Origin of the sequence: Haloferax sp. DFSO60, from assembly GCF_046557615.1 — an archaeon.
GTDB lineage: Archaea > Halobacteriota > Halobacteria > Halobacteriales > Haloferacaceae > Haloferax.
In genome coordinates this window covers 223592-279493 of sequence record NZ_JBKIII010000002.1, presented here as the reverse complement: position 1 = coordinate 279493, position 55902 = coordinate 223592, and the positions used below count along the sequence as shown (strand labels likewise).

Genomic DNA, 55902 nt, shown 5'->3' with positions numbered 1-55902 from the left:
GTCTTCGGCGGTGTCGGGTGTGACGACGGCGGCAGACGGGTAGTCAACGTCGGGATATTCCACGGCGAACGAGTCGCGCACTTCGTCGGCGGTTCCGGCGGGGAGCGAGCGGTGTGGCAGGACAGTGAGTACGTCCTCGGACCCGTCTGGAAGCTCACGTTCGGCGGCCCAGAGGCTCCCGGCGTCCTCCATCACGTCGTCCACGAGCCCGGGCGTCGTCACCGAGTCGGAGAGTCGCAACTCCCCGATTCGGGCGGCCCCGTCGCGGGCGTGAACCTCGAAATAGTCAGTCATACGGTTTCGTCAGCCCCCCACAGGCAATTACCTTACCTTCTGCGGGCGACCGTATGCGACTCGGTGTCTCCCTAGACATTACTCACTGGTCACCGAATTTCTCGTATGAACGCCCCTGCCCCGTCTGGTTCGCCCACGCTCTCCGGCCCGTGGTCGCGCGAGCGTACAGACGACTTTCTCACGAATCACACCATCCCCGTGCGACTCGCCTGCCGAACCCCGAACGACGACCTGTGGATGCTGTCGCTCTGGTTCGAGTGGGACAGTAAAAAATCGGAGTTGCGATGTGCGACGGCCGCGAGTGCCGACGTGATTGACTTTCTTCGGGCACACGAGGACGTTGCGTTCGAGGTGTCGACCAACGAGCCACCGTACCGCGGGGTTCGCGGAAGGGGGGTGGCCGTGGTCGAACCAGACACGGACAAAGCCGTGCTCACACGACTCATCGACCGGTATCTCGCCGAACGCAACGACGCGCTCGCCGAACGTCTCCTCACACCTGAACGCGACGAGGTGACGATTCGGATTCGCCCCACGAGGCTGCACACGTGGGACTTCTCCGGTCGGATGAGTGCACAGAGCTAACAAGATCAGGGGTGCCGTACGGGGGTGGCTTTGTGTTCCCGCACGGCGTACGGAAAAGGTAGTCTGCGGGCGATTCAGGTGAGTTGCAGTCGGTGAGAAGACCGAGTGCGCAGCGGGGAGAGTGCCTCTGAAGGTTTATCGACGCCGCTGTGCCACGAAGGCGACTGCGAGGAGTGCGAGGACGGCCACGACAACGCCGAAGCCGGGTGCCTCACTGTTGGATGAACCGGAATCGGTCGATTCCTCAGTCATCGCTTCGGTCATCTCTTCGGTCGGTTCTTCGGTCATTTCATCCGTCGTCTCGGTCATCTCGCCGCCTTCGACGGTGTAGTCAGCAGTTGTGAGGACTGCACCGGTCGAGGCCACGTAGGGACCGTCTGCCGCGCCTTCGGAGGTGTCGAAGGTGTACATCTCGTCGCCGTCAGAGTCCACGTGAGCCATCGGGACGATGGTGCCAGACTCTTCGAGCGGGGCGTCGAGCGTGATTTCGACGTTCTCGTGGGTACCGGGTGCGAGATATTCGGAGGTGCCGCGGATGCTCTCGAACACTGCGCCGTCGGTCACACTCGCGTCGTGAACCGTCACGAAGCCGCCGTTTGCGAGCGTCACGGAGTCGATGGTGACAGTCGTGCCGTCACCGGACTGGTCGGATGCGACGACGACTGCGTTGACAGACGTGTGTGCGCTGTCGATGACTGCGCCACCGTCAGCCGTGTACGGGCCGTCTGCGTCGCCCTCACCTTCGACGAAGGTGTACGTCTCGTCGTCGTCAGTGTCCATGTGGGCCATCGGGACGAGCGTCTGCGAGGAGCGAATCGGCTGGTCGAGCGTCACCGCAACGTCCTCGTGGACGCCGGGTTCGAGGTACTCGGAGGTACCGACCACGCTGTCGAAGACTGCACCGCCGAGCAGCGAGGCGTCGTGAATCGTCACGAAGCCGCCCTGCGAGAGTTCGACGCGGTCGACGACGACGGTCATGCCGTCGGAGGTCTTGGTGGTGTAGTCTACGCTGGCTGAAACGGTCGCGTTGCCGCTGTCGATGACTGCGCTACCGTCAGCCGTGTACGGACCGTCTGTTTCACCCTCGGATTCGGGGAAGGTGTACATCTCGTCACCGTCGGTGTCCATGTGTGCCATCGGGACGACGGTAGTCGTCTCGTTTAAGGGCGCATCGAGCGTGACGCGGACACTGTTGTAGTAGCCGGGTTCGAGGTACTCAGAAGTGCCACGAATGCTCTCGAAGACAGCACCCTCAGTGACCGTTCCGTCGTGGACAGTCACGAATCCACCCTCGGGCAGGTAGACGGATTCGACGACAATCGAGTAGCCGCCGGTGACTTGCTCGGAGTAGTCGATGCTCGCAGTATCGGAGACAGACACGGATGCCGTATCGACGACAGCGCCGCCGTCAGCGACGTACGGGCCGTCAGTTTCGCCTTCCGACTCTGGGAAGGTGTACATCTGGTCGCCGTCGGTGTCCATGTGCGCCATCGGGACGAGCGTCGTGTTCTCGCTCACTGGGTTGTCGAGTTCGACGCGGACGTTCTCGTGGACGCCTGCTTCGAGGTAGCCCGAGGTGCCGCGGATACTCTCGAAGACTGCACCCTCAGTCACGGTCGCGTCGTGAATCGTCACGAAGCCACCCTGCGAGAGTTCGACGCGGTCGACGACGACCGTGTCGCCAGTCGTTGGCTGGTCGGACATCGAGACCGTTGCACTGGCGTTCACCATCGCGTCGTCAACGACGATTTCGCCGTCAGCCGTGTACGGGCCGTCTGCTTCGCCATTCTCGGCGACGAAGGAGTAGACGCGGTCATCGTCAGAGTCCATGTGGGGCATGGCGACGTAGGTGCCCGACTCGGCGACAGGGTCGTCGAGGTAGACAGTTACGTTCTCGTGCGTACCGGGTTCGAGGTAGGCCGAAGACCCGGCGACGCTCCCGAGTACGTTGCCATCAGAGAGTGAAGCATCGTGAATCGTCACGAAGCCACCCTCGGGGAGCGTAACCGAATCGACGACGACGGTCGTGCCACCCGTCGCTTGGTTGTCGAACGAGACGGACGCCGTCTCTTGTTGTGCCGTCGTCGCAATCGGAACCCCTCCGATAACGACAACGAGTGTGAGTAGTACTGCGAATGCTTTTCGCATAGATGAGACGGGGACGAGTAGTTAAAAGAGGATTTTCCGAACTCTCACCCAAATCTCTCCCCGTTGTTCCCCCAGTCTGTCGATTTGGAGGGCGTAGACTGGGTTTTGCGCGAGTGAGAATGTGAGGCCAGCAAGAGAGATGGCTGGAAAAAGTGAGAGTTACTGTGCGACCGTCACGTGACCGTCGGGAGCCTGTTCTTTCAGCGTCTGCATCGCGGTACGTGCCTCTCTGCGAGTCGGGTACACCTCGATGCTCTGAGCCAGCGAATTACCATTGGAATCGACGAGTCGCCAAATCCACCCGTCGTCTTGGTAGTTGAGTTCGAACGTCGGGTCGTCGATTTCGAGGACACTCGCGGTGGCGACGAAGTCGCGGACCGTTTCGACTCGGTTACGGACTTCGTCCTGGGATTCGAACGGCGTCGCGCCCGTCGCAACGACTCGTTCGTCTTCGTCTAACAAACGCCAGCGCCAGCCATCCGCCTCTTCGAACAGTTCGAATCCAGCGTCTTCGAAGTTGACGGCACCTGCACCGGGTGTGAGTTCCTTGAGACGCTCGATAGCTTCGAGGGCCGTCGCCCGGGTATCGTACGTGACGCTACTCTGTGCGTAGGTGGTGCGCGCTCTGTCGATGAGTACCCACCCCACACCGTCAGCCTCGTTTGTCAGGCGAATCGCCGCGTCTTCGATTTCGAAGATGGGCGCTCTGTCGGCGTTCGTTTGGAGCGTTTCGATATCTTCGGTTGCGCTGGTCCGGTCATCGTAAGATTTCGTTCCGTTTGCAACCACGTCGCGGGCGGTGTCGAAGACACGCCACGACCACGTGTCGGTGGGCAGTAGTTCGATGGCGAACGTCTCGATGACGTTGCACGGGGCATTCGTCGCCGCGTTACGGACCGACTTGACGTGCGCGGCTGCGTCGTCGCGGGTTCCGCTCCGTTCGATTCCGTCGGCGACGATGTCGTTCTCGACGCTGACGTAACGCCACGCCCACTCGCCGGTGTCGGTGTAGAGTTGGAAGACCGGGTCGGCCATCTCGCGGACGGCAGCGCCCGGCGAGAGGTCGAGCAACAGGTCCATCGCCTGCTTTGCGGCTTGCCGACTCGGGTGAGTGGACGCGCCCTCGGCGATGAGATTTCCACCCTCGTCGATGAGTCGCCAGCGCCAGCGACCATCGTCGGTGCTGACGAGTTCGAACGCCGCCGTCTCGATTTCGAGGATTTCGGCATCCGGTGCTTTCTCTTTGAGCGTCTGCATCGCCTCTCCGGCACCGGCTTTCGATTCGTAGGCCGCGCCACTGTCGGCCAAGACGGTGCCGCCCTGGTCGATGAGTCGCCAGCGCCACTGTTCGTCTTCGGTCTTGTACTGCTGGAACGCGGCCGACTCGAACTCTAAGAGGTCAGCTTCGGAAGCTTGCGTACGAACCGTCTCGATGACCTCGCGAGCTTCTTCGGCTGTCGAATAGCCACCTTCGCGGTCGGCGATGACGGTTCGGTCGGCAGTGACGAAGCGCCAGTGCCACCCCTCCTGTCCGGGGTAGATTTCGTAGTCAGCACCCTCGATAGAGACAACGTCGGCGTCGGAGGCCGTCCCAGCAATCTCTCGGGCGCGTTCGACGAGTGTCCGTGAATCGTCGGCCACAGTGTGGCTTTGCGCGACGATTTCTTCGCCGGAATCGACGAGTCGCCAATCCCACGAGTTGCCCTGTGGGAACACTTCGAATCCTGCGCGACCCTGTTGGATGACCGTCGCGCCTCCAACACCAGCGAGGAGGTTATCGACCGACGACTCGGCGAGTCTGCGTTGGTCGAACGTCGTCCCGCTGGCCGCGAGTTCTCGGTCGTCGGCGTCGACGAGTCGCCAGCGCCACTCGTCGCCATCTTCGTACAGTTCTGCGCCGATGGCTTTGAGCGCCAAGACGCGAGCGTCCGGCACCATCGACTGGAGCGCATCGACTGCCGTCGAGGCCGACTCTCTGTCGTCGTAGGCATCGACATCTCGCGCCAACGGTTGGCGGTCCTCGTCGATGATTCGCCAGTGCCACTCCTCGCCGGTACGGAAGTAATCGACTGCCGCGCCGTCGATTTCGATGATTGGTGCGGTCGGCCCGGTGTCTTTCGTAAAGCTCACCGAATCTTCGACGCCGTCGCGTTCGTCGTAGACGGTTCCGCTCTCGGCGACGACACCACCGTCTTCTTGCATCAATACCCAGCGCCACTCGCCGTCGTTCTCGTACAATCTGAACGCCGCAGTCGTGATTTCGAGCAGTCCGGCTTGGCCGACGAGTCTTCGGACTTCTTCGACCGATTCGCGTGCGGTGGCGCGGCTCCCAGTGGTTCGCGTGCTGTCGGCGACGGCGTCCTGCTGTATCGCCCGCCACGTCCACGTCTTCTGGGGCGTTCGGAATACACTGAACAAGGTTCCAGTGGTCGAGTCACCGACCAAGACGGGCGGTTGGTCTGCCAAGTTCAATAGCTCGTCTTCGACGAACATCCCCTGTTTGCCGGTCACGACCGGAACCAGCACGGCGACACCCGCGATGATGGCGATGCCGACCGTGTAGATGGCGACGATTTCGCTGGTGTAGTTCGCACCCATCCGCCAGTTTTGGGGATAGGCCCACTCGAAGACGAGTACGCCCAGCAACGAAATCCCCGTCCCAACCAGCGTCACCTGCACTGCACGCCAGCGAACTGGTAAGAGAAGCACGATTCCGAGCATCGCCAAGGGAAGTCCGACGGCGGCGAGTGTCACCGATATTCGCCAGTAGAACACGTTGACCCCACCACTACCGGTGTTCGGCAGTCCCGTGAGGAAGATTGCAATCCCTGCAAAACTCACGAGATATCCCATGACGAACAACCAGTACCCGTACACGTCTTTGTTCGAATCCGGTTCACCCACATACCGCTCGTATAAACGGAACAGACGTCCGTGTACTACGTCACCTTGTGACACGAATATTCACAGCTAGGTACTCACAAATACCCAAAATAACCTTTATTGCCGTTTTAACGGTCTTTTCAGTAAGAATATGTTGTCCAAATATCATTATCTGTCGCTATTCGTCGGGGGTCGAGACTCACCGAACGTCGCTCGTGGAGTCTTCGAAGGAAGCCGACGGGTGTGTTACAGAGTTCACCAGACAGGGCGAAGAGAACGAGCATAAATAGGCACTCGTCCACAACTACATCAACAAATGTCGTACACCTACGCCGCCGACGTACACCTCGACCTTCGGGCGTCGTATCACGACGACGAAGCACCGTTTCCGGCGGATATGTCGCCCCGATTCCCGCCGCGGGGACACCTCCGCGACGACATCGACCTGCTCAAGCGACTGCTCTTTCCGCGCTGTTGGAACGCCGGCCCCTACGTCGACGACGAGGATGCGCTCAAGACGGCAGTCGCCGAACTCGGTGCGCTGTGGTACGACGGCATCGCTCCCTACGGCGACGAGAACCCGACTCAAACCGTCGATACCGTCCTCGCCAAACTTCCCGAGATTCGGCGCAGACTGAAAAAGGACGTCGAAGCCGCGTTCAAAGGCGACCCGGCGGCGCGAAGCTACATCGAAATCATCCGCTCGTATCCGGGTGTCCAAGCCATCATCATCCAGCGCGTCGCCCACGCACTCTACGAAGAAGGCGCATCGGAGTACGCCCGCGAACTCACGGAATATGGGAAGACGGAGACAGGCATCGACATCCACCCCGGTGCGACCATCGGCGACTACTTCTTTATCGACCACGGCACGGGCGTCGTCATCGGCGAGACGACGACTATCGGCGAGTGGGCGCGCATCTACCAGAACGTCACGCTCGGCGCGCTCCACTTCGAAGAACAAGAAGACGAAGAACACATGCTCAAAAAGGGGTACAAGCGCCACCCCGACATCGGCGACAGTGTCGTCATCGGCGCGGGGAGCAAAGTGTTGGGTGCCGTCTCAATCGGCGATCACGTGAGTATCGGGGCGAACTCGTGGGTCACAGAAGATATCCCTGACCACACGAGCGTCTACATCTCGGACCATCCGACGCTGGAGCGAAAGCCGAAATAATCCGGTGTGGTATTGGCTGAACACAAACATACCATCACCCCCAAATCACAGGACGGTATTGTCCAAGCAGAATGGTCGTTCCAAGCTAGTTGTCTCGTGATGGAGAACAACTTTATCGGTGCAGATTGTTGATTCTTACAAATTCGCCGCTAGGTCTGAAGTTAGGGGGGTAGCAGACAGACCAACTAGGTCTAAGCGGCAAGGCGAAACCAATCAGAACAAATGAGTACTAAAGAAGAACCCTACAAGGTCGTAGATTTATTCAGTGGAGCCGGTGGTTTTTCACTTGGTTTAGACCATCCAGAGAAGCTCAATGGACTGGCAAATCTTGATTACCAAGATATTGTATTTGATGGAAAAGGGTTCCAGACAGTTCTCTCGGTCGAGTTGGACGACGAGGCAGCAGAGACGTTCCGGCGCAACTTCGATGCTGAAGTCCTCGAAACAGATATTAGAGAAATCGACTCCTTTGAACAGTGGAGCGGGGCAGACGTTGTCGTCGGCGGACCCCCATGCCAAGGATTTTCCAATCTCAATAGCATCAAAACTGAAGAGCTAGACGACGAACGAAACTCGCTTTGGCGCCATTATATGCGGGCGGTTGAAGAGATCGACCCAGATGTGTTTGTCATCGAGAACGTTACACGGTTCTTGAAGTCTGGCGAGGGTGCCCGTGCCGTACACATCGCAGAAGAGCTAGGGTACACGACGGTTGTGGATAATTTATGGGCACACGAGTATGGGGTTCCGCAAAAACGCAAACGAGGGTTCATAATTGGAAGTAAACTTGGTGTCCCATTCTTCCCAGAGGTACTAGACGAGCCAGTTAGAACAGTAGAACATGCGATTGGTGACCTTCCAAATGATCCTAACGGAGAAAACTGGCATGTTGCACGGAAGCATGTCACAGAATTAAGCAAAAACCGGATGAAACACATTCCCTATGGTGGCAACCGGTTTGATATCCCAGAGGAACTTCTTCCAAATTGCTGGAAAAACAAACCAACTGGTGGGACTGATCTCTTTGGTCGGCTTTGGTGGGACCGACCCTCTGTCACGATTCGGACAGAGTTCTATAAGCCCGAAAAAGGTCGCTACTTACATCCAGAAGCAGATCGGTCTATCACCGTCCGTGAGGGCGCTCGCCTCCAAACGTTCCCAGATGATTTTGAATTTTCTGGCGCACGAACACGAGTTGCCCCCCAAATCGGAAATGCAGTTCCGCCTAAATTAGCATACCACCTTGGGAGGGCAATCAAAGCACACCTTGAGGGAGAAGAAAGCCAGATAATCCCCGATGCAGAAACCCATCACGAGGTCTTCAAGAAGTCATTCAGGATTGGTGAGCAGAAACAGGCTCAGTTAGCGTCGTTCAATTGAATTAGCACCTCACCTAGTTCATTCTTCACCAGTTTGCGGTTCAATTGAACCACCACGTCGGCGATTTGCGATACCATCAGATGCACTTTTTCCGTGATGGCATTGGTTGCAAAGTGTTCGAAGGTTCTCCGGGTCATTTACTGCGATTGGATCATCGTAGTCTACGAATGAGTCGATATGGTCCACTTCCATGTAGCGAACGTCGGGATGATCAACATCTCGTCCACAAACCCGACAAGTGCGCTCTCGCTCTAACTGCTCAAATCTTGCCTTAGCAGAGATGCGGCTCTTTTGTTCGACATCTTGTATTTCGACAACGAAGTAATCGTTCTGACCCAACTCACTTCTAGTGCGGGTACTATCGATCACAAACCCCTCTTCGTTTCGCAACTCCCGGACGCGACGAGCATATTGGCTAATTCCACTAACACGTGCAATCGTCTCTGACCGAACAGGTTGTCCAATATTATCACGGAGGTATTCACGAATTCTCCCTTTCCCGCTCGTTTCATCGAAAAGTGCAGCATAGAGATCGACTTGTCCGTCCTCAAATTCATCGAGAGCCTTGTTGTATGAGTCGAGTTTTGTTTCCCAATTTTCGCGTGAAACGTGTTCTGGATCAATTGAGTCCAGTTCTTCAACGACTTTCTGTGCTCTAAATAAGACATCGTGGTACGCGTCCACGAAATTAGATGACATTACTGGGAGCACACAATCCACCCACAGAAGGATTCGTTGCAAATTTCAGATTTTCGTTGTTTACTAGCGTAACAAAGTGAAATTACTGGTCTTTCGTTACGTGTACATGATGGATTTGCTTAAAGTGTCGAATGCACTCTCAAATGAGACTCGTTTGAAGACACTCCGACTAGTGGCAGATGAGCCAGGCTCATCGATTACCATTCATCGTCGATATCTTGAGGATTACAACGACGAAAAGCGACGAGAAAGCATTTATCGAGCGCTCAACCAGTTGACAGAGGCAGGTTTGCTGAAAAAAGGATACAATACCGAAGATAACAAAATAGAATACTCGATGGTCTCTGAAAGGCTACTTGTAGATCTCAGCAAGAGTACTATCGACTATTTCTCTGAGTCTAACTAAGACTCGAAGTGCTTTGACCGGTATCGATACTAGTCTGAATCGAGAATGCAGTGTAGAGATGAGCAACCAGAGTGAGTCAGCACACGCTCATAGTTAGATGCGCGAGTATCTCATGGGTTTCTCACTCTCAATCCAGCGTAATCCACGCCAAGAACCCAAGCCCAATCGTCTCGAAGACGTGGAGCATCATCATCAGTCGCCACGCGATGGCTGGCACGGCGGTACTGAACCAAATCGACAGCGTGGGGTCGACGATGTACATGTAGAACGCGAGTGCGTTCTCGGCCAGCAGAAACACACCGAAGATGAGCAGTCCGATTGCGTGTTTAGACCTGAAGGTCAGATAGTTCCGCGCCCAGATGACCGAGAGGGCGAGGAGGATAATGACGTTGGCCGCGGTTGCGACCGTTGCGACATCGACCCAGATACTCATTCGTATGTCCCTTTCCCTGAGGGGTTCATATACCCTTTCCCAAATCTCTCCCCAAATTGTTCCATCATTACTCGATCCGTTGTATGATCGTCTCGACTGTCTCCCAGTTCGCACGGCACCGTCCCGATGGAAGGTACACCGCCCCGTAGTCGTCACCACTGCGCTGGACGACATCGTTCTCCATCAGTACGTCGAGGTGGTGCCGAACCGTCTTGTAGTCCAAGTCGAGCGACTCAGCCAGTTGGTTGGCGTTGCGTGGCTGTGACTCGACGGCGCGAAGGATCCGAACGCGGTTTTCCCCACCGCGGGTCCCGGTAAGCACGTACCACAGCACAGCCTCCATCGTATCACGTGACACGTTGGAAGACCTTAAAGAACCACGAGACATCGCAGAGAAACACAGTGCCGTCGAGATGGTCTAATCGCCCAACTTGACAACAATAACCGGAATATCACCGGTTCTGATGACTTTGTCCGTGACGCTTCCGAGGAGGGCCTTCGTCAATTCCGGGCGACCGTGTGTCGGCATCACGATGGCGTCGATATCGTTCGTCCGTGCGTAGGACGCGATAGTCGAGGCTGGTGACCCTTCGACGACTGCTGTCTCCACAGAGACGCCGCGGTCGGTCGCCTCCGTGGCGACTTCATGGACCAGTTTCTCCCCATATTTGAACATCTCTTCGGCGACTAACTCGTGGAGCGACGCCGCGGGCGCAACTACTTCAGCAACGTTCAACACGTGCAGTGTCGCGTCTTGGTCGGCCGCGAGCGCGAGGGCGTGTTCCTGCGCACGCTTCGACCCCGCTGACCCATCGGTTGGAAAGAGGATTGTGTCGTACATCGCTCAGAGAGAGGCCACACAAGAGAAAATAGATTGACACATTCTCAGAATCCAACCCAAAGAGTAGCCGAGCGAACGGCTCGTGGTCAGCCGAGCGAGATATCCAGATAGAGCATCACGATTGCGCCGAAAACCGTTCCAAGCGTCGCAATTCGTTCGTATCCGCTCGTGTGTGTCTCGGGGATGATCTCGTCGCTGATGACAAAGAGCATCGCACCGGCGGCAAAGCCCATCGCGTAGGGCAACAGTGCTGAGACGGACACGACGGCATATGCTCCAAGAACCGCCAGTGGAACCTCGACGATGCCCGATCGAATCCCGGCGAATGCCGCGTAGAATCGCTTGTCCAACCCAGCATTGATTGCGGCCACCGATACCGCGAGTCCCTCTGGGATGTTTTGGATGCCAATCGCAAGCATCAGCGGAATCGCCGCCGAGAGGTCACCGCTCCCGAACCCGACACCGACTGCGAGTCCTTCCGGCATGTTGTGGAGCGTGATTGCGAGGATGAACAAGATGACACCACTGAGCCGTTCGTCGTCGACGCCGACCCACTGGCCTGGGTTAGCAGCATCTGCACGGCGGCGACCGGTGAGGAGGTAGTGAGCGTGTGGGACGAGGATATCTGAACGGTCCAAAAAGAGCGCACCGAGCGCGACCCCAACGAGGACTGGAATCGGATTTCCGTTCGAGTACGTCTCGATGCCCGGAATGATGAGGCTGGTAAAACTCGCCGCCAGCATCACACCCGCCGCGAATCCGAGTGCGCCGTTGAGTGCGCGCTCTGATGGGTTTCGCCACACGAACACGAGCGAGGCACCAAGTAAATTGAATCCCGCAATCACCAACCCGCCGATGAGACCATTGATAACTGGGTCTGCACCAAAGATGCCGAAGAATTGGTCGGCTACCACTGCTGGTCTCCCCCTTCGAGAGTGTTCATGAGTATACTGATTGCACTCGCGTATCGAGGATAGGTATTACGTTGGACATGTCGCCCCGGTTCGAGGGGAAAACCAACGGACGGTGTTACTCGTCGTCCGACGCGTCTGACTCTGCGACGGCGGCCAGTCGTTCGGTCACCGCGTAGAGTGACTCTTGGGTAACCGAATCGGGAACGAGGTCCAGCGCAGATGCGGGCCAGTCGTTGTGTGCGAGCGTGAACTCCACGCCCGGGTTCTCTTCGACCAGTCGGGACACACCGCGTGCGGCCTGTTCGTAGGCGTCGCGGTCGAGGCGCTCTGGAATCTCTGCTGTGAGCGGATAGGTCTCGGAGAGTGCCCGCGGGAAGGGGCCGAACGGAGGAACGACGCGCCAGGCTTCGTCGAACTCGTCGCTCGATGGTGTTCCGCCTTCGGTGAGCAGGATGTTCCCCTCCGCACTGAGACGGTCCAATCGGTCGTGGTGGCGGGCGACTTCTGGGCGATACGAACTCTCGTTCGAGGCGTAGAAGAACGCGCCTTTCGAGGCGGGGTCTTCGCGTTCGAGTTGGTCCACGTGGTCGAGTAGCGCGCGGTAGCCATCGAGCATCGTCGGGTGTGAGCGAGCGCGTTCTTCAACCAACTCCATCAGGTTGCCGTCGCGGATGGCCTGCTTGATTCGGCGGAGTTCCGCGAAGGTGACGTACAAATTGTGTTCGGCGAGCAGCTGCTCTTGTTCTTTGCTCCCTTTCGCGCGTAGGTCGTCCGGGGAGTACTCCGAACAGACCGGGCAGGTACACGGAAGGTATTCGAGGTCTTCGAGGTGTTCGGTGCCGCGAACCGTGAGATAGCGACCGTCACGGGCGTAGAGGGCGTAGGCCGCGGAGTCGAACAGGTCACAGCCCATCGCCACGGCGAGCGCGAGCATCATCGGGTGGCCCGCACCGAAGAGGTGGACTGGGGCATCGACGCCGAGTCCGCGCTTCGCGCCAGCGATGGCATCCACCATGTCGTCGTAGCGGTAGTCGTTCATCATCGGGACGACTGCGCCGATTGGGAACACGTCGAGGTCGGTTCCGTAGGCGTGGCGAGCGGCCTCTTCGCGGAGGTCGGGGTAGGTCGAACCCTGGATCGGCGCGTTGACGAGCATGTCGCCCGTGTCGATTTCCTCGGCGTCGGCGAGCGCCTGTTTCGTGATTTCGAGGTCGGATTCGGCGTCTTCACGGTCAACGTCCGGTGGCGTCGGGATATCTACCGGAGTTGCGATATCCGTTCCAATATCGTACTGGAACTGGAGAATCTCCTTTGTGGTGGTGTCGATATCGCCGTACTCGGCGAGTTGGAACGACCCCGAGTCGGTCATAATCGCGCCGTGGAAATCGAGCATCTCGTGGAGGCCCACGTCGAGTGCTTCCTTTTCGAGGTGGCTGTTCTTCTTGATGATGTAGGAGTTGGTGATGAGAATCTCCGCGCCGAATTCAGACTCCAATTTCGACGGCGGAACCGTGTCGATGTTCGGGTTGACGACCGGCAAGAGCGCCGGTGTCTCGACGGTGACACCCGCGCGGGGAACCGTCAGGCGGCCGATTCGCCCGGCGAGGTCCCCGTCACGGATTTCGAAATGGTCGCGCATGCGTTGGCGTTCCCCGAGCGCGGCGGTAAGAGTTGCGTTCGTGGGCGAGGAGTGAGTTGAAGGGTTCAGGCACGGACCCGGGAGAGTACGAGAGACGACAACGACACGAGAAATGCCAAGAGCATCGTTCCCACTCCGAAGAGATAGAATCTGCTGTCAGTCGGCGTGGTCAGAAAGACGTAGAGACCAAACGAGGACCCGAGAAGGACGACGGCCATTCCCCGCGCCCGTGGACCCTCTTTCATGCTCTGGAGTGCCATAGTGTTATAGAGCCGTCAGTATGCGTTAGCTGTTCGGGAAAAATGGGAGCAAAACCAGTAAGACGGGGTCCGAATGTCGGTTTGCAATTCGACGGCAAGAAGAGAGAACGTGGCCGCAGTTAGAACACGATGCCCGCCGGCATTCCGTTGGGGTTCATCTCCATGAACCGGAACGCGAGGTACGCGAGCGAGAACAGCGTCGCGTTGTACGCGCCGTGGATGAGCGCGGGAACGGCGAGGTTGTCCGTGAGTTCGTAGGCCGACCCGAAGACGACGCTCGGGAAGAACAAGATGGTAATCGTGATGAGACGGCCACCCGCGCCACCAGTGAGTGCAACGTAGTGAATCGCGGCGAAGATGGCGCTGGCGATGGCGATTCCGGGAACCACACCGAAGGACTCGCGGATACGATTTTGTACGACACCGCGGAAGAGCAGTTCTTCACCGGGGCCGATGAGAAGGAACGACGCCGGAATCAGGAGGAGGAGGACGTTGGGGTCCTGTGCGGCGATTTCGCTCACCTGATTCGACCCAGGTTCGACGCTGAGTGTCGTGATGACGATTGCACTCACGATGAGGACGCCGATGGCAGTCACGTAGCCGAGCGCGACCGCAATCAAATCACGGAAGGAAGGGATTCGAATCCCGAAGTAGTCGAAATCGAGGTTTCGAACCAGACTGTAGGCGAGTGCGACACCGCCGAAGGCAACGCCCTGGAGCAAGATGAGCGAAATCGTAATCGACGACAGCGGCGTGAGTTCCAAGCCGAGACCGAAGGCTGCTAACTGTGCGAGGAGGACCAGTACCGACCCGACGATGAGACCACCCACACCGAGCAAGAGCGCCGCGGCGAGCGAGCGAACGGGGTCAGAGAGACGTGTCGTGAAAGCCACGGCGGGGAGTAGGGCCGCAGTCGTCAAAATCCTTCTCGCTTAGTACGTCCGAATTCGACGTTCGCCGCGACTCACTTTTCGGCGAGTTCGTAGTACAACAACCCAGTCACTGTCCGGCCATCTCGAAGGTCACCGGCGAGGACGTTCGCTCGTAACTCGTCGTACTCGACAGTCGTCGGGCGGATGCTCTCGTTGAAATCGAGGTTCTGGTCGCCATCGGGGGTGCAGTCGTAGGCGACGAAGTAGTGGTGGATAGAGTTGGCAAAGCCGTTTGCCGGTTCGACGGTGACGAGCGGTTCGACACGTCCCGCTTCGTAGCCCGTCTCTTCGGTGAGTTCGCGCTGGACAGCCTCGGAGAGGTCGTCGTCGTGGTCTTCGGTGCCACCAGCAGGGAGGCCGCGGTTCACGCGCCCGACTGCCTGTCGCCACTCGTCGATGACGACCACGTCGCCGTCGGGTGTGAACGGGAGAATAACCACTGCTGGTGGTTCGTCCACGTAGTGAAAGTCTGTCTCCGTGCCGTCGGGAAGGCGCACGTCGTCCATGCGAACGTCGAATCCCGGACAGGAGTAGTCGATTCGCGTGTCGGTCGTCTCCCACGCGAGGTCGGCAGAGTCGGTGGGGGTGGCGGAGTCCTCGGTCATAGCTGAACGTGGCGCCGGATGGTGGAAAAGCGTCGCGGTCGGATGGGGAAAAGCTCAGTCGAGCGAAATCGTCCGAAGGTCGGCTTCCAAACTCTCGACGTACTCGTTGTACGAGTCCACGAAGTCGCCGAAGTCGCCTGCGAGGTTTCGGACGTCGGGTGCCGACGGGGGTTCGTACTGCGACAGGAGGTACACACCGCCTTCGCCACCGACACGGAGATACGACACCTGTGCGCCGTCCCACTTTAATTCCCATCGTGTCCCGCTGACTCGCTGAGCAAAGGTTCCATACTCGCCGTCGTAGCGGTTGAGTTCGCCTGCAATTTGGTTGGCCACTTCTCGGATGGTCCCCAAAATTCGGTCGCGCTCGGCGACGACGGATTCGGTCGTCACCACGCCGGGGAAGTCCGTTGGAATGTCGTCGAAGACACCATCGAGCGATTCGACGTGTTCGTTGAACGCCTCGACGAAAGCTTCGTAATCGACCATCGCCGTCGCGAGTGCATTCGGCTCCGGTGGCTGTTTGGTCGAGATAACGTAGATGTCGCCACCGCCAGACTTGCCCTTGAATCGGAGGTACTGCAAGTCACCTCCTTCGTACTTCAGCGTCCACTTTCCGCGTCCGGTTTCGAACGTCTCAGAACCGTAATCGCCACCCTGCAAGATTGCGAGGGCACGAGCGATTTGTCCCGCGTGCGCGTTGACCGCGGCGACGACTTCGTCGCGGTTGGCGGCCACCTCGTCGGCGTCGGCGATATCGAACGAAAGACCGTCAGTCATTGTCGAGGTGACGAGGTGGGGGAGAATAAGCCCCGTGGTGCGAGCGCCGTTTAGAACCCAGTTCGAACGTCATTCAGCCACAATACCGGTTTATTTGGGCGTATCGCGTATCTCGTTCATGCGAGAGATTCGAACCGAGCGTATAATCAACGCGCCGCCAGCAGACGTGTGGGACGTACTGACCGACATCTCGTCGTATCCCGACTGGAATCCACACCTCGTGAACGCGACGGTGAATAGTGACCTTCGCGTTGGCTCGAATCTGGAGGTACTCGTCCGGCGTGAAGGCGCGAGAGACCAGTCGATGAACGTCACCGTCACCGAACTGGAACCCGGTCGGAAGCTGGCGTGGGTTGGTACGCTCCTGTCTCCGCTCCTGTTCAGCGGTCGCCACACCTTCGAACTCGAGCCATTCAGCAACAACCGAACCCGGTTCATCAATCGCGAAGAGATTCGGGGTATCCTCGCCTCGCTGGTGACGACTGCGACCCCCGAACGCGATTACGAAGCGATGAACGAGGCGCTCAAACAACAGGTCGAGACTGCGGCGGCGGCCCCGGCCTGACCCGAACTACTCCAAGCGAGGCTACTCTGAACCCATCACGTCCGCGAACGACCGCTCAGCATCGACGACTGCGGAGAAGACGAGTTCGTAACCATCCGGGTCGGTAGCGCGGACTTCTCGGGTGTTCCACGCCGTCGTTTGTGGTTCGATAGTCACACCAGCACGTTCGCTGGCGCGCGTTGCGAGCGTGTCGAAAGAGTCGCTCTCGACGGTGAGGTACGTTCGTACGCCGACGCCTTTCGGGTGTATGTCGTCCACGTCGCGGCCTGCTACAAGCATGATATCTGCGTACTGCTCGCGGCGAACGTGTGCCATCGTGGGCATCTCGTAGATAACGTCGAACCTGAGTTCTCGATACCAACCGACCGACGCTTCGATGTCTGCGACTTCGAGCTGGACGAACAGCGGCATCGGGTAGATTTCGTGGTCAGACATGACTCTCGTAGAGGCGCCGAAACGATGGCAACGTCGCCAGTAACACCGCCGTGTCGGTGTGGCAACGTCGTCGAATTGGTATGGTTTCCAGACTGTCGGTTCGAGTGCGAAAAGGAGTTTAGTGTCTTTGAAGCGTCATTTTTCTGTGCCCATGCTTGCTGCCCGACTCCACGAGTACACCGACGAGATGAGTCATGCACTGTCGCTCGATGAGATTGAGAAACCCACCATCGCGCAACCGAATGGAGTAGTCGTCGAAGTGCAAGGTGCCGGATGGTGCCAAACGGACAACCACATCATCGAGGGGATGTGGACCGACTACGTTGACCAACCACTTCCGATGACCCTCGGTCACGAGAACGCCGGAACTGTCGTCGAAGTTGGCCCCGACGTGGACCTCGTCTCCGAAGGCGATACGGTCATCTGCCATCCGCACATCACCTGCGGAACCTGCCGTGCCTGCCGTCTCGGCCAGGATATGTACTGCGAGAACGCGAAATTCCCCGGTCTGACTACCGACGGCGGATTCGCCGAGTACCTGCTGACGAACGAACGTGCCGTGATTCCGCTTCCTGGTAGTGTGGACCCGGTGGACATCGCCCCCCACGCCGACGCCGGAATCACCGCGTATCACGCCGCGAAGAAGGCCGTCCGCGAACTCAATCCCGGCGACCACGCTGTCGTCATCGGTGTCGGTGGGCTCGGCCACATCGGCCTCCAGTGTCTCGAATCGATGAGCGCCGCCGAGATTACCGCTATCGACCTCAAAGAAGACGCACGAACGCTCGCCGCAAGTCTCGGCGCACATCACACCATCAACCCCGACTCCGAGAACGTCGCCGACGAAATCGCCGCCATCACCGACGACGTGGGCGCACAGCAAGTTCTCGACTTCGTCGGCCAAGATTCGACGACCAGTCTCGCACCCGACATCGTCGCCGCCGGTGGCGACCACCACATCATCGGCTACGGCGGCCACATCCACGAACCCTCCCAAGCACTCGTCAGTGGAGAGTTCGCATATCGCGGCACGCTCGTCGGCAAGTACACCGAGCTGCAGGAGTTGGTTGCACTCGTCGAACGCGGCGACGTCGAATTACGGACGACTCGCTACGACCTCGACGAAATCAACACCGTAGCAGAACACCTCGAACACGGCGAAATCGAAGGCCGCGCGGTCATCACTCCGCCGTAAGAGTCGGTTCTCGGGTGGTCAAAAGCCACGCCAAGCCAAACCACTCGAATCCTATTCGGACCGTGACTGCCTGAACACTCGAATCGTATCTTTCTTCGCCTGTTTCGTAGTGACTTCGGCCAGTCCATACTGCGTGAAGACGTCCCGCCAGTTGCGGTAATAGAGCGGGAAGTCGTACTCGGTGTCGTTCACACCGACGCCACGCTGGGGGTGAATCGCACCGTCTTCACCCTCGTTTTCGATTGTGATGAGCAAGTCACTCGCACACCGAGCGAGTTCTTCGAATACCCACTCGTCGTCTGGGTGGATGTGTTGGAGCGTCTCGACCGAGTAGATGGCGTCGAACTCCCCCACATCGAAGTCCATGGTTGCAGTTTCGATGGAATCAGCGTAGAACGACCCACTCTCGTAGAGGTCCGGATACGCCTCTTCCATGACCGCGAAGGATTCCTCGTTGATGTCGATGCCGTGGAGGTTCTCGAATCCGTGGTCGTGGAGATGCGAGAGGTGCCGCCCCGACCCACACCCGAGTTCGAGAATCGAGTCGGTTGGGTCGAGATGCCGTTCGAGTATCTGCCGAATCGACTCGCTGGTGTCGTTCGGGCCATAGTAGGCGTAGTACGCTGGCGAAAACTCTCCCGACCGGTCGGCCCACGCTCGACGAACGTCGTTAGCATCCACAAGGTATCGAGACGAGTGGCCCACGCCTAAAGCACCGTCGGACCGACAGTAGCAAATCCGAGGTCCAGAAATTCAGATTCCACAAGATTCTCGCCTAGAGTCGCCGAAGTTGGTGAGGCTGTGCAGAAATTACTACAGTATCAGAAACGTGCGTCTACTAATCTTTGGTATTGGAAACTGGATTTTAAAAAATAATGCCCCATGGTAGGACGACCCTCACAAGTCTTATCCGTAAAGGGCTGTTTTGTTCAGAAGCAATGGCGAAAGGTAACGTTGATTTCTTCAACGACACAGGCGGCTACGGTTTCATCTCGACGGACGATGCGGACGACGACGTGTTCTTCCACATGGAAGACATCGGCGGCCCAGACCTCGAAGAGGGTACGGAAGTGGAATTCGATATCGAACAGGCCCCAAAGGGCCCTCGCGCGACTAACCTCACGCGACTTTAAATTAGTTTAGTACGCCACGAGAGTGGCAGAACGATGTTTTCATTTTAGGGTAATTGGTTGGTGAGCGACGGCGTTGTTTTGGATGCGTATTGACACCAGTAAGTACACTTCACTAGAGGACCGACTCAGATTCGAACCACGGTCGCTCGTTGGCTCACGGCTCCGCCGTTCGTCATATTGTGACACTCCGTGTCGCACTCGCTCCCTGATTCGAATCATCACTGGGCCATACAACCATTTCAGGAGGGCGAGCGACAGAACAGTCGCTCGCGATTCGTTGAAAGTAGGGTAGAAATGGGCCGGCTCAGATTCGAACTGAGGTTACGGCCACCCGAAGGCCGAAGGATACCAAGCTACCCCACCGGCCCGCATTCTACAGGCAAGCCATCGTCGGCTTTAACAGTTGTGATTAATTCAGACTGACAGGCTAGATAGCACTGTTCAGTACGACGAATAGCCGTGGGTATCGAGGTAGTTGTGGGCCACCGTAATCGAGTGGTCGGCGTGCAGAATCTCAGGGCCAAGTCGAACCCTCTCCGATGCCGCCGCTGCCAGTAACTCTGCTTCTTCATCCGAGAAATCGTTGTGGTCCGAGAGTACAAAGAGTGGATTCTCCGGTGGCTCGACCTCCACGACTGGGTCGCCATCCTCGTGCAATTCCACGACGGTCGCGTTCCGAGACGCCTCCTCCAGGACTGCTTCGAAACCCATGCGACGAATCGAGACACCCGGCGAGGATTCGGCGGGCATGTGACCGATTGCTTCGTCGCGCTTGTCGAGGGCGGCTCGAATAAGCGCGGCAGTGGAGCGTTCGTCGGGGTTCAGCCGCCGCAACTCGGAGCCTTCGAACTGAACGGTGTACTCGTCGCCGAGGACGAGATGCACGCGCACGTCTTTTCGAATATCGTGTGAGAGGAAGAACGCGGAGTTGACACAGCGACAGAGGACGTCGAGGCGGCCCGCGCCGCCCGCGATATCGTCGAGCGAGAACTCCGACGTGGTGGGGGCGTCGTGGCCGAGAATGATGAATTGGCGCATAGAGTGTCTCATCCGGAGAGGGCCTTAGGGCTGTTTACTCAGTGTGTGAGACGACCGCACACGTCATATCCACTGGACGCTTACCTCGGGTAAGTGAGCCAGCAATCCGGGCGCGACCCGATGGTCCGCCTCTTTTCCGAATACGGTGGCGAGAACCTCCCGTGGTTCGTCGTCGGCCTGACTGCGAGCGTTCTCGGGCGACTGGTTGCGGTCGTTCCAGCACTCGTCCTCGGCGTCGCCATCGACGCGGTGTTTTTCCAGAACACCACCTACCACCTCCCGCTCGTTCCCAACTCGTGGATTCCCGAGACCGTAGCCGCGCAGTTCTGGTTGAGCTTTTGGCTCGTCATCGCCGCGTTCGTCGCCGGTGTGGGCCTCTCGTGGGTGCAAGGACTCGGCCTCGCCGTCTACTCGAATCGCGTCCAGCACGCCGTCCGCGTCGATACCTACGAAGCCATGCAACGCCTCGATATGGCCTTCTTCGACGACAAGCAGACGGGACAAATCCTCTCGATTCTCGACAGCGACGTGCGCAACCTCCGAACCTTCCTCGACAGCACTCTCTCTGGCGGGTTGCAACTCGTCGTCTCCGTCGTGGGTATCGCGAGCGTGCTGGTCTATCTGAACGCCCAACTCGCGCTCGTGACGCTCATCGCCGTCCCGCTGTTGACTGTCTTCACGGTCTGGTTCATGCGGACGATTCGACCGATGTATCGTGCTGTCCGCGAGAGCGTCGGCGCGCTCAACACGAGAATAGAGAACAACGTCGCTGGAATGGAGGTCATCAAAGCCTCCACGACAGAAGCCTACGAGCGCGAGCGCGTCGCTGACGCCTCGATGGACTACTACGACCGAGCGCTCGCCGTCATACGCCTCGACTATGTCTACCAGCCGACGATGGAATTACTCGCAGGCGTCGCCTTCGCGGCGACGTTCGTCATCGGTGGTATATGGCTCATCTTCGGTCCACCGTGGCCCTTCACCGGCCCGCTTCTGGTCGGCGAGTTCGTCACCTTCCTGTTCATGACACAGCGGTTTATCGACCCACTCTCGGGCGCAGGCAGAATCGTCAACGCCTACGAGAACGCCCGTGCCTCTGGGGAACGCATCTTCGGCCTCAGTGACCGCGAAGTGCGCGTCACCGACGACCCAGCGGCCGTCACGCTCGATTCGGTCGAAGGTCGTGTCGAGTTCGACCACGTGTCCTTCTCTTACGGCCCGGCCCGAGCAGTCCTCTCGGATGTCTCCTTCGTCGCCAACCCCGGCGAGACGATTGCACTCGTCGGCCCGACTGGTGCAGGCAAATCGACCGCCGCGAAACTCCTGCTCCGACTCTACGAGGTTTCGGATGGCGCGGTTCGTGTCGATGGACACGACGTACGCGACATCAACGTTCAGAGCCTCCGCGATGCCATCGGCTACGTGAGTCAGGACGTGTACCTCTTCGACGGCACCGTCCGCGAGAACCTCCTGTACGGAGCATTCGACGCGACCGAGAACGAGATGGTCGCCGCCGCCCGCGCCGCCGAAGCCCACGACTTCATCGAGAGCCTTCCGGATGGCTACGACACCCGCATCGGCGAGCGCGGCATCAAACTCTCCGGCGGCCAGCGCCAGCGACTCTCGATTGCGCGCGCCATGCTCCAAGACCCCGACGTACTCGTCCTCGACGAAGCGACCAGCGCGGTCGATACCGAGACAGAACTCCTCATCCAGCGCGCACTCGACCGTCTCACTTCGGGGCGAACCACGCTCATCATCGCCCACCGTCTCTCTACGATTCGCCACGCCGACACCATCGTCGTCCTCGACGAAGGCCGAGTCGTCGAATCGGGGACGCACGACGAACTGGTGGCTCAGCGTGGCTTGTACGCAACCCTGTGGGGCATCCAAGCGGGCGACGTGGACGCCATCGCCCCCGACGTGTTGGACCGGTTTATCGAACGACTGCGAGTCGCAGATGCGGAGATAGACGGACTCGAAGAGATGAGCGCAGATGGTGGCGAAGAAAGCAGTCAGAGAAAGAAACGGCGTCGCGGGCGTGGCCGTCGATGATTAGTCAGTGAGGCCGTAGCCGCGGCGGAACAGTACGATATTGACCACGACGACGACGAGCGTCAGGAGCGAGAGGACGGCGAGCGAGATGTTCGGATTGACCTCACTTACACCTAAGAATCCGTAGCGAACGCCGTTGACCATGTAGACCATCGGGTTTGCGAGCGACGCCTGCCGGAAGATGCCGGGAATCTCGTTGAGCGAGTAGAACACGCCGCCGAAGAAGACCAGTGGCCGGAGAATGAACTGGTTCATCATCGTCAGGTCGTCGAAATCGTCGGCCCAGAGGCCGCCGATGACGCCGAACCCGGCGAAGAGCAGGGTGATGACGAGCATGAAGGCGACCAGATAGAACGGTTGGGCGACGCCGACGGTGGTAAATGCCACGCCGATGAGTGCGACGAGCGCGCCGACGAGAATCCCGCGGGTGGCACTCGAAAGGACGTACGCACCGACCATCGACGTGTAGGAGAGCGGCGAAGTGAGCGCCTCTTCGATGTAGCGGTTCCAGCGACCGTGGAAGATAGAGAACGAAGCGTTCTCGAAGGCGTTGGAGACTGCGCCGAGGACGATGAGACCCGGGAGGATGAAGAGAATGTACGGGACACCTGCGATTTCGTTGATGCGCTCGCCGAGGATGACACCGAAGACCGAGAAGTACAGCACGTTCGTGATAAATGGCGGAACGAACGTGTTGCGGGGGCGACGGACGAATCGGAGGACTTCGCGCTTGAGAAGGGCGTAGAACCCGGTCACGTCGAGGTTCGAGAGGCTCATTGTTCGACCTCCATCGTCGCGCGGTCTTGCCCCTGTCTCGTCATCTCCACGAACACCTCTTCGAGCGAGGTACGCGAGATTTCGAGGTCGATGATTTCGTGGCCGTCACGGTCGAGCGCGCGAACCACCTCCGGAGCGACGAGTCCGCCCTGCGAGGCGGTCACGACGAGGCGGGTTCCTTCGGTAGAGACGGCTTCGATGCGGTCGTCGGAGGCCGCGAAGTCGGGGATTGCCGTCGGTTCGTTGCGGAGTTGAATCACGATATCGTCGGTGCCGCGGTCCATCAGTTCGTCGGGGCTAGCGACTTCGATGATGCGTCCCGAATCGAGGATGGCAACCTCGTCGCAGAGCCGTTCGGCCTCTTCGATGTAGTGCGTGGTCAGGAGAATGGTCGTCCCCTGTTCGTTGAGGTCGATGATGGTCTCCCAGAGTTCGTGGCGGAGTTGCACGTCCACGCCCGCGGTCGGCTCGTCGAGGATGAGCAGGTCGGGGTCGGTGATGAGCGCCCGCGCGAGCATGAAGCGGCGTTTCATCCCGCCGGAGAGCCAGTCGAATCGCGTGTCGCGCTTGTCGTAGATGCCGACGCGTTTGAGTACCTCGTCGGCGCGTTCTTTGGCCTCTTTCGGGGGAATCCCGTGGTAGCCTGCTTTGTGTTCCAGTACCTCCCGAATCGGGAAGAAACGGTCTACGTTGAACTCCTGTGGAGCGAGGCCGATTCGATCACGCGCTTCTCGGTAGTCGTCTTCGACGTCGTAGCCGAAGACGCGCGCGTCACCGCCGGATTTGCGGACGAGGCCGACGAGGATGCTGATGAACGTCGTCTTTCCCGCGCCGTTCGGTCCTAAGAGTCCGAAGAACGACCCCTGTGGCACGTCGAGGTCGATGCCGTCGAGCGCGTGAACGTCGCCGTAGGACTTCGTCAAGTCGCGTATCTCTATCGCAGATTCCATTCGTTGGTGGCCGGTCGGACGTGGACGCGATTAAGCGTGGTGTACGCGGAATGGAGTGCAATCGCGTAGCACACGGGGTGTGGGTTGCTACCACTTGACAAATTAATCACCTAGTAGACCTGTGTGTCAAAATAAGTCATTAACGAATATTATCATTATTATTCATTAACTTTATTGCTGGCTTCGAAGACAACCCAATCGAGGCACGAAGCATGAACGCATCCGCAGTATCCGACACAGCACATCTCTCCGAATCGACCGACATCGACCGCTATCGACCACGAACACCCCCGAATATCAATGACAGACCGAACTGACACGACCCGCACGCGCACCGACCGACCGACAACCACAATCACGACGCCGACCCAAACGCCCCGTCCACGTCGGCGCTATCCGAACAACGAGGAGAACATGAACGCGCCATTGGTCCCCCTCCTCGACCAACCGACACGAGAAGACGACATCGAACAGATTCGGCGCGACCTGACTGCCCTCCGAACGCAACTGACCCGCATCGAACGAGCGATGCAGACCGACAACCAATGAATCCACGAGACCTCGACAGCGACGTCTTCGCCCGCGACATCGATAACCCGAACGGCCGCGCCTTCCGCGAGATGCTGGACACGCAAAACTTCGTCTTTGCGCCCGGCATCTACCACGCCCTCGACGCCCGACTGGCCGAGATGGCCGGTCACGACGCCGTCTACATGTCCGGCTACTCGACCGTCCTCGGCCAATTCGGCTTCCCCGACCTGGAGATGGTCACGATGACCGAAATGGTCGAAAACGCCAAGCGCATGGTCGAAGCCACGAACCTCCCCGTCGTTGCCGACTGTGATACCGGCTACGGCGGCATCCACAACGTCCGCCGCGCCGTCCGCGAGTACGAGAAGGTCGGCGTCGGCGCGATTCACATCGAAGACCAAACCTCGCCGAAGCGGTGTGGCCACATCGCAGGCAAGCAAATCGTCTCGCGCGAAGAAGCCCGCTCGCGCTTCGAGGCGGCCGTCGATGCGAAACAAAGCGAGGACACCGTCATCATCGCACGGACCGACGCCTACGGCTCGGCCAACGGCGACTGGGAAGAACACCTCGAACGCGGTCGCATCTACGCCGACGCTGGCGTCGATCTCGTGTGGCCCGAGATGCCCGACCCGAGCCGCGAAGATGCAATCAACTACGCCGAGACGATTCACGAGACGCACCCAGACCTCCCGCTCGCGTTCAACTACTCGTCGTCGTTCGCGTGGTCGGAAGAGGAGGACCCGCTGACCTTCGAAGAGCTGGGTGACCTCGGCTACGAGTACATCTTCATCACGCTCTTCGGCCTGCACTCGGGCGCACACGCCGCCTACGAGGACTTCAAGAAACTCGCCCAAGACGACGAGCGCGCCCAATTCGACCTCGAAGAGCGCTACCTCGGCCACGAGACCGAGAGCCACCACGAACTCTCGTTCGTCTCGCGATTCCAGGACATCGAATCGCAGTTCGACCCCGAGGCACGCCGTCGTATGCAGGAGTCGGCTGGCTTCTCCGAAGAGAACGACGCGCCGATTCAGAGTCAAAACGACGACTGACAGTCCGCAAAACCATCATTTCGACGACAATTCTTAACCCAAAATAATGCGATTGATAACACATGACTGAGCGACGACACAACAGACAGTTTGTCCGGACATTCTTCACCTCACCAACGGCAATCGAAGGCGAAGAAGACTCCGCGAAGATGCTTCGACGAGCAATCCAACTTCGCGGGATGCAGGCCCCCGACGTGTGGGTTCCGGACAACGAGGACGCGACAGCACCCTCGATGCGAGACGAAGGCGCACAGAACATCATCGACGTGGTGTCCGAACACGGTGCCGACTTCCCCGGTGAGATTCACCCACGGGTGGTTTGGCACCGCGACAGCCCGAGTACTCGCTATCAGGGCTTCCAGCACATGCTCGAAATCACTGACCCCGCCTACGGCGCAGTCGAGTACATCGACGGCTTCGTCATCCCCGAAGTCGGCGACATCGACGACTGGAAGAAGGCCGACGAGTTCTTCACCATCGTCGAGAACGAACACGGCCTCGAAGAAGGCAGTCTCACGATGTCCGTCATCATCGAGAGCGGACAGGCCGAACTCGCGATGGAGTCACTCCGCGACGAGATGGGAAAGCCGACGAACAACCTCGAACGGTTGTTCTTGCTCGTGAACGGCGAGGTCGATTACACGAAAGACATGCGTGCGATGACGCCCACCGGGTCGCTTCCGCCGTGGCCCGAACTCCGCCACAACACCTCCCGCGGTGCCAGTGCCGCCGGGCTCATCGCAGTGGACGGCCCGTACGACGACATCCGCGACGTGGAAGGCTACCGCACCCGCATGACCGAAAATCAGGCCAAGGGGATGATTGGCATCTGGTCGCTGACGCCCGGTCAGGTCGTGGAGGCAAACACCGAGCCACTCCCGCCGAAGACTGGCAGTTGGCTCCTCGACGTTGATGGCGAGCGAGTCGAACTCACGTCCGAAGACGGCGTCGAAGTCTACGACGGCGATTACGTGTCGCTCGAAACACTGGGTGACGACTACGAACTCCTCGTCGGTAGCACCACCCGGACGCTCACTGCCGAGGAGTTACACGAGGAACTCCTCAAGATGACCTCGTACGTCCCGAGTATGGACGATATCGTGGACTCTATGGAAGAGTTCGAGGCGGCCAAAGCGGCCGGACGAGGTGCTATCGCGATGAAGCGGTCGGCGACGCTCCGTATCGGGAACACCGACTTCGACATCGCTACCGACCGAATGTGGGACGAAGCGACCTATCAGGCCGCGATGACCCCCATCAGCCTGTTCCAAGACGTCTACGAGAACCGTCCGGACCAGCACGACGAACTAGAAGAACGCTACGGCGAAGGCGTCGTCGAGCGTGCGATGCAAGTCGGCGGCTGAACGAGACATCGACTTCCTGAATTTTTTCGAGTCGGGACGTGCGTATCGACAGGTCTGTTTCGGTGAATCTGACGCCACGCTCAAGTAGAATCCGCACGAGAGACGTATGTGGACGATTCGACCTCAGTAACGTCGAGTGCAGGGCGTTACGACATGGGAGAACCCGTCGTCGTCGATTTCGACGATGTGGACGACGAGGTGATGCAACGCCTTCGAACTGTCAGTTTCTACCTCGACAACGCCTTCGAGATTCCCGGCACGAACTATCGCATCGGCCTCGACCCCTTCTTAGGGTTGATTCCTGGTGTCGGCGACGCGACAGGGACGGCTCTTTCAGCCTACATCCTCATCGAAGCCGCGATGCTCGGCATCCCGCGCGAGACGTTGATTCGGATGTTCGGGAACGTCTTGCTCGATTCGACGGTCGGCGCACTCCCGGTCGTCGGCGACGCCTTCGACGCAGTGTGGAAAGCCAACGCCCGAAACGTGCGCCTCATCGAGTCGCACGGCGAACTCCCCGCCGACCGCGCCGAAGCGGACCGACGCTTCCTTCTGGGTGCTGTCGTCGTCATCACGATACTCTTGGTCGGCATCGGTATCGCAACGACGCTCTCGGTGTTGTGGCTCCTCGGCCAGTTCGGATTGTTCTAAATTTCTGGTTTTCGACACTGTGGCGTGCGAGTGTGGGACAGGCTATCGACACACAAAATATAAATTAAAAGACATTTATGTGTGGGTGGCAATTTTTGCGACATGGAACGACGAACGTTCATCAAGAGCGCAACGAGCGCGAGTTCCCTCCTCCTCGCTGGCTGTCTCGGCGGGTCTGAGCCCCCCAGTTCTGACGGTGAAACGACGACCACGGCATCCGAACCAACCCCCGCACCGGAACCGGACATCACCTTCCGCACCGAGAGCGGCGTCCTCCGCGCCGTCCACATGGGCGGCGACCAAATCGAAGCCGAAGCGACGACCGAAGTGTACGTCACCGTCGACGGCGAGCGCACCCTGACGTGGGTCGATGAGAGTAAAAAGACGCAATCCTACCCGATTTCGGTCGGTAATTTCGTCGAAATCCCCTCGGCAGAAGCCGGTTCGACCGTCGAGGTTGTCTGGGTCGGTGCCGCCGGAAACGAGGACGTCATCGCCACGTACGAGGTTCCTGCTGCTGAGACGACGACCGAAGCAACGACGACTGCGGCGAACGAGACGACCACGACGACAACGAACGAAACCGCCACGGAAACGACCACGGTCGCGACGAACGAGAGCGCGTAAACGCCCATCGACGAGCGCGACTCTTTTTTTACCGTTGTTCGACGCCGACCGTCGCGTACGTTAAAATAGGAAGCCGCCTCAGTCGTCGGCAGGCGTGTGGCCACGAGCCGATTCTTCCGGTGCGATGAGACCGCTTCGAATGCCGAGACGGACGAGCCTCGGTTCGAGCGCGTCGCGCTTCATGAACCCGAACCCGGCGAGGATGAGGACGAATCCCACAATCGTCGCCGGGCCGACGTGTTCACCGAGAAAGGCCCACCCGCTGACGGCGGCGACGATAGGAACCGCGTAATTGACGAGGCTGATTTCCACCGCGCCGAGTTCGTCGAGGAGGACGAAGTAGATGAGAAAGCCGACGGCGCTGCACAGGACGGCGAGAAAGAGGAGTGCGGAGACGACGAGTGGTGACCACGCGACAGTGCCGAGTCCGGGTTCGCCGAGGACGGGACTGACGCTGTGGAGCATCGCCGACCCGAGGAGCATCATCCACGCCTGCATCGGAACAACAGGGGGGTTCCCGGGGAGGCGTTTGACGAGAACAGAGCCAAAGGCCCACGCGGCGGCGGCCAAGAACAGGAGGACGACACCTACGAGTTGCCCGCCGACCGACCCCGACGAGAGGGCGATGACGACGGTGCCCGCGAGACCCAAGAAGACGCCGACGAATCCAGCGAGGTCGAGGCGCTCTTCGGGGAGGAGTGACCACGCGAACACCGGCGTGAGGACGGGCGTGAGACTCAGGACGATAGCGGCAACGCCACTCGTGACGTAGCGTTGGCCCGAAAAGAGGAGCGTGAAGTGCGTCCCGATGAGGAGCGCGCCACCGACGAGAACGACAATCCACTCGTCACGGCCCCGAGGTCGCCAGTCCTCGGCGGCGAGAAGGCCGTAGACGAACAGCACTGCGCCCGCGATATCGTAGCGAAGTGCGGCGAAGAGCGCCGGTGGGAGAACCTCTAATCCGACCTCGATCGCCATGAACGAGGTGCCCCACAGGACGGCAAGGAGAGAAAACAGTGCGAAGTTCCGATGCGAAGGTGTTGAGAATGTCACGAGAGTCTCCAAATAAAGGGTGTTGCATCGGCTACCACGTCGCCGCACATTAATTTTCTCGGAAAATAGATAGCACATAACCCGGGTGAGAATGCCACCCACGGAGCGGAGAGAACAGGACGAATCGCGCGCCGGACAAAGCAAGATAGTTACGCCCGCCGCGTTAGTCCCCGAGTATGAGTATCCTTGCGGACGCCCGAGAACTCGCCGCGAGCGGGCCGCTGTGTGACGCCTGTCTCGGTCGGGTTTTCGCCGAGCGGAGTTTCGGGTTGACGAACGCCGAACGGGGTCGGTCGCTGCGCATCGCCGCCGCACTCGACGACGACGAGCCGTACGAAGCGGTCGAAACCGAAGACTGCTGGGTGTGTGAGGGCTACTGTGCGGAGTTCGATTCGTGGGCAGAACGCTGTGCAGAAGCCATCGAAGGAACGGAAGTCGAGACGTATCAGGTGGGAACGCGTGCCCCGCCGCTCGTCGAAGAGAACGAACTCCTGCTCCGCGAAGGAGCGGGCCTTCCCGAAGACGCAGGCGAGCCGTTCAAATCCGAGTTCAACCGCGAAGTCGGCAAGCGCGTCGGCCAAATCACGGGAACGGCAGTGGACTTCACCCGGCCAGATGTCCAGTTCCTACTCGATATCGACGCCGACACCGTCGAAGCGCAGATTAACTCCGCGTTCGTCTACGGTCGCTACCGAAAGCTCAAGCGCGATATTCCACAGACCGAGTGGCCCTGCCGCGAGTGTGACGGCTCTGGATTCGTCGGCAAGGAGAGCTGTGACCACTGTGGTGGCTCTGGCTACCTCTACGACGAGAGCGTCGAAGGGTTCGTCGCGCCCGTCGTCATGGACGTGATGGACGGCGTCGATGCCAAATTCCACGGTGCTGGCCGCGAAGACGTTGACGCCCTCATGCTCGGCACGGGTCGCCCGTTCGTCGTGGAGATTCTCGAACCGCGCCGACGCGATATCGACGTCGAGCAACTCGAAGGCGACGTGAACGCGATGGCCGACGGCTCTATCGAAGTCGAAGGACTTCGACTGGCCACCTACGACATGGTCGAACGCGTGAAGAAGCTCGATGCGAGCAAGCAGTACCGCGCCGCCGTCGAATTCGACGACGACGTGACCGCTGATGAACTGCAGGACGCACTGGACGAACTCAACGGCGCGACCATCGAGCAGTACACGCCGCACCGGGTTGACCACCGCCGCGCCAGTCTCACCCGCACCCGCCACGTCTACGACACCTCGGGCGAACTCGAAGACGCCCGCCACGCCACCGTCGAAATCCACGGCGAGGGTGGTCTCTACATCAAAGAACTCGTCTCGGGCGACGAAGGCCGAACGAATCCGAGTCTCGCGGGCATCCTCGACACCGGCGCAGTCGTCACCGCACTCGACGTGATTGCAGTCGAAGGCGAGGACGAACCCTTCGAGGACGACGACTTCTTCAAGGAGTAAGATGCGCATCGGCATCGACGAGGCCGGAAAAGGACCCGTGTTGGGTCCGATGGTCGCCGCGGCGGTTCGGGCACCCCCCGACTCGCTCCCCGACGGCATCGCTGATTCGAAGCGACTCACACCGGCGCGACGAGAGGACCTCGCCGCGAAACTCCGGGCACACGAGGACATCGCTGTCGGCGTCGCATTCATCGAACCGGCGACCATCGACGACCCCGGGACGGACATGAATTTGCTGACCGTCCGGGCACAGGTCGAGGCCGCCGCTGAAATCGCCATCGAGGAGGATAGTGTCGTCTGCGACGCGGGCGACGTTGACGAAGATAGATTCGGGCGTCGTGTCCGCGAAGGCATCGCCGAGCGAGGAACGAGCGTCAGCGTCCACGCCCAACATCGTGCCGACGACGAACACGCAATCGTCGGGGCAGCGAGTATCGTCGCAAAAGTCGAGCGTGACCGGCGAATCGAGGCGCTCGCCGAGGAGTACGGAGACGTTGGCAGCGGCTATCCGAGCGACCAGACGACGCGCGATTTCTTGCGCGAGTTCGTCCGTGAGCAGGGGATTCTGCCGGAGTGCGCTCGTAAGTCGTGGTCCACGTGTAGCGACCTCTTGGCGGCCCACGAACAGGCGTCGCTCGGGGACTTCTAACGCAAGAAAAGTACAGCGGGGTTTTAGGCCATTTCAGCCAGCGAGACGTACGAGCCTTCTTGGGCCGAGAGCCACGTCGTCAGCAGTTCGTTTTCGGAGAGACCTGCGGGGAAGATGGTACACTCGTCTGGGGCGTCGTCGTACGGCGCGATAATCGCCGTGTACTCCACGTCGTCTGCCGGGACCGTTTCAGGCCCCAGTAAGTCGAAATTCGTCGCAGCCGAGTCGTTGGGTCGAACTGGTGAGGTACTCATTGGTTTGGAGGGCGTGTAATCACCGACACGCGGCGGTTTCTCATACCACGGTTCGTTCAATAGTCCGTCTACCATCTATATTATTGTGTCGGAAAGTATGCAATGCTTGAAAGTATGACTGTCATCTACACAGTACAAACCAGGATAGATATACGATAACACAGGTTCCGCTGGAAAACCACTGTGATACGTCGGAATACGGTCGGGCTATCGAGCCCGAAAGATGTCAAAAAAGTGTTTAGCGGTCGTCGGTCAGAAGGATTCGGAGAATGTCACCGTAGGCGGGGCGAGTGACGAGAACACCGACGAGTACGCCGAGGATGGTGAAGATAGCGAACCCTTGGAGGTCACCGAGCGAGAGGACCGCGAGCGGACTCATGGCGATAATCGTCGTCGCGGCGGCCGCACCGATAACCCAGAACGCGCGGCGGAAGCGCGACTGGAAGACCTTTCTGGACTTCACACTCCCTTCGCCCATCACTTCGTCAGCGATGATGATGAGATCGTCCACACCAGTACCGATGACGGCGATGAAGCCAGCGATGACCGAGAGGTCGAGCGGGTAGCCGATTGCGGCGGCGAACCCGAGCAAGACGTACACTTCGGAGAGGCCGGTGACGACCATCGGTAGGGCGACTTCGGGCTTTCCGTAGCGGAGGAAGACCACGCCAGCGACTGCGAGAACGGCGACGATGCCGGTCAACAGCGAGTCGAACTTGAAGTTCTCACCCTGACTTGGCGAGATGTACGACGAGGTACCACCGTCAGCACCCGAGAGGTCGAGTTGTGCCGGAAGCGCACCCGCACGGAGATTGATGGCGATTTGCTGTGCTTCGGAGGTGTTACGCGTCTGGAGCTGGAAGCTCGGTGCTTCGGCCCACTCGCCGGTACGCATGCCGTCTGCGAGACCCGGACTCATCCCGAAGGCGTTGACGACGTCGCCGTTGACGACGAGCAACAGACACGCTTCGGTCGAGTTGGGGTTGTCCATGTAGGTACACCGCGTCCCGCCCTGTTGGGCGAGACCGGTCTCGACGACATCCTCTTGGAAGGCCTGGGCTGGCTGGTCACGAACCGAGACAGGAACGAACGCACCAGCGCCACCCGTCTGTGGTTCCTGTGCCGTCCCGATGGAAGTGAAGTCGTCCTGTGTCAAGACGGCTTCGCGGGTGTCGTAGCCGCCACTTTCGTTCGGGTAGTAGATGTCGATTTGGACGGTCCCGCGCTCGCTCACGAGGTCGATGACGTCCCCGCGGTCACGGTTCGGCACTTCGATGAGGATGAAGTGGTCGTTCGTCGCGGTCGTCACCTGTTGGACCGTCCCGCCGGAGAGACCCGCCTCGTTAATCTTCGATTCGAGGACGCGAACTGTCTCTTGCCTCGTGGTTTGGGTCACACCGTCGCGAACATCTCCGTGGGCATATCCGGCGGCATCGAGTGCGCTGGAGAATTCGTCAGTCGTGACGTTTTCGGCGGTCACTTCGACGGTGTTCGACTCGGCACCGAGACGTGCAATCACGTCTGCGGCGTCAGCACCTTCGATTTGGGCGGCCACCTGTGTTTCGACGGTGCGTTCGGAGTCACCGTTGAACTCGACGTTTTCGGCAGTGATGCCGATGAGCGGGGCGCGAATGCGCGTCCCACCGTTGAGTTGGAGGCCGTACTGGAGGTTCGTCAGGCTGTTCTCTTCGCCGACGGCAGGTTGGCTACCGACGGTCGGCGAGAAGAGCGCGAACGTGGAGATGAGAATGGCGATGACGAGGAGAATCACGCGCCAGTTGTCTCGAATCGAACTCATCGGGCCACCCCCTCGTACTTGTACCAGCGAAGCAGGCTCACATTGAGCAGGTACGTGTTCATCAAGTCGGCGGCGAGGCCGAAGACCAGCACCGTCCCGATTGCGGCGAGCAACTGAATGCCGAAGATAGTCGCCGTAATCGTCATGACAATCATCGCGGCGATGGAGGTGAGCGTCATCGTCACACCGGTTCGCATCGCCCGGTAGGTGGACTCGTAGAAGTCACCAGAGCGTCGAAGCACGTGGTTGTTCAGGAGGATGTCAGAGTCCACCGAGTACCCGATAAGCATCAAGAGCGCCGCAACCGTCCCGAGCGACAGTTCGATGCCGAGGAGGTTCATCAGGGCGACGGGAATCACGATGTCCGAAAACGCAGAGAGAACGACTGCGATGGAGGGGACGAACGTTCTGAAGAGCGCAAAGACGAGGAGACTCATCCCGACGAAGGCGGCGACGACGCCACCGAGCGCGAGAAACTGTGTGTCAGAACCGAAATTCGCCGACACCGCGTCGATAGACCGGACTTCGTATCCGGCCGCGGCGGCCTGTTCTTCGAGTTCCGTCGTCGTCGCACTACCTGCTTGGAACGTCAAGACGTAGGTGTTGTCGGACGGAACAGCGCGAATCGAATCAGGAGTGGGGGAGAAGGCTTGCTGAACTTCGCTCTGTGGGGCGTCCGTTGCGATACGGAGTTCCGTGCCACCGGTGAAGTCGATACCCGGGTCCACGGGTGCGCCAGTCATGACGAACCACCCGGCGATGACGAGCAGTGCCACCGCCAGTACCGCCAGTGGTATCGCCGCGAGTTGGCGATTCGTGTACTGGGTGTAGTCGACATCCGGTACCGTAAACTCAACCATGGGTTTCGGTCCTGAGCGATGCGGAATAAGGTTTCTTATACGCAATAGGCGTACGCCGCGTGAACCCGCGACAACCCCATATTTCTCGAATACTAATCGTGACGTATGGCGACCGATTCGGCGGCACACATCGTTGTCTCCTTCCCTGACGAACTCAGCGCGTGGGGGCGCGACCAGCTCTTCGCTTCGCGCTTCGTGAACTACCTCCGACGCGTCCACACAACGGTTGCCGTCGGCGACGAATGGGACGAGTTCCTCGATGTCGGCTGCTGTGGTGACTCACTCACGCTCACGCTCAGAGTCGAAACGGTCGAACCCGAAGGTGCGACGAAACTCACTGGCGACACAGCAATCGAATACGTCGAGCGCGACGGAACCGTCCACGGCGGGTGGTGCGTCCAGAGCGCCGATGGCCCCGCCGCGACGACCGGAAAACAGCGTTAGGGCATGTAGCGAACCGCGACGACACCCGGCGCAGACCGGATTTCGACGCGATTCACGTCGAGGCGAGCGGCCCGAGAGAGCAGTCCTTCGCGGTCGGAGAGTACATCTTCGACCGCCTGCTCGGTCAAGTCTTCAGGGACCGAGAGGATGTGAATCTCACCGTGCCCGGCGCGTTCGGTACGGACGAGTTCGCCATCGCCCTGCTCGCTGGCGATTTCTTTGGAGTTGGTCGTCGGCGACTCCGAGGACTCCTCGATAGAGAGTTCCCACCGCGACTCGATTTCGACGAGTTGCCACGAGACGTTCATCGGTGGGTCGGGTGCGACGGTGCCCCGAACTGCCTCGTCTTTCGCCACACCGGGGTTGGACGAGAGTGTGTGTACCTGCCCGGAGTCAACGTCCTTCAGTACTGCCGACGCTTCGTCGGCGGCCGTCACGAGGAACGTCCCCGTTTGTTCGGACTCAGTCATTGCCCGCTGTAAGTCATCAGGCCTTTTCCTCGTTTCGGGGCAGTTCGAGACTCAGCGAAGCAGTCGGTGCGCGCCGAAAATTGCCAGCGCGCACGCGAGCGGTGGAATGAGACCGGCGAGCGGCGGCAAATTGTAGAGGAACTGGACGACTGGAACGAGTGAAGAAACCGTGACTGAGCCGATTGTAAATGGGGCTGGGGGCGTCTGCAAATCCGCCGGAATCGAGATGACGAGACCCACGTAGACCGAGAGCATGAACGCGAATCCGGTGACTGCGAGCGTCACGTCGTAGCGGCGGTCAGAACCGGTCTTTCGGTGGCGACGTGCGACGAAGAGAATCGGTGCGACGAGCGGGCCGACGATGAACAGCCCGACCAAGATGTAAAACGACCGCGAGAGGGTGAGCGACCCACCGGGGACCGCGGCAGTCGCCGCGATGAGGACGACGAGTCCGAAGACGACGAAGAGAGAGACGATGCCTGCGGCGAGCGCGCCGAGGATGACGTAGAGTTTGAACACCCACGACTCGCTGTGTCGGAACGCGTACGGAAATGCCCCGAAGACGCCACCGTAGTCGTCAGCCATTAGCCGGTCTTGGAAGGGACGCCGATTAAACCGACCGGTGTCGTTTTCACGCCAGCGCGCGCGCATTTTGACATGCAGGTTGACCTCGGCAACGTCCTCGATACGGCTTCTGTACACGGCGTCTCCCGAGAGACGCTCGAACGACTCGACGACCGCGTTGCGGCCGCTCACGAGCGAATCGAAGCGGGCCGCGAGACCGACGAACACGGCTACGCGTCGTTGAATCTCCCATCGACGACGGACCCCGACGCAATCCGCGACGCGGTGAGCGGATTCGAAAATCCCTCGGCCATCGTCACGGTCGGTATCGGCGGAAGCGCTCTCGGAGCGGCAACCCTGACCGATGCACTCGACAGCGACGTCGATGCCTACTATCTCGATAACGTCGACCCCGAAGCAGTCGCGTCACTCCTCGACTCGCTCGACCTCGGTTCGACCGTCGTCAACGTCGTCTCGCGCTCCGGCACGACTGCTGAGACGCTCGCCAACTTCCTCGTCGTGCAAGAAGCGATGGACGACGCTGGTGTGGATTGGGCAGAGCGAACCTTCGTCACGACCGGCGAGGAAGGGAATCTGAAAGACCTCGCCGCCGAACACGACCTGCCTGTGCTTCCTGTTCCAGACGGCGTTCCCGGTCGATTCTCGGTGCTTTCGACTGTCGGCCTCGCCGCCGCGGCCCTCTGCGGGCACGACATCGACGCGGTGCTGGAGGGGGCTGCTGACCAAGAAGCACGCCTCTCGGATTCGCTGTTCGATTCGCCCGCCTACGCCTACGGCGCGGTCTCGTTCGCCCTCGCCGAGCGCGGCATGGTCCAGAATGCGATGATGCCATACGCCGAGTCGCTGGAGACCTTCTCCGAGTGGTTCGCACAACTGTGGGCCGAGTCGCTCGGCAAAGATGGACTGGGCCAGACGCCGCTTCGCGCCCTCGGAGCGACCGACCAGCACTCGCAACTCCAACTCTACCGCGCAGGCCCGCGCGACAAACTCGTCACGCTCGTCCGAGCGACCGAGCGCGAAGACGTGACGATTCCGGAGACCGACCTCGATGGCCTCGCCTATCTCGGTGGCTCGTCACTCGGCGAACTCCTCGATGCGGAGTTCGATGCGACCGAAGCGAGTCTCGTCGCCGCCGGACGACCGAACGTCCGAATCGAAATCGAGCGCGTGGACGAGTACGGCCTCGGTGAACTCCTCTACGCGATGGAGGCGGCGTGTATCCTCTACGGCGAACTCGCCAGCGTCGATACCTTCGTCCAGCCCGCAGTCGAGTGGGGCAAGCGCGCCGCGCGCGGCCTGCTCGGTGGGGGCGACTTCGAAGAGGCAGACGCAGTTGCGGACAAAGAGCGTCTGGTCGTCGAGTAGTTACAGCGCGGAGACGACAGGCCGGACTGGGATGACGACCCGTTCTGTTATCGTCGCCTCGTCGTCGGCGGGGCGAGACGCATCGACCGCTTCGACGACGACGATAGTGTTGACACCCTGTTCTTCTCTGACCCTGCTTCGAATATCTTCGGCGAGTCCGCTGGGTGGGATGCCACCCGGTGAATCGACCAACACCGTCACTTCTGGTTCCTCACTGAACAGAACCCCTTGGACCGGAGAGACATCGATTTGTACCTCGACGAGTTCGACGTTCTGATACTCTTGCTGGGTGAGGACGGCGTCAATCTCGTCGTTCAGACTGGCCTTGAACTCGGCATCGGCCACCGAGAGAAGGGTCACAACCGTGAGGACGACACCCAAGACGAGGAGCGCAAAAGTGATGATTCCGAGCAGTTGGATAGTTCGCTTTCGAGCGTAGCCCGTACTCTCTTCGGAGACGGGGCGATAGCCACTCATCCAGAGGAGACTGAGTGCGACGAGGTTCACCGCGAGAATATTCACGAGCAACAAGGTTCCTGCTTCGAGAACTGCGAGCGGCGCGTTCCACGCGATGCCGATACCGACGGTTGCGGCCGGTGGGACCAATGCGACGGCAATCATCGCGCCGACGAGGACCGACGAGACGCCGCGAGTGAGGCTAAACACTGCTGCGACACCCGCTCCGACCGCGAGAACGAGCGAGAGGATGTTCGGCGTGAGTCGTTCTTGGACTTGCGGGATTTCTATCGGGTTGAACCCCGGCGGGACCAAGAGCGTCTCTTTGACCAGCAGTGAGAAGACCAACCCGCTCACGATGGCGAGCAGTACACCGAGTACTTGGAGACCCACACCTCGTCGGAACAGTTTCGGTTCGTACAGCACACTGCCGACTGAGGCGGAGATAGCTGGCCCCATCACGGGTGCGATAATCATCGCGCCAATGATGACCGCAGCGGAGTTTGAGAGGAGACCGGTCGTCGCCACGACGGCACTCACTATCGTCATCACCACGAACGTCGAGAGCGCCGGGGCCATATCTTCGGCACGCGAGACGAGTTCTGCACGGGAGAGCGACAGGTCGGTGTACTGCGCTCGCACGTCGGCGAATCGCTTCGAGACGACTGTCTCTGCGGAGAGTACGATGGTGTACCCGTCCTCCTCGACACCGACGTTTCGGAGTCGGGTCAGCACTGGCTCGACGGCGCTCGTCGGGACGGGGAACGAAACCTGCGCTTCGTACTCACCCCTCCCGACTTCTTCGCTCACCGCGTAGTCGATACCTTCTGCATCCAATTCGTCGAGGACGGCTTCTGTTTTTCCGATGGGAATGAGAACGTGGACCAATCGCATTGATAGCTAATCATACACACTTGACAGGAATAAATTAGTAAGTAGTCAGTTCGTTTTAATCTGATTTTCAGGGGTTTCAGACCATTCTACGGCAGATACTGTCTGAGAGACATCGACCCGAATCGATTATCCGCCTCGCTTACGAAGCGAGAGCTAATGGCACACGATACCGCCCGGTCTTCGGCCACGCCAGCCGACCACCTCCAAGCCTATGGTGGCATCATCATCGTCGTTGCCCTCTCGCTCATCGTCGGTTCCCTCTTCGCCTCTATCGCGTCGGGACTCGCATCTGCGTTCGTTCCCGAAGAGAGTGTCACGATAGAAGCACTCAGCACTGCCGCCTCGTTCGTCGGGTTCATCGTCGTCGGCGTCGGCTATCTCGCCGCCCGCGACGAGTGGGACCTGATTCGACTCGAACGCCCGACGCGACGCGATATGCTGTGGGTCGGTGGTGGACTCCTCGCACTCTTCGCCGTCTACCTCGCCGGAAGCGCGGCCATGTCCGCACTTGGCATCGAAAGCGGCGACAGCGTCCTCGCCCAACAGGGCGAAGCCAACCCTATCTACTTCCTCTATCTGACCGTCATCACCATCGTCCTCGTCGGACCCGCAGAAGAACTCATCTTCCGGGGAATTGCCTACGGCGAACTCCGACGCCTGTGGGGGCCGATTCCGGCGATTATCGGCTCGAGCGCCGTCTTCGCGTCGATTCATCTCTGGTCGTTTTCGGGTGACGGCGCGATTATCTCGCTTCTCATGGTCTTCATCCTTGGCAGCGTCCTCGCGGCGATTTACGAAAAAAGTGGAAATCTCATCGTCGTCGCCGTCGCTCACGGCCTCTTCAACGCAGTGCAGTTCGTGGCGAGTTATCTGAGCGTGACTGGATTAGTGTAAAATCGAAGGGACTCGAGAATCGAGGCGTGGTTACGCCGGATTCTTTCGCGTCATGTGCATCCCGCAGATGGGACACCGCTCTTTTTTCTCGTCGAACTCACGGCCACAGCCCTGACACTGGAACTTCCACTGTCGCTGTCCGTCGATGCCGTCTTGGGCGATGACGTCCACCTCGACTTCGAGGCGGTTGGCCACGTTCTGCATGGCGTAGTCGTCGGTGACGAGAATCGCGTCCAGTTCGAACGCGGCGGCGATGAGTCGGGTGTCGGTCTCCGAGAGAACGTCTTTGTCGCCGGTTTCGGTGGCGGCCCGGAGGACTTTATCGACGGTCCCTTGCCCGGGAATGTGGACGTACATGCCCGCGCCTTCGAGTGCGTCGAAGCGGAAGGCGTGCTCTCCGGTGAGTTCCTCTTTCACCATGGCGATAGACGCCGTTTCGTCGTCAGTGTGATACTCGTTGATGAACGCAGAAGAGTCGAGAATCCGCATCTGAATCTATCGCTGAACGACGATGTAGTCTTTGACTGCCTGCACGCGGTTGACGGGAATCCGGAAGCGTCCACGTTCGTCGCGGTCGAAGGCAACGCGACCCGGTGCGAGTTCCTCGTTCGGTTGGACGAGCAAGTCGTGGAGGGCGCCCGTTTTCAGATTCATCGTGATGTTGTACAGCATCCCCAGTTCCGTACCGTCAGACCCCATGACGGCCTTCCCCGAGAGGTTCTCGGCGAGTATGTCGGCCATACTCTGCCTTCCTCGTCACGTCACATAAACGCCACGGGCGCGTCTGACGCTGGGCAGACGACGTTACCTGTCGGAATTTCCGAATGAACACGTGACGATGGACTTAACTTGAATCACCGACTCGAATCGGATAAGTAACCTTCTCCGGGGCGATTTTCCATGTCTGACACCGATTCGCAAACACATACCGACACACTACGTACGCCCATCGTGGCCGTTCTCGGTCACGTTGACCACGGCAAGACCAGTCTCTTAGACAAAGTTCGCGGCTCTGACGTCACCGGTGGCGAAGCAGGGGCAATCACCCAGCACATCGGCGCGACGGCCGTTCCGCTCGAGACCGTCTCGCAGATGGCCGGAGCCCTCGTCAATCCCGACGACTTCGACCTGCCGGGACTGCTCTTTATCGACACGCCGGGCCACCACTCCTTTAGCACCCTCCGCTCTCGTGGTGGCGCACTCGCCGACATCGCCATCCTCGTCGTGGACGTGAACGACGGCTTCCAGCCACAGACCAAGGAAGCCATCGAGATTCTCAAACGAACCGGGACGCCGTTTATCGTCGCGGCCAACAAAATCGACACCACGCCCGGCTGGAACCCACAAGAGGGCGAGCCGATTCAGAAGTCCTACGAGGCACAATCTCAGCGCGCTCGCTCCAAACTGGACGAGAAGCTCTACGAAATCATCGGCGAGATGTCCGAGATGGGCTTTTCCTCCGACTTCTACTGGCGCGTCCAGAACTTCCAGAAGAACATCGGTGTCGTCCCCGTCTCCGCACTGACGAGCGAGGGCATTCCGGACCTTCTTGGTGTACTCATGGGCCTCTCGCAGCGATACATGAAAGACGAGATGGCAATCGACGTCGCCGGACCCGGTGCAGGGACGGTCCTTGAAGTCAAGGAAGAACGCGGCTTCGGTGCCACCCTCGACGTGGTCCTCTACGACGGGACGATTCGAAAGGGCGACACCATCGTCGTCGGCGGCGCGAACGAACCCATCGTGACCGAGGTTCGCGCGCTCCTCCAACCCCGCCCGAACGCCGAGATTCGCACCGAAAAACGCTTCGACAAAGTCGATGAAGTCGGTGCCGCGGCCGGTGTGAAAATCGCCGCTCCTGACCTCGAAAACGCGATGGCGGGCGCACCCGTTCGCGTCGTCCGCGACCGCAACATCGACGACGTGATTACCGAAGTCCAAGCCGAACTCGCGGACATCGAAGTCACCACCGAAGAGGAAGGTGTGGTCGTCAAAGCCGACACGCTCGGCAGTCTCGAAGCGATGGCGAACGCACTCCAAGAGGCCGAAGTACCCATCCTCCGGGCCGAAGTCGGCGACATCGCACCCCGCGACGTTGCCGTCGCTTCGACCGCCCGCGAACCCGAGCACAAGGTCATTCTCGGCTTCAACGTGGACGTCCTCTCGAACGCCGAAGACGAACTCGACCACAGCGACGTGAAACTGTTCGACGACGACGTCATCTACCAACTCATCGAAGAGTACGAAGAGTACGTCAACGAGATGAAGCGCGCCCAGCAGGAGACGATTCTCGACAACATCGTCCGCCCGTGCCGCTTCCGTATCCTCAAAGACCACGTCTTCCGCCAGAACAACCCTGCCGTCGTCGGTGTCGAGGTCATGTCGGGAACCCTCAAAAACAACATGAACGTGGTGAAGTGGGAGGGTAACGACGCCAAGCGCGTCGGCCAACTCTCGGGTATCCAAGAACAGGGCGACGACGTATCGAGCGTTCGCGCTGGGTCGCGCGTCAGTGTCGCTATCGACGGTCCAACTGTCGGCCGCCAAATCGACGAGGGCGACGAACTCTGGATCGAACTGCCCGAGAAGCACGCGAAGATTCTCGAACAAGAACTCCGCGACGACATCCCGACCGACGAGTTAGAGGCGCTATCGGGCTATCTCGAAAAACACCGCCGCCGCGACCCGTTCTGGGGCAAGTAACCACGCGAAGAACACTGTTCGAATTCCTGAACAGTGGCGAAACGCATAATATCTGAATCGTCGTACTGATTCGATAGTGGAATCATGCGCACACAAACACCCCAGAGCGACGGCACCGGTTCGCACATCCTGTACGACGTTATTCTCGTTACCTTACCGCTTCCCTTCGTCGTCGGCGTCTTCCTCGGGCAGCTCACGAGTCTGCCCACCTCGCTCGTCGTCGGTGTCTGTGGCCTCGTCTCCGTTGCAGTCCTCGGATATGGGTTGTTTATCGCACCTCCGACGACGCCGCTCGCGTCGAACTCGACCGAGTTGCCACTCGACAGTGTCGAAGTGAGCGCACCCGAAAACAGTGGGAAGAATCGGCGTCGTGGCAGTGTCTAACTTCTACGGTCGCTGCCACTCCCAGAACCAGTAGGCCGCACCGAAGAGCATCAATCCGGCACCGAGCGCCGAAGTCGCCGGTTCGGGGAAGATGAACAGGAGGAACCCGACGAAGATGAGCGTCGTCGGTCCAATCTCGTCGGCGTAGGAACTCAAGGATACCATAGGTCACCTACGTGGGCGAGCTAAAAGTGCCTTGTCACGGACAGTACTGCGAATGAGAAAACGGGAAACATCTGGTCGGTAGCTATCGGGCCGCGGGGGTCATGTCGTCGCCGACGGCGTTCATCACCTGCAGCGCCGCGCTGGCGGCGAGACCCTGTGCGACCTCGTTGCGGTCTTCGTCGGTCAATCCTGTTTCGAGTTCGTCGGCGTTCGGTCGGAATCCGGCGCTCACTGGGTGGCCGACTGGCGGGTGGACCGCGACGGTCGCCAGCGGACCGTTCGGTCCGGTAGAGAGTTCAGACCCGACGGCGAAGCCCTCTGGGAGATACGATTCAGTCTGGGAGACGATACCGGCCACTGCCCGTTTGAGCGTCGCTATCTGTGCTGTCGTGAGCTCAGAATCGGATAGCTGACCGGCACCAGATACGCCGGGAGCGCCCGCATATGGGTGATTCCCGTTCATCAGTCGCTTAGCCTACGTGTACGACGTGTAAAAAACCGTCGTCGGGAGTCGTTCTCGGTCGCCAGTGGCACCGAGATGGAGACGACAGTCCCACGGGAGTCCGGACACAGCACCGACAACGACCCGTTCGACGCCTCGACGATAGCGCGAACGAGCCACAGACCGATGCCGCTCGTGTGTCGAAGCGGTGTTTCGGTCCCGGCTTGGAGTGCATTTTGGTCGACAAGTGGGATGCCCGGCCCGTCATCGGACACCGTTATCTGCGCCGTGTCTTTGATCCGTTCCACAGTCAATTCGATAGATGGCGTCTCAGATTCGGCGTGGATGACTGCATTTTCGAGGAGTTCGGTCAGGCTTCGCGGGAGGGCGGGATGCCCGTGGACGACGAGCGAAGGGGGCGTCTCGACAGAGAGGTGTGCGTTCTCGTATTCGAGTCGTAAGTCTTCGGCGGCGTCCCGCGCCGACCGCGCGAGGTCGATATCGACGGCAGTCCCTTCGACGACCTCGATTTCGCGGAGCAAGGACACCTCGTCGCTCACTTCGACCAATTGGCTCGCCCGGTTTTGGATGGTTTCGATCGGATTGACGTCGTCGGGCACGTTTGTACGCGGTTCGAGAAGTTCCGAGTAGCCGAGAATCGAGGTACACGCGTTTCGGATATCGTGCCGAAGGATACGATGGAGGACACTGGTGTGGGTCAACAGCGTGTCGAGACGTGAGGTTGCACTTCGAACTTCCTCGTTGCTTCGTTTGATGAGTACGTAGAGCAGCATCGAAGAAAAGAGGACGAAGAGCCATCCTTTCATCGTCTGGAGAAGCGGGGCGTCTGGGAGTCCGGCGACCAGACGGTCACCGACGAAAATCCACAGAGACCCGGAGACCGCATACAGGAGTGTAATCACCAAGGGCGAGAAGTGGAGGCGACTCCCGCCATTCATCTTCCCTACTTTAACGCTCTGGGCAAAGAGTACATCGGTCGGTTCAGCGCGTGTCAGAGAATTGGTTCGCTCTGTCCGTAGGCCGCAACCGTGACGACCGTTGTGTAGCCCGAACCGTCGTGTGTGGCCGTCGAAATCGTCACCTGCTCGTCGTCGAACTCCCACTCTCGAAGGTCGCGTCCGGCGTCCAAGCCATCGAGAATCGACGTTTTGACCGAAGATTCGTCCGTGCCCGAGGCTTCGTAGAACAATCCCGCACCGGGACCCGTCGTCCAGCCAAGTCCCGCAGAGATGGTTTGACCTGGCTCGGAAGTCGTCTCGCGCGCTTGGACCACGGTGAGTCGGTTCCCGGCAGGGCCGAGGTCGGGAGCGGTGGGGACTTCCTCGACAGTCGCAGTCGCAGGGACGACAGAGGAGACGGCGACGAGATTGTAGTTGTGGACGTTCGCGTCTGCGAGTGCCGCATCGTAGGACGCCATCTCGGTGGGCGCAGTGCCGACACCGCGGACGACGTAGATGGTGCTCATTGCGTGAACACTCGTGCGCGGGAAAAAGGCGGTTACGAAACGATTCTCAGGTGGGCCGCCTCAGTACTGGTAATCGGTGAATCCAGAGACGGGACCGATACCGGTCGAATCGGTGTTCGAGAGTTTCTCGTAGGCCGCTTCGAAGTCGGCCATGGTCACCTCGTCGCGCTCGTCGCGGATGGCGAACATCCCTGCTTCCGTCGCCAGCGACGCCACGTCGGCACCCGAGTAGTCGTCGAGGAGTTCGGCGAGTTCGGTAAGGTCCATGTCGTCTGCGGTGTTCATATCGCTCGTGTGGATATCGAGGATGCGCTTTCGACCTTCGACGTTCGGCTTTGGCACTTCGATGAGTCGGTCGAATCGACCGGGTCGAAGGATTGCTTCGTCCAGCATGTCGAAGCGGTTGGTCGCCGCGATGAGGCGGATGTTGCCGCGCTCTTCGAAGCCATCCATCTCCGAGAGCAGTTGCATCATCGTGCGCTGGACCTCGGCGTCGCCGGAGGTCTTCGAGTCGGTACGTTTGGCCGCAACGGCGTCGATTTCGTCGATGAAGATGACGGCGGGTTCGCGTTCGGCGGCGAGTTTGAACAGGTCGCGGACGAGCCGCGAGCCTTCACCGATGAACTTCTGGACGAGTTCGGACCCGGCCATCTTGATGAACGTCGCGTCCGTCTCGTTTGCGACGGCCTTTGCGAGCATCGTCTTCCCGGTGCCCGGCGGTCCGTAGAGGAGTACCCCGGACGGCGGGTCGATGCCGACCTTTTCGAACATCTCAGGGTTCTCCAGTGGGTCTTCGACTGCTTCGCGGACTTCGCGGACTTGCTCGTCCAAACCACCGATATCGTCGTAGGTGACGCCGGGCGATGCAACGACTTCCATCGCCTGCGCACGCGCGTCCGTCTCGTCGTCCAGAATCGTCTGGACTGCGAACGAATCGTTGATTGCGACACGGTCGCCGGATTCGATATCCTCGACAGAGAGGTGCGACGCGAGGTCGGTCAGCACCTCTTGGTTGTTACCGTGTTGCTTGATAATCACACCATCGTCGCTGACTTCCTGTACCGTTGCGATGTAGTACGAGGCGGTCTTCAACGCGTCATTTCGCGCCTTCATCTGCTCGACTTCGTCGACCAACTCCGCACGACGCTCGTCGGCGGTTTCGAGTCGCTGGTCGAGTTCGCGGTTCACTTCCAGCATACGCTCGAAGTGACTGCGAAGAGCAGACAGACGCTCACCATCCGACATGTCGGGGTCCAGATCGAGATGTGGGCGTTCTGGGAGTGATGGACTCCGTGACATGTAATTAAAGCGCACTTAGGCATGCGCGTAAATGTGCCTTTGGGTCGAAGCACACACATAGCGAGGCAGAAGCGTCTTATACCGACAATCTTCGCGGGGGAAAAGGTGGTTTGGAAGGAAGTGCGGAAGCGGTCTATTCACAGGTCGCCCCTCGCTCGGCCCGGAGTCCCCGCTTCCACCCAAATACACGTACTGGAACGACTTGAAACAAATTAGTCCTTTGTGTGAACGTCGGGAAAACGTGGATATTGGTAACAATCCGGTATTATTCGGTTCGCTCGCCCTGATAACTCCCGTCGTAGGTGCCGTCGTGGTCCGCTGTCGAGAGGACGAGTTGGGCGACGCGAGCGCCGCGTTCGAGTTCGATAGGGTGATGAACTTGGAGCAGTCCCTCACCCTTGCCCTCGTAGCCAGCGTCCCACACCGCGGTGTTGAGCATACACGAGTTACGCATGAGCGAAGAACGGGGATAGATGTACCCGATGTGGCCTTCTGGAATCGAAACCGTTTCGGCGTACTGAAGCACGTAGCCGCCGGGTTCGAGGTGGTACGTCTCGGTGTCGGAGTCGGCAAACTCGACGGACTCGCGCTCACCGATGGTCTTTCCGTCGCGGCCGAGGCGACCCGGAGAGACCTGTGTGAGTACCGATTCGAGCGTCAAATCGACGCCGTTGGGTTGGACTTGTTCTTCGGCAACGTCGGAGAGATTCGAGGCGACGAACGAACCTGCACGGAACATACGTGGAGGAGACGCGAGCGAGTGGAAAATTGTGCCGGTGTTACTGTGTGGTCGATAGTACTGTGCGATTGGTGCCATGCACGCTGTGAATGGGAAGCGAGTAGCTGTGTGAGTGAGTGGGGTGTGATGACGAGTTTCATTGGCAAACCAAAAGGGAGTTTAATCGACCTTAAACGCTTGAAACCCGGCGACAGCGCAATCCTTCACGTTCGACAATAGGGAAGTACGCGGGATTTATATCCGTAGCCAATCGACAGGCGAATGTTATGGGACAGACGCTCACGGAAAAGATTCTTTCAGACCACCTCGTTGAAGGTGACCTCACTCCTGGAGAGGAGATCGGTATCGAGATTGACCAAGTTCTGATGCAGGACACGACCGGGACGATGGTGTGGCTGCAGTTCGAGGCACTCGACCTCGACGAAGCCCAGACCGAACTGGCGGCACAGTACTGTGACCACCAGACGTTCCAGTTCGACTTCAAGAACACGGACGACCACCGCTTCCTCCGCTCTGCGGCAGGCACGTATGGTGCGCACTTCTCCCGCCCGGGCAACGGTATTTGTCACAACGTCCACAAGGAGAACTTCGCCGCACCCGGTAAGACGCTCCTCGGCTCCGACTCGCACACGCCGACCCCCGGTGGTCTCGGCCAGCTCGCAATCGGTGCCGGTGGTCTCGACATCGCCGTCGCAATGGGTGGCGGCGCATACTACGTCGAGATGCCCGAAGTGGTCAACGTTCGCCTCGAAGGCGAACTCCCCGAATGGTCCTCCGCAAAAGACATCATCCTCGAGATGCTCCGCCGTCTGAGCGTCAAGGGTGGCGTCGGCAAGGTCTTCGAGTACACCGGCCCCGGTGCGAAGTCGCTCTCGGTCCCCGAGCGCACGACCATCACCAACATGGGTACGGAACTCGGTGCAACCTCGTCCATCTTCGAGACCGACGAGAAGACCAAAGACTACCTCGAGCGTCAGGGCCGCGGCGACGTGTACACGGAACTCACGGCCGACGACGACGCCGAGTACGCTGACGAAATCGTCATCGACCTCTCCGAAATCGAACCGCTCATCGCCTGCCCGTCGATGCCCGACAAGGTCGTTCCCGTCCGCGAAGTCGCTGGCGAGAAGGTCGAGCAGGTTCTCGTCGGTTCCTGTACCAACGGTGGCTACGAGGACGTTCTCCCCGTCGCCAAGATGGTCGAGGGCCGCGAAGTCGCAAAGCACCTCGAACTCATCGTCGCACCCGGTTCGAAGCAGGCTGGCGAGATGCTCGCCCGCCAGGGCTGGACCGCAGAGATGATGGCCGCTGGTGTCAACGTCTCCGAAGCAACGTGTGGTCCGTGTATCGGTATCGGCCACGTTCCGGCGTCTGACTCCGTCTCGCTCCGTACGTTCAACCGTAACTTCGAAGGTCGCTCCGGTATCGAGGACGACAACGTCTACCTCTGCTCGCCGGAAGTCGCCGCCGCCGCAGGTCTCAAGGGCGAAATCATCGACCCACGTGACCTCGCAGACGAACTCGGCGACCTCGACGCGCCCGGCGTCGAACTCCCCGAAAAGTACGACGGCTCGAAGTCCGACCTCATCTACGCGGACGAAGCCATCGACGACGAACTCATCAAAGGACCCAACATCGGCGACGTGCCGCTGAAGGAACCGCTCGGCTCCGACATCGCTGGCGAGACGCTCCTGAAGATGGAGGACAACATCACGACGGACCACATCATCCCGGCAACGTCCGACATCCTCAAGTTCCGCTCGAACATCGAGCGCCTCTCGGACTTCACGCTCTCGCGTGTTGACGAGACGTTCGCCCAGCGCGCAAAGGAAGCAGGCACCGGCGTTCTCGTCGCAGGCGAGAACTACGGTCAGGGTTCCTCCCGCGAACACGCGGCCATGTGTCCGATGTACCTCGGCATCGAGACTGTCCTCGCACAGTCCTTTGCTCGCATCCACAAGGCGAACCTGTTCAACTTCGGTATCGTCCCGCTCGCCATCGACGAGGAGACGTACGCGAAGATCGAGCAGGGCGACAACATCGAAATCGTCGACGACGTGGCAGCAGCCGTCGAATCCGGTCAGGTCGAATTCACCATCCGCGTGAACGACGACTGGGAAGCAACGGCAGAACTCAACGCCTCCGAGCGCGAGCGCAACATCCTCGCCGCCGGTGGCAAGCTCCCCCTCACGAAGCAGCGTGCTGAGGGCGGCGCCGCACCCGCAGACGACTAAGCGAACACAACTCTCGTTTTTTCTTTCTCCACCCTGAGCGTCTGCCACTCGCGTCCGTTCTCTGCCGTTAGCGGCCCAAACCCGGAGGCGTCGGGCTTTTGCACCCGCATCGCTTATCGCCGAGAGTGACGGGTCTCGACGATGTCGTCGTCCGGCAGGTCGAACGCGCCGACCTGCTCGATGTCCTCCGCATCGAACGCGCCAGTTTCTCCCAGCCGTGGCCGTATGCGGCCTTCGAGTCGTTCGTCGATGAACCGGCGTTTCTCGTCGCGGCACGCGGGAACGAGATTTTAGGATACGTCGTCGCGGACGTGATGCCGAATCACGGCAACGATATCGGCCACATCAAAGACCTCGCTGTCCACCCGGATGCGCGCGGTGAAGGATTGGGCCGACGACTCCTCCAACAGGCTCTCTCGGCGATGTTACTCGCTGGCGCGGCGGTCGTCAAACTCGAAGTTCGTGTCTCGAACGAGCCTGCGCTGTCACTCTACCGCGAGGTGGGATTCGAACCTGCCCGACGGATTCCGCGCTATTACGCAGACGGCGAAGATGCGTTTATCATGGTTCAAGATCTCAGCGATTGGATTCGTTGATATTACTAGTTAGTTCCCAACCATGGGAGGAATTAACATGCAGTACGTTGTAGCTGAGTTGTGTTACCGTCCACCGCCGTGCTGTGTGTCAGTGACGACGACCGTTTCGTACGGGAGTTAGAGTCGTCACTACCACAAACCTTGGATGTGGCCGTACGCCACGTCCGAGAGACAGGGGCCGCTCACGCTGAGCTCCTCTCGGCAAGCAGTGCGATTCACTGCGTCGTCCTCGATATGCCTCTCTCTGCCGGTGATGGGCTATCTTTCTTGCGTGACCTACGCGAGCGCGACCTTGGTCTTCCGGTCATCGTCGTTACGCAATCACAGACAGACGCGTCCGCCGCAGTCGAGGCGGGCGCGACAGATTACACCGTCCGCGACGAGACATCGGCAGTCAGTTCGTGGCTCGGCTTCCGCGTCGAAACCGCGATACGAGACCACCAAGTCGAACTCTCGTATCGTGCCCGTCTCGAACAACAACGAGTCGTCTCAGAAATCGGCACGCGGGCCTTATCTGAGGTCAACGTCGAGGACGTACTCGAACTCGTCACCGCGCGCGTCGACGAAGTACTCGACGCCAATTCGGTCGTGATACTCGAACGCCTCGAAGACGACGATGGATTCCGGACTCGCGCGTCGTCGGGTCATTCGACGACACCCAAAGGCGAGTTCGTCGCCGACTGTGACGAAAGCCACGTCACTGCGACGTATCTCGAAGGCCATTCGCTCATTGTCGATAATTTCGAAGAGTCCGATGTGTTCGACGAGGACTGTGCGTTCGCGTCAATGACGCTTCGAAGCGGCATGTGTACACCGATTGCTGGGGATATTCGCTCGTGGGGAGTCATCGGTGCCTACGCTGACGAGACGACGCAGTTCTCCGACGACGACGTGTTGTTCTTAGAAAACGTCGCCACAATCGTCGGTGCGGCAATCGAACGCTACGAACTCAGAACAGCACTCTCAGAGGTCTTAGAACGCATCGACGAGGCTGTCATCGCAGTCGATACGGACTGGCAGATAACGTACCTCAACGGCACCGCAGAGAACGACTTTGGTCGCAACGCGCTCGATATTCTCGACCACTCGCTGTGGGACCTCACCGACGACGAGGGGACGTTCCGCGAGCCCCTCGAAACCGCGATGCACACGCAGCAGGCGACGTCGTTCGAAACCTACTCTGAGCAGTTCGATACGTGGTTCGCTGTCAGTGCATATCCGTCAGAGACCGGACTCTCGATGTACTTCACCGATATCACCGAAAAGCGAGAACGAGAGGCTGAAATCAAACAGTACGGTCGCATGCTCGAAACCGTCGCCGACGCGGTGTACGCACTCGATATCGAGGGCCGATTCACCGCAGTTAATCCCGCATTCGAGCGGTTGACCGGCTTGCAACGGGCCGACGTACTCGGCGCGCCAGCGAGTCTGTTCGTGGACAACAACGATCCGACTGACGGCGGTGACGAAGCGTTCGCCGCCACCTCGAAACAAATTGTCGAGTTCGAGATGACTGCACCCAACGGAAACGTCATTCGTGTCGAAAACCACCGGACACCGCTCATCATCGACGACGTCGAACTCGGGTCGGTTGGCGTCCTCCGCGACGTGACAGAACGCCACCGCTACGAACGACTCCTCGCGACGCTCCACGAGCGCACTCGCGATATGATGCGAGCGCCCGACCGAAATACGATTCTTATCGAGGCCGTCGAGGCCTGTGACGAAGTACTCGGAGACGCGCGGACAGAACTGTTCGTCTTCGACGAAACGAAGACGCTCCTCCGGCGTGTGAGCGAAGCGGGGACCGGAGTCGGCAACAAACCAATCGGTGCTGGCATCGAACACGGCAGCGTGTGGGAAGCGTTCGTCTCGGGCGAGGTCCGCGTCGTCGAAGTCACCCCGGACGGTGGTGTCGTCGATGGCGTCGAGCGCGTCATCGCGGCCCCGCTTGGTCGTCACGGCGTCCTCGTCACGGGCCACCCCGGGTCTATCGCCCCGAACGACGTCGACGTCGAACTCGTCAACTTACTCGTGGCGACAGTCGAAGAACTGCTCGAACGGGTCGATGCAGAGACCGAACTGCGCAAGCGTGACGAGCGATTGGCGAACAAAAACAAGAAATTGACCAAACTCAACCGAGTGAACGCCACGGTTCGTGGCGTCGTGCAGTCGCTCATTCGTGCGCCAACGCGAAGCGACGCACTCGAAGCCGTCACGAAACAACTCGCTAACTCTGAAAATTACTCACTCGTCTGGTACCTCGAACCCGACCAGTTCGAAGATGGGTTCCGGCCTAGCCAAGATGCGGTCCACGGTGCAGATTCGGCGTACATCGACCGTCTCCGCGAAGTTGCGAGTACAGAGCCGTTTTCGACGCTCCTCACGGAAGCGGTCACGTCGAAACAGATGCAGATGGTGGACGACATCCTCGGCGACCCTGCGTGGGGTGACCACCGGGGCGATGCGCTCGCCTACGGATTCCGGTCGCTTGCGGTGTTGCCGAGCGTTGCAGACGATAGAGTCGAGGCACTCTTTGTCATCCACGCGACGACGCCGAACGCGTTCGTCAACGGCGACAGTGCGTTGCTCGCCGAGTTAGGCGAGACCATCGGCTATGCGATTTCGACGACATCACGGGCTGCGGCGATGCTCACCGACCGGAAGACAGAACTCCAAATCGCGCTCGACAGCGACCGGTTTTCGATTGCCCGCCTCGCCCGACGAATCGGGAGCGACGTCACCCTCACAGGGGTGATTCCACAGGACGACAACGCGATGCTCGCGTTCTTGACTACCGATGCCGACGCCGATTCGGTGGTCGAAGCAGGCAAAGACATTGCGACAGACGCGCGTGTCCTCTCGAAGAACGGTGACCGACAGATGTTCGAACTTCGACTCCCCAGAGAGTCACTGTTCGATACGCTCTATGCCTCCGATGCGACGCTGTGCAAACTCCTCTCGAACGGGGAAGAGACGATGCTCACCGTCGAAGTCCCCGAGCGTGTTCGTGTCCGAACGTTCGTCGATGCGGTTGCAGTGGACTATCCGGGCACAGAGCTTCGGTCTCGCCGGATGCTGACGAAGGAGAACGGGTCGCCCGCGACGTTCCAACTGACGTTACGCGAGCAATGGACCGACAGACAGTACGAGGCATTACAGGCCGCACACCTCGCTGGATTCTACGAGTGGCCGCGGCTGAGTACGACCGCTTTGCTCGCCGAAACGCTGGGTATCAGCGCCCCCACGTACCAATACCACTTACGTGCCGCCGAACGAAAATTAGTCGATCAAGTGTTCGGATAATTGAACACTTCTTTATATACCACTCTAGGCTACTAGAGTCCTCACGAGTGATGGTACTAGTCTGATAGCAACGAGTGATATATCTACATACGACGAATGACGCTTGTCGGCAAGACGCCGACGCGAACCGAAATCATGGACGAAACACGCGTTGCATGGCAACCTGAAGTTGGCCGGAAAACTGGCACGAGAGACGACGTTGTCGTTCGGCACGACTGGAATGGACGGGACACACTCGCAGTGACAATCGTCACGGCGACATCTCAGGCACGTGCTGAAGACCCGCTCTCTCTTCCGCCACTCTCAGAGACAATCGACCCAGATGCGCTCGACCGGCTGTTTGCTCCACTGGTTCGGGCTCCACAGACGAACACCACTGAGCGTGGGTCGAGAACGCCAGCACGCGGCCACGTTCGATTCCGGTATGCTGCCTGTGACGTGACCGTCTGGGCCGACGGAACGGTCACTGTCATGTCTGCCTAATCAGCATCACTACCCGGTGACTACCACATCACCACATCACCACCACCACCACCACCACACCATCACCACACAGCATTTGTGGCACAGTCGGCTGTCCGCCAATTCCCACCACCATCCTTTGGCGGCCACCACATGCTCCCTTCTGAACGAACTGTAAGGCATTTTTGTACGCACAGAGTACGACACCTATGGGATTTGCATGTCCAGTGTGCGACGCACCACAACGCGACGAGACACATCTCGCGAACCACCTCGCGTTGCAAGCACTCGTCCACGGTGACGACCACGAGGCGTGGCTGGACGAGCACGAACCGGAATGGGAGTCGATGAACGCCGATAGACTCGGCCCGCTCGTCGCCGAAGTCGCCGAAGAAGGAGAATACGACGAAGTGTTCGAAGACACCGTTGACCAACGGTCTCGCGGCGACTCGCTTGCCGACCAACACGGCCATGGGCACGACCACACTCACGGTCACCAACACAACACCCAGCCATTCGACAGCAACGGCGAGCAACTGACTGGCGACGCGGCAGACATCTTCCAAGAGGCGCGACGACTCACCGAAGAGATGCAAGCTGACGAGGACGAAGTGGAGGACACGAAAGCCAACGAAGACGCCAGCGACGACACCGACAAGAAAGAATCGTAAGCCTTCGGTTCGAATCGACGGGCGATGGAAACGCACGGGACACTCGCACCGGAGACACTCGACGCCGCAGCAGACGAATTCGACCGACTCGGACCCACCACGCAGGTCGTCGTCCGCGAGACTGCCAAGGCGATGGAGTTCGACCGCGACGAGTACCGCTCGCGGGTGACGGGGACCGTGGTCGAAACCGCACGAAACGCGCTGTTCGCCGAGTTACTCGCCGTGACCGTCGGGTCGCGTAACGAATTTGATTCGTGGTGTGACGACCACCCCGACTACGAGGTCATCGAGTTGGGAAGCCCCGAGGTCGAACGTATCGCGTGGCACGCCGTTCCGTTCGCAGAGACCGTTATCGCCACGACGTTTCAGAACGAGCAGGAGGCCGCGGTGAGTACGCTCCGACGCAACGCCTTTGGGCGAATCTATCGAGAGGCACTGCTCGGCGACGAGAACGACGACGGCACCGAGGAAGGTAACGTCTGATGTCGAGCGACGACGGCCGCCGACACGAACGTCTTCCCGACCCCGAGTGGCCAGTCCTCGAAACCGAAACTGAATACGAAACTGGCTGGTTCACCGGCGGGTACGACCTCGTCGAGCAACCGGACGGGACGACGAAACGCTACTACTGGGCGGAGTTGGCGACGGCTGTCGTCGTCGTCGCCGTCGCCGACGACCACGTCGTCTTCGTCGAGCAGTACCGACCAAACATCCGGCAGACGCAACTCGAACTTCCGGCGGGCGTCGTCGAATCGGGCGAGTCCTTTATCAACGCTGGACTGCGCGAACTCCGCGAGGAGACCGGATTCGACGCCGGGTCGGCATCGCTACTCGGCGACGTGTGGTGTTCGACCGGCGTGCTTCGACATCGACGCGGGTTCGTCTTCGCCGAAGAGTTGACGCCCGTCGAGCAGAACCTCGACGACAACGAATTTCTCTCCGTCCGCGCTGTCCCCATCGACGAGGTCGTCGAACGCGCCACCAGTGGGCCGACGAACGATGCGACCGTCGAAGGCGTCCTCTTGGCCCGCGAAGAAGGCCTGCTGTAGCGCTGCGAGGCGTTTATCCGAGTGGCGGCGGTGGTGTGACTATGGACCGCGAAGTCTCCGCCGCGGAGGTGCAGGCACTCCTCGAGGATGAGGACCCGCCGCTCGTCGTCGACGTGAGTTCGCCCGACGAGTTCGCCGACGGCCACATTCCAGAGAGTCTCAACGTCCCGCTCGACGACCTCGTGACGCATCTGGGTCGCCTCTCTGGGGCGGCGCACATCGTCACCGTCTGCCCTCGTGGCGAAGCGAGCATCCAAGCCGCACGCCTCCTCGAAGCCTACGAGGGGACGAACGCCGCCCGAATCGAGAGTATGGAAGGTGGACTCGAAGTGTGGGATGGCCCGCTCGAAAGCGGTGCCGACGAGTGGAACCCTGCAGAAGAGTGAGCGCCGTCGCTCGTGAGGACGAATTCGCCGAAAATCGCTTTGAGGAGAGAAGTTAGCAGCTAGTTCACGCGACGTTGAACCCTTTCCCGCGGAGGAAGTCCTCCACGCGCCCGCGGTGGTTCCCTTGGAGTTCGATCGAGTCTTGCTCCACGGTACCACCGCAGGCAAACTTCGACTTCAAATCCGACGATAGGCTATCCATATCGACGTCTTTTGGGTCGAATCCTTCAATAACTGTAACCTCTTTTCCGTAGCGGCGCTCGTCGATGCGGATGGTTATCTCCTGAGACTCCTTGGCCACGTCTTCGCAGACGCAGAGTTCTTCAGGCAGACCGCACGTCGAGCAGACTTCCGACATTACAATGTGAGGCTACAAGATGAGGATATTAAACAGTATCGGGACTCCGGAACACAGCGGCGGAATTAGCTGTCGGTGGTCGCCGTATCGT

At 59.7% G+C, this 55902-nt stretch carries 62 protein-coding genes and 1 tRNA gene (2 of these 63 only partly in view); 27 read left to right on the top strand and 36 right to left on the bottom strand.

Translation table 11 applies throughout. The features are described 5' to 3' along the window. Positions 1–294, bottom strand: partial view of an archaeosine synthase subunit alpha gene (gene arcS / locus ACK509_RS10805; RefSeq protein WP_410766543.1) — the 5' portion only. Its footprint begins 1464 nt before the window's first position; the window shows 294 of its 1758 coding nt (coding positions 1–294); the start codon lies at positions 292–294; its stop codon lies beyond the left edge, outside the window. 105 nt (positions 295–399) lie between these two features. On the opposite strand from arcS, the gene ACK509_RS10800 reads away from it, so the two are divergent. Continuing rightward, a complete protein-coding gene (locus tag ACK509_RS10800; protein ID WP_410766542.1) occupies positions 400–879 on the top strand; it encodes a pyridoxamine 5'-phosphate oxidase family protein in 480 nt (159 codons plus the stop codon). A 135-nt stretch (positions 880–1014) separates the two neighbouring features. Here ACK509_RS10800 and ACK509_RS10795 read toward each other — a convergent pair whose 3' ends face one another. Continuing rightward, the gene (locus ACK509_RS10795) at positions 1015–3027 is read right to left on the bottom strand and encodes a PGF-CTERM sorting domain-containing protein (protein WP_410766541.1); all 2013 of its coding nucleotides are present in this window, start codon (positions 3025–3027) and stop codon (positions 1015–1017) included. A gap of 159 nt (positions 3028–3186) precedes the next feature. After that, the gene (locus tag ACK509_RS10790; protein WP_410766540.1) at positions 3187–5931 is read right to left on the bottom strand and encodes a DUF1508 domain-containing protein; all 2745 of its coding nucleotides are present in this window, start codon (positions 5929–5931) and stop codon (positions 3187–3189) included. Positions 5932–6226: 295 nt separating this feature from the next. Between ACK509_RS10790 and epsC the strand changes: the two genes are divergently transcribed. Together epsC and ACK509_RS10780 are read left to right on the top strand one after the other, a co-directional pair. After that, positions 6227–7087, top strand: coding sequence for a serine O-acetyltransferase EpsC (gene epsC, locus ACK509_RS10785; RefSeq protein ID WP_410766539.1), 861 nt, complete (start codon positions 6227–6229; stop codon positions 7085–7087). Positions 7088–7309: 222 nt separating this feature from the next. Continuing rightward, on the top strand, positions 7310–8467 hold the full coding sequence (locus tag ACK509_RS10780; protein WP_410766538.1) for a DNA cytosine methyltransferase: 1158 nt from the start codon (positions 7310–7312) through the stop codon (positions 8465–8467). A gap of 18 nt (positions 8468–8485) precedes the next feature. On the opposite strand, the gene ACK509_RS10775 is transcribed toward ACK509_RS10780, so the two are convergent. The 10 genes from ACK509_RS10775 to ACK509_RS10730 all read right to left on the bottom strand — a co-directional run bounded on the left by ACK509_RS10775 (position 8486) and on the right by ACK509_RS10730 (position 15976). Then, positions 8486–9166: an HNH endonuclease gene (locus ACK509_RS10775; RefSeq protein WP_410766537.1), complete on the bottom strand. Its 681-nt coding sequence runs from the start codon at positions 9164–9166 to the stop codon at positions 8486–8488. 533 nt (positions 9167–9699) lie between these two features. Continuing rightward, positions 9700–10005 carry a hypothetical protein gene (locus ACK509_RS10770; protein ID WP_410766536.1) on the bottom strand — a complete coding sequence of 102 codons (306 nt, stop codon included), beginning with the start codon at positions 10003–10005 and terminating at the stop codon, positions 9700–9702. A 67-nt stretch (positions 10006–10072) separates the two neighbouring features. Next, the gene (locus tag ACK509_RS10765; RefSeq protein ID WP_410767254.1) at positions 10073–10348 is read right to left on the bottom strand and encodes a winged helix-turn-helix domain-containing protein; all 276 of its coding nucleotides are present in this window, start codon (positions 10346–10348) and stop codon (positions 10073–10075) included. 75 nt (positions 10349–10423) lie between these two features. Next, positions 10424–10846, bottom strand: a complete 423-nt coding sequence (locus ACK509_RS10760; protein ID WP_410766535.1) for a universal stress protein — start codon at positions 10844–10846, stop codon at positions 10424–10426. 86 nt (positions 10847–10932) lie between these two features. Continuing rightward, positions 10933–11760: a ZIP family metal transporter gene (locus tag ACK509_RS10755; protein WP_410766534.1), complete on the bottom strand. Its 828-nt coding sequence runs from the start codon at positions 11758–11760 to the stop codon at positions 10933–10935. Between the two features lie 115 nt (positions 11761–11875). Next, positions 11876–13399, bottom strand: a complete 1524-nt coding sequence (gene tgtA / locus ACK509_RS10750) for a tRNA guanosine(15) transglycosylase TgtA (protein ID WP_410766533.1) — start codon at positions 13397–13399, stop codon at positions 11876–11878. Positions 13400–13464: 65 nt separating this feature from the next. Continuing rightward, positions 13465–13659 (bottom strand): acyl-CoA dehydrogenase, encoded by a 195-nt coding sequence (locus ACK509_RS10745; protein WP_410766532.1) that lies wholly within the window; start codon positions 13657–13659, stop codon positions 13465–13467. A 119-nt stretch (positions 13660–13778) separates the two neighbouring features. Next, the gene (locus ACK509_RS10740; protein ID WP_410766531.1) at positions 13779–14552 is read right to left on the bottom strand and encodes a CPBP family intramembrane glutamic endopeptidase; all 774 of its coding nucleotides are present in this window, start codon (positions 14550–14552) and stop codon (positions 13779–13781) included. A gap of 71 nt (positions 14553–14623) precedes the next feature. Further along, entirely contained in the window at positions 14624–15196 is a 573-nt protein-coding gene (locus ACK509_RS10735; RefSeq protein ID WP_410766530.1) for an NUDIX hydrolase, read from the bottom strand. Between the two features lie 54 nt (positions 15197–15250). Then, positions 15251–15976, bottom strand: coding sequence for a hypothetical protein (locus ACK509_RS10730; RefSeq protein WP_410766529.1), 726 nt, complete (start codon positions 15974–15976; stop codon positions 15251–15253). Positions 15977–16094: 118 nt separating this feature from the next. Here ACK509_RS10730 and ACK509_RS10725 point away from each other — a divergent pair, with 118 nt between their 5' ends. Then, complete coding sequence (locus tag ACK509_RS10725) at positions 16095–16541, top strand: SRPBCC family protein (RefSeq protein ID WP_410766528.1); 447 nt, start codon at positions 16095–16097, stop codon at positions 16539–16541. A 21-nt stretch (positions 16542–16562) separates the two neighbouring features. On the opposite strand, the gene ACK509_RS10720 is transcribed toward ACK509_RS10725, so the two are convergent. Then, a complete protein-coding gene (locus tag ACK509_RS10720; protein WP_410766527.1) occupies positions 16563–16976 on the bottom strand; it encodes a VOC family protein in 414 nt (137 codons plus the stop codon). Between the two features lie 151 nt (positions 16977–17127). Between ACK509_RS10720 and ACK509_RS10715 the strand changes: the two genes are divergently transcribed. After that, positions 17128–18171: an NAD(P)-dependent alcohol dehydrogenase gene (locus ACK509_RS10715; RefSeq protein ID WP_410767253.1), complete on the top strand. Its 1044-nt coding sequence runs from the start codon at positions 17128–17130 to the stop codon at positions 18169–18171. A gap of 51 nt (positions 18172–18222) precedes the next feature. On the opposite strand, the gene ACK509_RS10710 is transcribed toward ACK509_RS10715, so the two are convergent. Continuing rightward, entirely contained in the window at positions 18223–18852 is a 630-nt protein-coding gene (locus tag ACK509_RS10710; protein WP_410766526.1) for a class I SAM-dependent methyltransferase, read from the bottom strand. Between the two features lie 257 nt (positions 18853–19109). Between ACK509_RS10710 and ACK509_RS10705 the strand changes: the two genes are divergently transcribed. Continuing rightward, positions 19110–19304, top strand: coding sequence for a cold-shock protein (locus tag ACK509_RS10705; RefSeq protein WP_390221987.1), 195 nt, complete (start codon positions 19110–19112; stop codon positions 19302–19304). Between the two features lie 295 nt (positions 19305–19599). On the opposite strand, the gene ACK509_RS10700 is transcribed toward ACK509_RS10705, so the two are convergent. Beyond that, a tRNA-Pro gene (locus ACK509_RS10700) sits at positions 19600–19672 on the bottom strand. 73 nt (positions 19673–19745) lie between these two features. Further along, on the bottom strand, positions 19746–20342 hold the full coding sequence (gene trmY / locus ACK509_RS10695; protein ID WP_410766525.1) for a tRNA (pseudouridine(54)-N(1))-methyltransferase TrmY: 597 nt from the start codon (positions 20340–20342) through the stop codon (positions 19746–19748). Positions 20343–20462: 120 nt separating this feature from the next. Here trmY and ACK509_RS10690 point away from each other — a divergent pair, with 120 nt between their 5' ends. Beyond that, the gene (locus tag ACK509_RS10690) at positions 20463–22397 is read left to right on the top strand and encodes an ABC transporter ATP-binding protein (protein WP_410767252.1); all 1935 of its coding nucleotides are present in this window, start codon (positions 20463–20465) and stop codon (positions 22395–22397) included. On the opposite strand, the gene ACK509_RS10685 is transcribed toward ACK509_RS10690, so the two are convergent. Further along, on the bottom strand, positions 22398–23174 hold the full coding sequence (locus tag ACK509_RS10685) for an ABC transporter permease (RefSeq protein ID WP_410766524.1): 777 nt from the start codon (positions 23172–23174) through the stop codon (positions 22398–22400). After that, positions 23171–24124: an ABC transporter ATP-binding protein gene (locus tag ACK509_RS10680; protein ID WP_410766523.1), complete on the bottom strand. Its 954-nt coding sequence runs from the start codon at positions 24122–24124 to the stop codon at positions 23171–23173. Before ACK509_RS10680 ends, ACK509_RS10685 begins: the two co-directional genes overlap by 4 nt. A 300-nt stretch (positions 24125–24424) precedes the next feature. Here ACK509_RS10680 and ACK509_RS10675 point away from each other — a divergent pair, with 300 nt between their 5' ends. From ACK509_RS10675 to ACK509_RS10655, 5 genes are all read left to right on the top strand, one after another. Beyond that, complete coding sequence (locus tag ACK509_RS10675; RefSeq protein ID WP_410766522.1) at positions 24425–24673, top strand: hypothetical protein; 249 nt, start codon at positions 24425–24427, stop codon at positions 24671–24673. Beyond that, complete coding sequence (gene aceA, locus ACK509_RS10670; protein ID WP_410766521.1) at positions 24670–25707, top strand: isocitrate lyase; 1038 nt, start codon at positions 24670–24672, stop codon at positions 25705–25707. Before ACK509_RS10675 ends, aceA begins: the two co-directional genes overlap by 4 nt. A gap of 62 nt (positions 25708–25769) precedes the next feature. Further along, the gene (gene aceB / locus ACK509_RS10665; RefSeq protein WP_410766520.1) at positions 25770–27071 is read left to right on the top strand and encodes a malate synthase AceB; all 1302 of its coding nucleotides are present in this window, start codon (positions 25770–25772) and stop codon (positions 27069–27071) included. A gap of 153 nt (positions 27072–27224) precedes the next feature. Then, positions 27225–27722: a DUF4112 domain-containing protein gene (locus ACK509_RS10660; RefSeq protein ID WP_410766519.1), complete on the top strand. Its 498-nt coding sequence runs from the start codon at positions 27225–27227 to the stop codon at positions 27720–27722. Positions 27723–27824: 102 nt separating this feature from the next. Next, positions 27825–28349, top strand: coding sequence for a hypothetical protein (locus ACK509_RS10655; protein ID WP_410766518.1), 525 nt, complete (start codon positions 27825–27827; stop codon positions 28347–28349). Between the two features lie 78 nt (positions 28350–28427). On the opposite strand, the gene ACK509_RS10650 is transcribed toward ACK509_RS10655, so the two are convergent. Then, on the bottom strand, positions 28428–29402 hold the full coding sequence (locus tag ACK509_RS10650; RefSeq protein WP_410766517.1) for a DMT family transporter: 975 nt from the start codon (positions 29400–29402) through the stop codon (positions 28428–28430). Between the two features lie 176 nt (positions 29403–29578). Between ACK509_RS10650 and ACK509_RS10645 the strand changes: the two genes are divergently transcribed. Both ACK509_RS10645 and rnhB read left to right on the top strand, forming a co-directional pair. Continuing rightward, positions 29579–30862 (top strand): tRNA pseudouridine(54/55) synthase Pus10, encoded by a 1284-nt coding sequence (locus ACK509_RS10645; protein ID WP_410766516.1) that lies wholly within the window; start codon positions 29579–29581, stop codon positions 30860–30862. A 1-nt stretch (position 30863) separates the two neighbouring features. Then, entirely contained in the window at positions 30864–31511 is a 648-nt protein-coding gene (rnhB, locus tag ACK509_RS10640) for a ribonuclease HII (protein WP_410766515.1), read from the top strand. A 23-nt stretch (positions 31512–31534) separates the two neighbouring features. Here the strand turns inward: rnhB and ACK509_RS10635 are convergent, their stop codons facing one another. The 3 genes from ACK509_RS10635 to secF form a co-directional block, all read right to left on the bottom strand. After that, the gene (locus ACK509_RS10635) at positions 31535–31765 is read right to left on the bottom strand and encodes a hypothetical protein (protein WP_410766514.1); all 231 of its coding nucleotides are present in this window, start codon (positions 31763–31765) and stop codon (positions 31535–31537) included. Positions 31766–32003: 238 nt separating this feature from the next. Further along, complete coding sequence (gene secD, locus ACK509_RS10630; RefSeq protein WP_410766513.1) at positions 32004–33563, bottom strand: preprotein translocase subunit SecD; 1560 nt, start codon at positions 33561–33563, stop codon at positions 32004–32006. After that, the gene (gene secF / locus ACK509_RS10625) at positions 33560–34423 is read right to left on the bottom strand and encodes a protein translocase subunit SecF (protein WP_410766512.1); all 864 of its coding nucleotides are present in this window, start codon (positions 34421–34423) and stop codon (positions 33560–33562) included. Before secF ends, secD begins: the two co-directional genes overlap by 4 nt. Before the next feature lie 105 nt (positions 34424–34528). On the opposite strand from secF, the gene ACK509_RS10620 reads away from it, so the two are divergent. Then, entirely contained in the window at positions 34529–34867 is a 339-nt protein-coding gene (locus tag ACK509_RS10620) for a hypothetical protein (RefSeq protein WP_410766511.1), read from the top strand. Here ACK509_RS10620 and ACK509_RS10615 read toward each other — a convergent pair. Next, positions 34864–35337 carry a DUF5812 family protein gene (locus ACK509_RS10615; protein WP_410766510.1) on the bottom strand — a complete coding sequence of 158 codons (474 nt, stop codon included), beginning with the start codon at positions 35335–35337 and terminating at the stop codon, positions 34864–34866. The genes ACK509_RS10620 and ACK509_RS10615 overlap by 4 nt on opposite strands. A gap of 51 nt (positions 35338–35388) precedes the next feature. Beyond that, on the bottom strand, positions 35389–35922 hold the full coding sequence (locus ACK509_RS10610; RefSeq protein WP_410766509.1) for a hypothetical protein: 534 nt from the start codon (positions 35920–35922) through the stop codon (positions 35389–35391). 72 nt (positions 35923–35994) lie between these two features. On the opposite strand from ACK509_RS10610, the gene ACK509_RS10605 reads away from it, so the two are divergent. After that, positions 35995–37287, top strand: coding sequence for a glucose-6-phosphate isomerase (locus tag ACK509_RS10605; protein ID WP_410766508.1), 1293 nt, complete (start codon positions 35995–35997; stop codon positions 37285–37287). On the opposite strand, the gene ACK509_RS10600 is transcribed toward ACK509_RS10605, so the two are convergent. Further along, positions 37288–38637, bottom strand: coding sequence for a TIGR00341 family protein (locus ACK509_RS10600; RefSeq protein WP_410766507.1), 1350 nt, complete (start codon positions 38635–38637; stop codon positions 37288–37290). Positions 38638–38793: 156 nt separating this feature from the next. Here ACK509_RS10600 and ACK509_RS10595 point away from each other — a divergent pair, with 156 nt between their 5' ends. Next, complete coding sequence (locus tag ACK509_RS10595) at positions 38794–39531, top strand: CPBP family intramembrane glutamic endopeptidase (RefSeq protein WP_410766506.1); 738 nt, start codon at positions 38794–38796, stop codon at positions 39529–39531. Between the two features lie 30 nt (positions 39532–39561). On the opposite strand, the gene ACK509_RS10590 is transcribed toward ACK509_RS10595, so the two are convergent. Then, complete coding sequence (locus ACK509_RS10590; RefSeq protein WP_410766505.1) at positions 39562–40020, bottom strand: NOB1 family endonuclease; 459 nt, start codon at positions 40018–40020, stop codon at positions 39562–39564. 6 nt (positions 40021–40026) lie between these two features. Then, positions 40027–40272: a PRC-barrel domain-containing protein gene (locus ACK509_RS10585; RefSeq protein WP_410766504.1), complete on the bottom strand. Its 246-nt coding sequence runs from the start codon at positions 40270–40272 to the stop codon at positions 40027–40029. A 159-nt stretch (positions 40273–40431) separates the two neighbouring features. On the opposite strand from ACK509_RS10585, the gene infB reads away from it, so the two are divergent. Together infB and ACK509_RS10575 are read left to right on the top strand one after the other, a co-directional pair. Next, on the top strand, positions 40432–42234 hold the full coding sequence (gene infB / locus ACK509_RS10580; RefSeq protein WP_410766503.1) for a translation initiation factor IF-2: 1803 nt from the start codon (positions 40432–40434) through the stop codon (positions 42232–42234). Positions 42235–42318: 84 nt separating this feature from the next. Then, positions 42319–42618, top strand: coding sequence for a hypothetical protein (locus ACK509_RS10575; protein ID WP_410766502.1), 300 nt, complete (start codon positions 42319–42321; stop codon positions 42616–42618). Between the two features lie 3 nt (positions 42619–42621). Here ACK509_RS10575 and ACK509_RS10570 read toward each other — a convergent pair whose 3' ends face one another. From ACK509_RS10570 to ACK509_RS10545, 6 genes are all read right to left on the bottom strand, one after another. Continuing rightward, positions 42622–42783, bottom strand: coding sequence for a hypothetical protein (locus tag ACK509_RS10570; RefSeq protein ID WP_410766501.1), 162 nt, complete (start codon positions 42781–42783; stop codon positions 42622–42624). Between the two features lie 82 nt (positions 42784–42865). Next, positions 42866–43246 (bottom strand): DUF5811 family protein, encoded by a 381-nt coding sequence (locus ACK509_RS10565; protein ID WP_410766500.1) that lies wholly within the window; start codon positions 43244–43246, stop codon positions 42866–42868. Next, positions 43246–44184, bottom strand: coding sequence for a sensor histidine kinase (locus ACK509_RS10560; RefSeq protein WP_410766499.1), 939 nt, complete (start codon positions 44182–44184; stop codon positions 43246–43248). The genes ACK509_RS10565 and ACK509_RS10560 overlap by 1 nt, the downstream gene beginning before the upstream one ends. 53 nt (positions 44185–44237) lie before the next feature. Continuing rightward, complete coding sequence (locus ACK509_RS10555; protein ID WP_410766498.1) at positions 44238–44711, bottom strand: pyruvoyl-dependent arginine decarboxylase; 474 nt, start codon at positions 44709–44711, stop codon at positions 44238–44240. A gap of 60 nt (positions 44712–44771) precedes the next feature. Then, positions 44772–46010, bottom strand: a complete 1239-nt coding sequence (gene pan2, locus ACK509_RS10550) for a proteasome-activating nucleotidase Pan2 (RefSeq protein WP_410766497.1) — start codon at positions 46008–46010, stop codon at positions 44772–44774. 265 nt (positions 46011–46275) lie between these two features. Continuing rightward, a complete protein-coding gene (locus ACK509_RS10545) occupies positions 46276–46827 on the bottom strand; it encodes a deoxyuridine 5'-triphosphate nucleotidohydrolase (protein ID WP_410766496.1) in 552 nt (183 codons plus the stop codon). A 188-nt stretch (positions 46828–47015) separates the two neighbouring features. Here ACK509_RS10545 and ACK509_RS10540 point away from each other — a divergent pair, with 188 nt between their 5' ends. The 8 genes from ACK509_RS10540 to ACK509_RS10505 all read left to right on the top strand — a co-directional run bounded on the left by ACK509_RS10540 (position 47016) and on the right by ACK509_RS10505 (position 55453). Continuing rightward, complete coding sequence (locus tag ACK509_RS10540) at positions 47016–48983, top strand: aconitate hydratase (protein WP_410766495.1); 1968 nt, start codon at positions 47016–47018, stop codon at positions 48981–48983. Between the two features lie 125 nt (positions 48984–49108). After that, a complete protein-coding gene (gene rimI, locus ACK509_RS10535) occupies positions 49109–49579 on the top strand; it encodes a ribosomal protein S18-alanine N-acetyltransferase (protein WP_410766494.1) in 471 nt (156 codons plus the stop codon). Between the two features lie 78 nt (positions 49580–49657). Further along, the gene (locus ACK509_RS10530) at positions 49658–52885 is read left to right on the top strand and encodes a bacterio-opsin activator domain-containing protein (RefSeq protein WP_410767251.1); all 3228 of its coding nucleotides are present in this window, start codon (positions 49658–49660) and stop codon (positions 52883–52885) included. Between the two features lie 135 nt (positions 52886–53020). Then, positions 53021–53368 (top strand): HalOD1 output domain-containing protein, encoded by a 348-nt coding sequence (locus ACK509_RS10525; RefSeq protein ID WP_410767250.1) that lies wholly within the window; start codon positions 53021–53023, stop codon positions 53366–53368. Between the two features lie 188 nt (positions 53369–53556). After that, positions 53557–54018 (top strand): DUF5810 domain-containing protein, encoded by a 462-nt coding sequence (locus ACK509_RS10520; protein ID WP_410766493.1) that lies wholly within the window; start codon positions 53557–53559, stop codon positions 54016–54018. Positions 54019–54042: 24 nt separating this feature from the next. Continuing rightward, entirely contained in the window at positions 54043–54501 is a 459-nt protein-coding gene (locus ACK509_RS10515) for a DUF5809 family protein (protein ID WP_410766492.1), read from the top strand. Beyond that, positions 54501–55067: an NUDIX hydrolase gene (locus ACK509_RS10510; RefSeq protein WP_410766491.1), complete on the top strand. Its 567-nt coding sequence runs from the start codon at positions 54501–54503 to the stop codon at positions 55065–55067. Before ACK509_RS10515 ends, ACK509_RS10510 begins: the two co-directional genes overlap by 1 nt. Before the next feature lie 41 nt (positions 55068–55108). Next, the gene (locus ACK509_RS10505; protein WP_410766490.1) at positions 55109–55453 is read left to right on the top strand and encodes a rhodanese-like domain-containing protein; all 345 of its coding nucleotides are present in this window, start codon (positions 55109–55111) and stop codon (positions 55451–55453) included. Positions 55454–55517: 64 nt separating this feature from the next. On the opposite strand, the gene yciH is transcribed toward ACK509_RS10505, so the two are convergent. Both yciH and ACK509_RS10495 read right to left on the bottom strand, forming a co-directional pair. After that, positions 55518–55811 carry a stress response translation initiation inhibitor YciH gene (gene yciH, locus ACK509_RS10500; RefSeq protein WP_390222026.1) on the bottom strand — a complete coding sequence of 98 codons (294 nt, stop codon included), beginning with the start codon at positions 55809–55811 and terminating at the stop codon, positions 55518–55520. 65 nt (positions 55812–55876) lie between these two features. After that, on the bottom strand, positions 55877–55902 hold the final stretch of the coding sequence (locus ACK509_RS10495) for a hypothetical protein (protein ID WP_410766489.1). Its footprint extends 949 nt past the window's final position; 26 of the gene's 975 nt are visible here — the last part of the coding sequence; the start codon falls outside the window, past its right edge — the gene reads right to left on this strand; the stop codon is at positions 55877–55879.

Coding starts and splice junctions, on each gene's coding strand:
- ACK509_RS10515 (WP_410766492.1), top strand. CDS start 54,043: ATGGAAACGCACGGGACACTCGCACCGGAGACACTCGACGCCGCAGCA.
- ACK509_RS10745 (WP_410766532.1), bottom strand. CDS start 13,659: ATGGCACTCCAGAGCATGAAAGAGGGTCCACGGGCGCGGGGAATGGCC.
- ACK509_RS10685 (WP_410766524.1), bottom strand. CDS start 23,174: ATGAGCCTCTCGAACCTCGACGTGACCGGGTTCTACGCCCTTCTCAAG.
- yciH (WP_390222026.1), bottom strand. CDS start 55,811: ATGTCGGAAGTCTGCTCGACGTGCGGTCTGCCTGAAGAACTCTGCGTC.
- secF (WP_410766512.1), bottom strand. CDS start 34,423: ATGGTTGAGTTTACGGTACCGGATGTCGACTACACCCAGTACACGAAT.
- ACK509_RS10610 (WP_410766509.1), bottom strand. CDS start 35,922: ATGGCTGACGACTACGGTGGCGTCTTCGGGGCATTTCCGTACGCGTTC.
- pan2 (WP_410766497.1), bottom strand. CDS start 46,010: ATGTCACGGAGTCCATCACTCCCAGAACGCCCACATCTCGATCTGGAC.
- tgtA (WP_410766533.1), bottom strand. CDS start 13,399: ATGCGCGACCATTTCGAAATCCGTGACGGGGACCTCGCCGGGCGAATC.
- epsC (WP_410766539.1), top strand. CDS start 6,227: ATGTCGTACACCTACGCCGCCGACGTACACCTCGACCTTCGGGCGTCG.
- ACK509_RS10660 (WP_410766519.1), top strand. CDS start 27,225: ATGGGAGAACCCGTCGTCGTCGATTTCGACGATGTGGACGACGAGGTG.
- ACK509_RS10520 (WP_410766493.1), top strand. CDS start 53,557: ATGGGATTTGCATGTCCAGTGTGCGACGCACCACAACGCGACGAGACA.
- ACK509_RS10635 (WP_410766514.1), bottom strand. CDS start 31,765: ATGAGTACCTCACCAGTTCGACCCAACGACTCGGCTGCGACGAATTTC.
- ACK509_RS10715 (WP_410767253.1), top strand. CDS start 17,128: ATGCTTGCTGCCCGACTCCACGAGTACACCGACGAGATGAGTCATGCA.
- ACK509_RS10760 (WP_410766535.1), bottom strand. CDS start 10,846: ATGTACGACACAATCCTCTTTCCAACCGATGGGTCAGCGGGGTCGAAG.
- ACK509_RS10675 (WP_410766522.1), top strand. CDS start 24,425: ATGACAGACCGAACTGACACGACCCGCACGCGCACCGACCGACCGACA.
- ACK509_RS10600 (WP_410766507.1), bottom strand. CDS start 38,637: ATGCGATTGGTCCACGTTCTCATTCCCATCGGAAAAACAGAAGCCGTC.
- ACK509_RS10510 (WP_410766491.1), top strand. CDS start 54,501: ATGTCGAGCGACGACGGCCGCCGACACGAACGTCTTCCCGACCCCGAG.
- ACK509_RS10720 (WP_410766527.1), bottom strand. CDS start 16,976: ATGTCTGACCACGAAATCTACCCGATGCCGCTGTTCGTCCAGCTCGAA.
- ACK509_RS10585 (WP_410766504.1), bottom strand. CDS start 40,272: ATGGCCGACATACTCGCCGAGAACCTCTCGGGGAAGGCCGTCATGGGG.
- ACK509_RS10575 (WP_410766502.1), top strand. CDS start 42,319: ATGCGCACACAAACACCCCAGAGCGACGGCACCGGTTCGCACATCCTG.
- ACK509_RS10605 (WP_410766508.1), top strand. CDS start 35,995: ATGCAGGTTGACCTCGGCAACGTCCTCGATACGGCTTCTGTACACGGC.
- aceB (WP_410766520.1), top strand. CDS start 25,770: ATGACTGAGCGACGACACAACAGACAGTTTGTCCGGACATTCTTCACC.
- ACK509_RS10555 (WP_410766498.1), bottom strand. CDS start 44,711: ATGAGCACCATCTACGTCGTCCGCGGTGTCGGCACTGCGCCCACCGAG.
- ACK509_RS10615 (WP_410766510.1), bottom strand. CDS start 35,337: ATGACTGAGTCCGAACAAACGGGGACGTTCCTCGTGACGGCCGCCGAC.
- aceA (WP_410766521.1), top strand. CDS start 24,670: ATGAATCCACGAGACCTCGACAGCGACGTCTTCGCCCGCGACATCGAT.
- ACK509_RS10770 (WP_410766536.1), bottom strand. CDS start 10,005: ATGAGTATCTGGGTCGATGTCGCAACGGTCGCAACCGCGGCCAACGTC.
- ACK509_RS10725 (WP_410766528.1), top strand. CDS start 16,095: ATGCGAGAGATTCGAACCGAGCGTATAATCAACGCGCCGCCAGCAGAC.
- ACK509_RS10570 (WP_410766501.1), bottom strand. CDS start 42,783: ATGGTATCCTTGAGTTCCTACGCCGACGAGATTGGACCGACGACGCTC.
- trmY (WP_410766525.1), bottom strand. CDS start 20,342: ATGCGCCAATTCATCATTCTCGGCCACGACGCCCCCACCACGTCGGAG.
- ACK509_RS10800 (WP_410766542.1), top strand. CDS start 400: ATGAACGCCCCTGCCCCGTCTGGTTCGCCCACGCTCTCCGGCCCGTGG.
- ACK509_RS10645 (WP_410766516.1), top strand. CDS start 29,579: ATGAGTATCCTTGCGGACGCCCGAGAACTCGCCGCGAGCGGGCCGCTG.
- ACK509_RS10680 (WP_410766523.1), bottom strand. CDS start 24,124: ATGGAATCTGCGATAGAGATACGCGACTTGACGAAGTCCTACGGCGAC.
- ACK509_RS10775 (WP_410766537.1), bottom strand. CDS start 9,166: ATGTCATCTAATTTCGTGGACGCGTACCACGATGTCTTATTTAGAGCA.
- ACK509_RS10505 (WP_410766490.1), top strand. CDS start 55,109: ATGGACCGCGAAGTCTCCGCCGCGGAGGTGCAGGCACTCCTCGAGGAT.
- ACK509_RS10620 (WP_410766511.1), top strand. CDS start 34,529: ATGGCGACCGATTCGGCGGCACACATCGTTGTCTCCTTCCCTGACGAA.
- ACK509_RS10540 (WP_410766495.1), top strand. CDS start 47,016: ATGGGACAGACGCTCACGGAAAAGATTCTTTCAGACCACCTCGTTGAA.
- ACK509_RS10565 (WP_410766500.1), bottom strand. CDS start 43,246: ATGAACGGGAATCACCCATATGCGGGCGCTCCCGGCGTATCTGGTGCC.
- ACK509_RS10765 (WP_410767254.1), bottom strand. CDS start 10,348: ATGGAGGCTGTGCTGTGGTACGTGCTTACCGGGACCCGCGGTGGGGAA.
- ACK509_RS10525 (WP_410767250.1), top strand. CDS start 53,021: ATGGACGAAACACGCGTTGCATGGCAACCTGAAGTTGGCCGGAAAACT.
- ACK509_RS10655 (WP_410766518.1), top strand. CDS start 27,825: ATGGAACGACGAACGTTCATCAAGAGCGCAACGAGCGCGAGTTCCCTC.
- ACK509_RS10560 (WP_410766499.1), bottom strand. CDS start 44,184: ATGAATGGCGGGAGTCGCCTCCACTTCTCGCCCTTGGTGATTACACTC.
- secD (WP_410766513.1), bottom strand. CDS start 33,563: ATGAGTTCGATTCGAGACAACTGGCGCGTGATTCTCCTCGTCATCGCC.
- ACK509_RS10705 (WP_390221987.1), top strand. CDS start 19,110: ATGGCGAAAGGTAACGTTGATTTCTTCAACGACACAGGCGGCTACGGT.
- rnhB (WP_410766515.1), top strand. CDS start 30,864: ATGCGCATCGGCATCGACGAGGCCGGAAAAGGACCCGTGTTGGGTCCG.
- ACK509_RS10595 (WP_410766506.1), top strand. CDS start 38,794: ATGGCACACGATACCGCCCGGTCTTCGGCCACGCCAGCCGACCACCTC.
- ACK509_RS10590 (WP_410766505.1), bottom strand. CDS start 40,020: ATGCGGATTCTCGACTCTTCTGCGTTCATCAACGAGTATCACACTGAC.
- ACK509_RS10690 (WP_410767252.1), top strand. CDS start 20,463: ATGGTCCGCCTCTTTTCCGAATACGGTGGCGAGAACCTCCCGTGGTTC.
- infB (WP_410766503.1), top strand. CDS start 40,432: ATGTCTGACACCGATTCGCAAACACATACCGACACACTACGTACGCCC.
- ACK509_RS10795 (WP_410766541.1), bottom strand. CDS start 3,027: ATGCGAAAAGCATTCGCAGTACTACTCACACTCGTTGTCGTTATCGGA.
- ACK509_RS10730 (WP_410766529.1), bottom strand. CDS start 15,976: ATGACTGACGGTCTTTCGTTCGATATCGCCGACGCCGACGAGGTGGCC.
- ACK509_RS10735 (WP_410766530.1), bottom strand. CDS start 15,196: ATGACCGAGGACTCCGCCACCCCCACCGACTCTGCCGACCTCGCGTGG.
- ACK509_RS10545 (WP_410766496.1), bottom strand. CDS start 46,827: ATGGCACCAATCGCACAGTACTATCGACCACACAGTAACACCGGCACA.
- ACK509_RS10780 (WP_410766538.1), top strand. CDS start 7,310: ATGAGTACTAAAGAAGAACCCTACAAGGTCGTAGATTTATTCAGTGGA.